This is a genomic window from Nucisporomicrobium flavum (assembly GCF_016464385.1).
Taxonomy (GTDB): Bacteria; Actinomycetota; Actinomycetes; order Mycobacteriales; family Micromonosporaceae; genus Actinoplanes; species Actinoplanes flavus_A.
On sequence record NZ_JADMLH010000002.1, the window covers coordinates 777,707 to 820,734 of the forward strand.

Here is a 43,028-nt window from a genome sequence, read left to right on the forward strand (position 1 = left end):
TCCGCCGCGCCCCCCTCGCGCCGGCGGCGCAGATCCGCGCGCGCGGCCGCACCCGGGCCCGCCGCCGCACCACCCTGGCCGCCACCGGCCTGACCCTGGTCGCCGCCGGCGCCGGAACGGCCGCGCTCCGGCTGGCCGGCGACCAACCACCCCCCGCGTCGTCCCCGCCGCCGGCCGCCGCGCCGGCCGACCCGTGCGCCGGCCTGGATCTGTCGCTGCCGGCCGACCCGGGCGACATCCGGGTCCGCGTTCTCGACGGGGCGGCCACGGCCGGCCTGGACCAAACGGTGGTCCGTGACCTGCGCGAACGCCGATTCACCCAGGCGATCGCGGCCGGCGAGGCGGCCGGCCGCACGGACGAGGTGGCGATCCTGCGGTACGGGCCCGAGGCGGTGGGCGACGCGGTGGTGCTGCGGGCGATGCTGCGCAACCAGGCCGTTCTGCAGTTCGACCCGGGGCGGGACGGTGCCGTCGAGCTGGTGGTCGGCGACGGCTTCCGACGGCTGGCCACGGCGACCGAGACGAACCAGGCGCTGGTCGAGGCCGGCAAGCCGACCCCACCCCCGGAGTGCCGCTGACCGGGCCTGCTGTTCGGTGTTCGGTCAATCCCGAACACCGAACGGTCTGGGCTGACGGCGCGTCTTCTTGACTAATTTTCGCGAATATGCGGCTTGACGTGTGGTGCCCATCACAAGCTAGCGTCCCCTTTGTCCAGAAAAATAGCTCGGGTCCTGGCTGTCCGCATTCGCGGCGGCACCGGCACCGCGCCGGCGCAGGAGCTCACACGCGTGTCCCGAGCCGATCGAGGAGACTTAGCTGTCCGCTCGTCGCATGCGCCTGGCCGCTGTTACCGGCGCTTTCACAGTTCTGTTCGCCTCCGCTCCGGTGCATGCCGCGCCCGCGCCTCCGCCGACCGTGCGGAAGGTGGTGAGCGCCGGGAAGCCCGTTGCCGTCCGTAAGGCGCCGGCGCTCACGCCGGTCGAGCTGTCCCGGCGACATGCCCGGGCGCGGGTGCGGGTCGTGTCGTATGCCCGGGCTCAGCGAGGTGACTGGTACGCGCACGGTGCCAGCGGGCCGTCGCGGTGGGACTGCTCGGGGTTGACGTCGGGGGCGTACCGGACTGTGGGGATCCGGCTGCCGCACTCGTCCGCCGCGCAGGCCCGGCGGGGCATCCGCGTCACGCCGCGGTTCGCGAAGGTCGGCGACCTCGTCGCGATGAATGGGCATGTCGGGGTGCTGGTCGGGCGGTGGCGGATGGTCGACGCGCCGGGGCCGGGGCGACGGGTGGTCGAGCGGGCGGTGTTCCGTACGAGCACGCTGCAGTTCCGCCGGCTGATCGGTTGAACGCGGATGGACGGGGAACAGTAATGGCACTCACGTTCGCGCTGATCATTAACGCACCGGTCGACCGGAGCGCAACCTCCTTCGGGTGCGAGGTTTCCGGCCGTACAGGTGAGTTTGAGCATGCCCTGTTTGCGGGCAAGACGTCCGCACACCGCAGCACCTCGCGGGCTGCCGGCGCGTCCCCCGTGCCGGCCGGTCCGTCGAGTACGGAGGGCTGCCGACGTCGGCAGCCGGATACAGGGAGCTTGTTCATGACCGTCATCGCCGTTCCCGCTCACGACGCCGAGACCCGCACGGACGCGTCGGCGAGCACGGACAGCGCCAGTGAGTTCATCACTGCGATGGCGAGCCTGCCCGCGGGGCACCCGTCGCGCCCGGCTCTGCGTGACCGCGCGATCGAGGCGTGGCTGCCGCTGGCCCGGCACCTGGCCAACCGCTACTCCGGCCGCGGCGAGCCCGCCGACGACCTGTACCAGGTGGCCGTGGTCGGGCTCATCAAGGCCGTCGACCGCTTCGAGCTGGACCGCGGCGTGGAGTTCGCCGGTTTCGCGATCCCCACGATCGTCGGCGAGCTGAAGCGGCACTTCCGCGACCGCACCTGGTCGATCCGGGTGCCGCGGCGGCTGCAGGAGCTGCGGCTGGCCATCACGGGCGCCAACAGCACGCTGAGCCACACGCTGGGCCGCTCGCCCACGGTGGCGGACATCGCCGAGCACCTGGGCATCACCGAGGAAGAGGTCGTCGAGGGCCTGGAGGGCGCGCGGGCGTACACCGCGGCCAGCCTGTCCACGCCGGTCAACGCCGACGGCAGCACCGAGCTGGGCGACACGATCGGCGGGATGGACGACGGCTTCGAGCTCACCGAGCTGCGGGTCGCGCTGGGTCCGGCGCTGGCCATGCTGAGCGAGCGCGAGCAGCGGATCGTCAGCCTGCGCTTCTACGGCAACATGACCCAGTCGCAGATCGCCGAGCAGGTCGGCATCTCCCAGATGCACGTCTCGCGCCTGCTCACCAAGGCGCTCGCGAAGCTCCGCGACCAGCTCGACGGCTTCGCCCTCTGAGCTGACGGAACGCCACGAGCCGGCGCCACCCGAAAAGGGGGCGCCGGCTTCGTGCTGTCAGGCGACGGCGACCCAGACGTCGTCGAGCGCGCCCTGGAACTGGTCGTTGTCGGTGTACGCGCCCTTGCCGCCGACGCTCAGCGGGTTGCGGTTCGACACCGACAGGCCGGCCGGGATGCGCGTGCTGCCACGCCGCTCGCCGTCCACCCGGATCACGAGCATGGTGCGCTTGCGCCGGCACTCGAGGCTGTGCCAGGCGTTGTCCGCGACCGTGACGCTGCTCTTCGCGATGTGCACACGCCGGGTACGGCCGTCCACGAGGGCGCAGCTGGGCTTGCCGGCCACCCCGTCGATCTGCAGCTTGTACTGGCTGCCCCGGGCGGAGTAGCCCTTCTGCAGCACGTTCTGGCCCTTGGTGGTCTGATCCGGGGCGAGCAGCACGGAGGCGCCGAAGCGGATCAGCCGCTTGCCCGGGTTGAGGTCCGCGGAGCTGCGGGCGCGCAGGGCGACCCGGGGGCACGGCTCCTCGTGGCAGGCCGCCGGGAACGTGAGGGCCACGCCGTCGCCTCGGGGGACGGTGGTCACGGCGCCGCCCGCGCCGCTGACCGGGGCGAGCATGTGCCGGTGGCCGGAGAGGTCGAGCAGGCTGCCGGCGGCGGGTTCGTCGAACGTGTACCGCGCGACCTGCGTACCCCAGGGGGTGGTGCTCGCGTCGGCGCGTATGAAGAACGACCCGGCGATCGTGGCCGCCACAGCGGTGGCGGCCACGGCCACGGCCGCCCGGCGGCGCCGGGAAGAGTGTGGTGTCATGTCCGAATCATCCCTATTTACCGGTACGGCGGCAGCCGTGGCGGCGCGGTCGAACGGCCAGGACGTGCTGGCCGAACGGAGGGGTCACTCCCCGGTTTCCGCCTCGTCGGCGGCCGGCTCCTCCGCGGGCGCCCCCAGTTCGTCGCCCACGACCGGTACGTCCACCCACAGCGCCCGCAGCTGGCCCTGCATGAACGTGGTCAGCCGGGCCCGGTACTCGCGGTCGAACTCCTCGAGCGACTCGATCTGCTGCTGCAGCGCCTCCCGCTTCGAGCCGAGGCTGCCGACGGCGTCCTCGTACCGCTGCTGCGCCTGCAGTTTGAGCTGCTCGGCGTGCTCCTGGGCGTCGCCGGTGATCTTCTGGGCCTGGTCGCGGGCCTCGGAGACGATCTTCTCGGCGTTGCGGCGGGTCTCCTCGGCCTGGGCCTGGGCCTCGCGGGCGGCCTTCTCGGCGGCCGCCCGGGCCTCGGCGAGCACCCGGTCGGCCTCCTTGCGGATGTTCTTGGAGTGCGCCTCCGCATCCTTGGCGATCTGATCGGCGGCGGCCTGGGCGTCCGCGCGAATCTTCTCGGCCTGCCGGTTGGCGATCGCGATGTGTTCCTCGGCCGTGCGCTGGGCCAGCGTCAGCACCTGCAGGGCCTGGTTCGGGTGCATGGCGCCGGGCACGATCAGCGGGTGTTCCGAGGTCGCGGTGTCCGGCGTGCTCCCGTTCAGCACGGCCTTGAGCCGGTCCTTGATCTGGGTCTCGGTCACAGCGAACTCCCGTGGGTCATGAGGGGGTCTAGCCAGGTGCATAACGGGCGAAGGCGGCATTCCGGCGCGGCCGTGAGACGAGGTTCGCGGCTATGAGGCGTACGGGCGGGCGCTGCGTGCCGACCGGACCACACAGGGTGACTGTTCGGCCCACTACGCGACGGCATACGTGCGGGTTTGGTGTAGTGCGTGGCCGGGTCCGGTATCTCTCGGGTGGCTACCCGGCCACGCCGCTACGCCGTACCGGGGGGAGTCGCCGATGCCGTACCGCCGGCTCCGGCAGCACCTCACGACGCGTACCGACGACTGGTGGCCGTGGCTCGTCGCCGCCCTCGCGGTGCTGCTCACCGCGGGTTGCGTCACGCTCGTCGCCGCCATCGGCGCCGCCGCGGACCAGCTCGCCGCGGACCTCGGCGGTACCACCCGGCAGGCCACCCGCGCGGACGCCGTGGCCGGCCGGATGAACCAGGAGGTCGCCGACGGCCGCTTCGAGTTCGCGGTCACCGGGATGCGCTGCGGCGTACGCCAGGTCGGCACGAGGCGGCTCGGCCAGAAGGCGCGCGGCCGGTTCTGCCTGGTCACGGTCTCCGTGAAGAACATCGGCCGGCACGCGCGGACCCTCGACGCCGGCGCTCAGACCGGGTACGCGGCCGACGGCCGGGCGTTCCCCAGCGAGGCGGGGGCCGCCATGTTCGCGGCCGGACCGGGCCGGACGGTGCTCGAGCGCATCGACCCGGGCGTACGCGTACACGGCACGCTGGTCTTCGACGTTCCCCGCGGAACGAGGCTGGCGTCCGTCGTGCTGCGCGACTCGGCGCTCACCCGCGGCGTACGCATCCCGCTCGGTTGATGGGTAGGTTCGGGGGATGCCTGAGCAGCCGATGGTCGTCGTCCGTGGTGAGGCCGTCCGGGAAGTGCCCCCGGAGATCGCCCAGTTCTCCGTCACCGTGTCCGTACGCGACAAGGACCGGCAGGTCACGCTGACCCGGTTGACCGAGCGGGCCGCCGAGGTGCGCACCGCGCTCGACGACTACCCCGACGCGGTCGAGCGGCGGGATACCAGCGGGGTCCAGGTGCACCCGCAGCTCAAGCGGGGCGGCAGCATCTCCGCGTACGTGGGGAGCGTCAGCACCACGGTGACCGTCACCGACTTCGCCTCGCTGGGGGAGATCCTGCTGCGGCTGGGCCGCGGCGAGGACGTGACCATCTCCGGGCCCTGGTGGCAGCTGCGCCCGGGCAGCCGGGCCGGCGCCGACGTGCGACGCGAGGCGATCACCGACGCGCTGGGCCGGGCCCGGGAGTACGCGGAGGCGGTCGGCGCTCGGGTGGACCGGCTGGTGGAGATCTCCGACGAGGGCACCGGCGGCGGCGGGGGCGGCCGGATGCGGGCCGCGGCGTACGGGATGGAGTCGGCCGCCGACCTGGAGCTCGAGCTGGACCCGCAGCCGCAGACCGTGCACGCCGCGGTGATCGTCCGCGTGGCCATCACGGAGCCGTCCTCGCTCACCTGAGGCGACCATCCGATCCGCCCGTTTCGCCCGCGCGGGAGCGTGCGATCAGCGAGACTCGCTGCATGCGTCGCTTGTTGCTCCGGATCGCCAACGTGAACCCGGACAGCGTGACCACGCACTCGGACCGGGTCCTCTACAGCGCCATCGGCGTGTTCATCGTGCTCTATTTCGTGTACGCGACGGTCGGCGGCGCCGCGTTCGTCGACGCCAGCGCGAACTACACGCACCCGTGGTGGCAGTGGCTGGTCGGGCCGCTCGTCGCGACCGGCGTGGTGGCGTACGACCGGGCCGTGGTGGGCCGCGTGGCGATCAACTACGAGCGGCTGGAGTCGTCGGACCCGGCGGACCTGCTGCGCCGCCCGACCGTCGGCCTGTACGCCGGCCGCCTCGCCCTGGCCCTGCTGTTCGCCGTGATCATCACCGAGCCGCTGATGCTGGCCCGCTACCAGGGCGAGATCGACGCGCGGCTCAACGAGGTGCACAACGAGCAGATCAGCCGGGTCGAGCAGAGCGGGGCGATCGCCGCGTACGACGCCCGGATGCAGCAGCTCAAGCGGGAGACGGCGGCGGACGACCGGGCCGTGCAGGCGCTCACCACACGCGCTGCGCAGAAGCGCAGGGACGCCCGTACCGTTTATGCCCAAGCCCTCGCCGACTCCGAGGGTGACGGTGTCTCCCGCAAGGCGGGCTGCCCGGAGGGCGGCTATTGCGACACGCTGGTGAAGCGGTCCCGGGGCCTGGACGATCAGGCCGCGCGCCTCGACGCGCAGGCCGCGGAGCTGCAGAAGAGCCAGGATGCGGCGCGGCAGTCGCGGGCCGCCGAGCAGGCGGACCTCACCCGCAAGATCAGCGATCAGCGTACGGCCAACGCCGAGGCGATCAAGGCCGACGCCGGGTTCGGCGCCCGCACCAAGGCCATGTGGTACCTGGTGACCAGCGACTTCTGGGGCATCGGCGTCTTCTACGTCGGCATCGCGCTGCTGCTGGTCGCCCTCGACTGCGCCGCGGTCGGCCTCAAGTTCGTCTCGCACGGCAACGGGTACGAACGCAGCGAGGCCCGCGTCGCCCGAGGCCGGGAGCACGAGGCCGCGATCGGCTACGAGCAGGGCCTGCGCGACGCTCGCCGGTACGCCGAGGCCACCTCGCGGGTGATGGCGGAGAGCATCGGCAAGGCGTCGCACGACGAGGAGCTGGCCGGCATCGCGGTGGAACGGGCCCGCGCCCACCTCTACGACAGCGTGACCGGGGCGCCGCTGCCGCCCGTACCCGTGATCGAACGCCACACGCTGCGCGATGTGGACAGCATCAGGGCGTGATGCCCGCGTGCCCTACCCTCGGCGCTGTGCAGCCGCCGCCGTTCGCCGAGATTCTGCCGTCCGGATCCGTCGTCACCGAGGTCGTGCCCCGTAGCGGCGGATCGCTGCACACGGTGCACGAGGTGCGCCGCGCCGGGGCCGACCCGCTGATCGTCAAGCAGTACGCCGACCGGTGGCGGGCGCAGCAGCGCAAGGAAGTGCACGTCTACCGGTTGGCGGCCGGGGTGGCCGGCGTTCCGCAGGTGGTGCACGCCGACGACGAGCGGGCGACGACGGTGCTCACGCTGATCCGCGGGAAGCCGATGTGGGAGCACGAGCTGGAGCCCGCCGCCGTGCGGGCCGCGTACCGCCGGATGGGCGAGTTCCTGGCTGCCCTGCACAGGATCAGCCTGCCGGCGTACGGGCACCTCACCACCGAGATCGTCGATCCCGTCGCCGACAACGTGACGTACGTGCGTCGCATCTTCGCGCGGCAACTGGACGAGTTCCTCGCGGCCGGCGGCCGGCGTGACCTCCACGATGCCGTCGCCCGGCGGGTGGCGGCCGACGAGGAGGCGTACGCGGCCTGCACCGGCGCGGTGCTGTGCCACAACGACCTCCACGAGGGCAACGTCCTGATCGACGACGAGGGGACGGTCGCCGGGTTCATCGACGTCGAGAACGCCGTGGCCGCCGACCCGATGACCGACCTGGCCAAGACGCTGCAGTTCGACCCCGAGGAGTCGCCGGAGAAGCGGGCGGCGCTGTTCGAGGGGTACGGCCCGCTGCCGCCGTACGGCCCGGAACGGATCGCGCTCTACCGGCTCTACCACGCCCTCGAGCTGTGGACCTGGTTCACCTCCATCGGCGAGACCGCGCGCCTGCCCGGACTGGTGAACAGCCTCCTCAGGGCATAGTGCAAATTGCACGGGAGGGCTACTATTTCACTCCGGCGTACCGCTTGCCCACGCTCTGTTATCGGCGGTGGCGCCGGGCTCGAAGAGCGGCGGAGACGACGAGCGATCGTCGTCCCCGCCGTTGCGCGTCTACCGTTCCCTGTGATGCACACGGTTGAGCTCCTGCTGGACGCCCCGCTGGAAGCCCATGTCCGGACGGTGTGGCGTGACCTCTTGGCGATGGGCCTGCGCAGCCTGGCCTCGCACGAGCACCCCACGAACCGCCCGCACGTCACGCTGGCGACCGCCGACGCGTTGTCGCCGGGTGTCGCGCCCGCACTGGACGGGCTGCCGCTCGACGTGGAGCTGGGCGACGTGGTGTTCCTCGGCCGTACGGTGGCCTGGCGGGTACGCCCCTCGGCCGCACTGCTGTCGGTGCAGCGCCGGGTGTGGGAAGCGCTCGACGGCCGGGAGCGGAACCCGCTGCACGAGCCGGGGCGCTGGGTGCCGCACGTGAGCCTGGCACTGCGGGTGAAGCCGGAGCTGCAGGACTTGTACCCCTGCGACGTCGGCGCGGCGTCCGGTCACGTGGTCGCAGCCCGCACGTACAACTCCGAGACGCGTACGGTCACCGCACTGCCCTGACGATATGTTGAGGGGTGTAGCACTTCACGGTCCAGGAGGTAGGTATGACCGCCGAGATGGTCCCGCCGGCTTGGATGCATGAGCAGGTCACCGCGGAGCAATACGCGACCTGGACAGAAGAGCAGTGTGCGGGCATCGAGATCGTGGATGGGATGGTTCTCGTGAGTCCGAGCGCTTCCAAGCGCCACAACCGCCTGGCCCGGCTCCTGGCCAACGCCTTGGACGACGCTGCGGGACCGGACTGGAACGCCGACACCGACTTCGACGTCCGGCTCCAGGACGTGCCGCTCAACAATCGTCGTCCCGACGTGACGGTGTATCGGGCGGACACCCTGGATGTGTCACCGACCCGGCCGGACCACGTGCTTCTCGTGGTCGAGGTCGTCTCGCCCGGCTCGGAGACCACGGACCGGATCGTCAAGGCCGACCAGTACGCCAGGGCCGGCATCCAGTTCTACTGGCGCGTCGAGCAGGCCCCGACCGGTGCGCCGCTGGTCTACACGTACGTCCTCGACCCGGCGACCGGCCGCTACCGCGACGGCGACATCTTCGCGGGCACCGTGAAGGCCGCCGCCCCCTTCCCCGTCGAAGTCGACCTCAGCCGGATATGAGGCACCCGCGTGCCTGATCCTGGCTCGTTCGCCGACGGGGAGAACTGGACCGGAGGCTTCTACGAGCTCTTCCTGGAGCTCGGCCCTCGCGACGACCAGCGCCTGCAGGCGGCCCTCACCGCCCTCTGGCAGGCGGCCGGTATCGACAGCTGCGTGGCCGACCGTGGCCTGGAGCCCGAGGAGCAGCCCGCCGTGCCGTGCACGGTCGCGTCCCTGGAGAGCCTCGGCCATCTGCTGGGCCGGGTCACGCTTCCGGCCGGCCGGCGGGTCGTCTGCGGCTGCTTTGCCGTACGCGACGATGAGGGGCCCGACTGGATCGAGCTCTACCTGCCCCTCGGTGCGCTGGCCCGCACGGACCGGCGGATCGGCGGCTACCCGTTCGACGATCGCAGCGGGCCGGAGTCCCTGGACTGGCGGCGCGGGCTCGACGACTGGCTCGTCGGCGTCGCCGGGCTGGTGCACCGGCGGGTGCCGGTGCGGCTGGGGATGGTCGGTTTCGAGGTCGACACCGTCTCGGCGGAGGCGCTCGGCGGCGTCGTCCCGGAGGAGCGGTGGGCGGGCCTTCTGTTGCCGGCGGGCGACGACCTTCGGTACGAGCCGGCCAACCGCTGAGCGGTCGTCGCGGACTTGCCGGGGATTTGACGGGCGCTTGAGTCCGCGTTGAGACGGGCCGCCGAACTACCGGGCAACTGCGACGGCGATGCCGCCGCGCCGGTCCGAGAGGAATGTCATGCAGCTTGCGGGGATGAAGATGGTGGCCGTGGGCCTGACCGTGGCCGGTGGGATCGCGGTCAGCTCCGGGGTCATGTGGCAGGCGTCCAGCGCCGCCTTCACCGCCTCCACCGGGACGGCTGCCAACTCCTGGAACGCCGGCACCGTGGTGCTGAGCGACGACGACAGCGCCGTGGCGATGTTCAACGCGACGAACCTGCGGCCCGGCTCGACGGGCGACAAGTGCATCACCGTCTCGTACACCGGCAGCCTGTCGTCGACCGTGAAGATGTACGGCACCGCCGTCTCCGGGGCGCTGACCCCGTACGTGGACCTGGTGATCGAGGAGGGCAGCGGCGGCGGGTTCGGCAGCTGCACCGGCTTCACGCCGTCCGGGACCGCGTACACCGGCACGCTGGCGAACTTCGGCAGCACGAAGACCGGGTTCGCCACCGGCGTGGGCACGTTCGCCCCGAGCGGCTCCGGGCAGCAGAAGACGTACCACGTCACGTACACGGTGAACGCCGCGACGCCCGACTCGGCGCAGGCCGCGTCCGCCGCGGCGACCTTCACCTGGGAAGCGAACAGCTGACCATGACCGCCGTCGCCTGGACCGGTGCCCGCCGGATGCCGGTGCTGCGCCTCTCCGCGGGCGCGGTACGCCTGATCGCCGTCGCCGCCCTCGCCGGGGTCGCGGCCATGCTCGCCTGGACCGCCCTGCCCGCCGTCTGGGGCTGGCAGCCGACCGTCGTGACCAGCGGCTCGATGAGCCCGTCGCTGCACCGCGGGGACGTGGCGGTCACCTCGGCGCCGTCCGCCGGCTGGGCACCGGCCGTCGGCCAGGTCGTGGTCGTGCCGGATCCGCTGCGCCCCGGCCGTACCCGCATCCACCGGATCGCCGGCATCGACGCCGACGGCATGCTGGTCACCCGCGGCGACGCGAACGGCAGCGACGATTCCTTCCGTACGGCCCCCGCCGACGTGCGGGGCATCGGCCGGCTGCTCGTCCCCCGGGTGGCGCTCGGCAGCCTCGAGCTGCGCGAGGGGCGTCCGGCGTTGTTCGTGGCGCAGGGCGCAGCCGTCCTGGCCGCGCTGGCGCTGGTGCTGCGCCCGGCCCGCAAACCCTGATCCTCGCCGGGCGCTGCCCGGATTCCTCACCTCGGGCGGTTCCCGGCCGACGATGACAGCGGACGGAGAAGGAGCGGCGTGAGGCGTCTGCTGATAGCGACTGCGGTGACCGTGGCGGCCATGGGCGGCCTCGTCGGTCTGGCCGGGTCCGATGCCGCCTTCACGGGCAAGACGACCGCCTCGGTCAAGTTCACCGCCGCCCCCGCCTTCTCGTCCGGCCGCCTCTACGGCTGGGGCGACTCGTCCTCCGGGCAGACCGGTGCGGCTGCCTCCGGCTCTCTGACCACGCCGGCCGCGGTCGGCTCGGTCACCACGTGGGTACGGCCGACGGCGGGTGCCGGGTTCGCGTGTGCCGCGCGTACGGACGGCACGTTGTGGTGCTGGGGTGCGAACGCGTCGGGGCAGCTGGGGCTGGGCGACACGACCGCCCGCACCGCGGGTCCCGTCCAGATCGTCGGCGCGACGACGTGGACCGCCGTGGCGACGGGCCGTCAGCACGCGTGCGGCGTCCGCTCGAACGGCACCCTCTGGTGCTGGGGCGCCAACGCGTCGGGGCAGCTGGGGCTGGGCGACACGACGGACCGTACGGCGCCGGTGCAGGTCGGCACGGTGACCACGTGGCGGACGGTGACGGCCGGGACCGCGTCCACGTGTGGTCTGCGTTCCGACGGCACGATCTGGTGCTGGGGCGCGGGCGCGTCCGGCCAGCTCGGCCTGGGCACCACCACGGACCGCACCGCCCCGGTGAAGATCGGCAGCACGGCCACCTGGAACGCGATCACCGCGGGTGCCGCGTACGCCTGCGCGACGCGTACCGACGGAAGCCTCTGGTGCTGGGGCGACAACGCCGCCGGCCAGCTCGGCCAGAGCAACACCACGACGAAGCTGTCCCCGGTCCGCGTGGGCGCCGGCGTCTGGCGGACGGTGTCGACGGGCGGCCAGCACACCTGCGCCATCGGTACGGACAGCAGCCTGTGGTGCTGGGGTGCCAACGCGTCCGGCCAGCTCGGCCTCGGCGACACGACCAACCGCACCGCCCCGGTACGCGTGGGCTCGGGTACGGCCTGGCGAACGGTCACCCCGGGCGCCCAGCACTCGTGTGCCACCGACACCGGCAACGCGGTGTGGTGCTGGGGCGCCAACGGGTCCGGTCAGCTGGGCCTCGGCGACACGACCGGCCGTACGGCGCCCGCCCAGATTCCCGCCTTCACCGCGCGCCCGGTCGGCTCCGGGCCCGAGGCGAACACCACTCTGGCGATCGCCTAGGGCGTCGACCCGCGTATCTGCTCGACCAGGAGCTGGAGACGCTCGGCGGCGTACCCCGGGCGAAGCCGGCCGTTGCGGTCGAGCTCGACCAGCCCGTGCAGCGCCGCCCACACGACCTCGGTGAGCGTGTCGACGTCGCGCGTGCCGGCGACCGCGGCGACCGCCTCGCGCAGCTCGGCGAAGGCCTCGATCAGCGGCGTGGGCGTCTCGTCCGTACCCCCGAAGTGCAGGCGCGTGGACCGGGTGAACATCGCGTCGTAGAGCGCGGTGTTGCCCGCGGCGAAGTCGCTGAAGGCGGCGGCGACCCGGGCGACCTGGTCGGCGGGGGTGGGGCTGTCGCGCCGGGCGGCACGCAACGCCTCGGTGAGCTCGCCGAAGCCCTCCAGGGCGACCGCCTCGACGATGTCCTCCATCGACCCGAAGTGCTTGTACAGCACCGGCTGGCTGTACTCGATCTCGGTGGACAACCGCCGCGTGGTGACCGCGTTCCAGCCCTCGCGCTCGGCCAGGGTGCGCGCCGTCTCCGTGATGAGCCGGCGACGGGCGAGGCGCTCGCGCTGCCGGCGGTCTTCGATCGCCATACCCGACTGTAGCACTGCTACGGACGCTAGCGGTGCTATTGACACGAGCCGGCCCGGTAGTTAGCGTTGCTAGCATTAGCAGCGCTAACCAGTCTCAGGAGGCCTCTCATGTCCCACGAACAGCGGCTCGTCGACCTCTTCACCGAGATGATCAACACCCACGACCCGGACCTGGTGGACCGGTTCGTCGCCGAGGACTACCTCAACCACAACGCCTTCGTCGCCGACGGGCGCGAGGCGAACCGCCAGTTCTGGGCCACGTTCTTCGCCGGCCTGCCCGATGTGACCGTCACGATGGAGGACCTCGTGATCTCCGGCGATCGCGTCGTGGGCCGCTTCGTCTACCGCGGCACGCACACCGGGGAGCTCATGGGCTTCCCCGCCACCGGTAAGCCGGTCGAGATGCGCACCATCGACATCTGGCGCGTCCAGGACGGCATGTTCGTCGAGCACTGGGACGAGCTGAACTTGATGCAGGTGTTCCAGCAGATCGGCGCCCTGCCGGCGCTCGGCGGCACCGGGGCGCAGGCATGACGCTCGTGTCGCAGCTCGCCGCCCTCCTCGCGATCCTGGCCACCGGCGTCGTCTACGGCACCGACGTCTTCTGCGCGCTGGTCCAGCGCTCCGCCCTCGAGCGGGTCGACGACACCACCCTGGTGGCGGCCATGGGCAACCTGCACCGCGTCGCCGACCGTCGGATGCCGGTCCCCGGGATCCTCGGCGTCATCGCGGCGGCGGTCGCATCGGTGCTCGCCGCGGTGGCCGGCAACACCGTCCCCGCGGTGGTCGCGGGGGCGGCGTTCCTGCTGCTGGTCGTGTGGGTGGTGCTCTACGTGCGGATCAGCGCTCCCATCAACCGCAGGCTCACTGCGGCCGCCGTCGCGCACGAGACCCCCGCCGGCGCCCGCGCCTGGCAACGGGACTGGGACCGCATCATCGTCGCCCGGGCGGTCCTGCAGGGACTCGCCGTGCTGAGCCTGGGAGCCGGTCTCATCAGCTGACGGCGACGACGTCCTGGCTGGGTGGCGCGCCGAACTGGCGGCGGTACTCGCGGCTGAACTGCGACGGGCTGTCGTACCCGACGCGCCGGCCGATGCCCGTGACGTCGCCGGGGTTCGAGGCGAGCAGGAGGCGCGCCTCCTGCAGCCGGATCTGCTTCTGGAACTGGATGGGACTCATCGCGGTGACCGCCTGGAAGTTGCGGTAGAAGGCGGACGTGCTCATCCCCGACCGCCGGGCCAGGTCCTCCACCCGGAACGCCTGCGGGTAGTGGTCGCGGATCCAGCGGACCGCCCGGGCGACGTGGGTGAGGTTGCTGTCGGCGAGGCCGAGCTGGCGCACCACGGCGCCCTGCTCGCCGGTGATGAGCCGCCAAAGGATCTCGCGTTTGATCAGCGGGGCCAGCACGGCGATGTCCCGGGGCTGCTCGAGCAGGCGCAGCAGCCGGACGGCCGCGTCGATCAGCTCGCCGGGTGCGTCGCTGACCGCCAGGCCGGACGGCGCGGCGCCGCCCAGCGGCGGCAGGTCTCCCGGGGCCGCCTGGAGCAGCAGCTCGGCGACGGCGGCGGGGCGCAGGACCAGGCCGAAGCCCACCGCCGGGTGCTCGGCGGTGGCATCGACGAAATGGCCGGTGACGGGCAGGTCGACGGAGGCGACGAGGTACTGGCCGGCGCGGTACTCGTACACGCGGTCGCCCAGCGCGATCCGCTTGGCGCCCTGGGCGATGAGGGCCAGCACCGTACCCGTCATGGACGACGACGGCGGCTCCGACCGGTCGACCTTCGAGATCAGGACGTCCTCGATGGCCGTGCCGGTGTCGGGCCGGGCATGCCGCAGCAGCAGCTCGCGCAGCACGTCGACGCTCATGAGCCGATCCTGCCGTGATTGAGAGGATCATGCAAGAGGTCGAGAGCATCGGTCTAACGTTTTAGCAGCTCACGTTGATTCCATAGTGGGCATGAACATGACGCACGGATTCCACGCCAGCATGACTGCGCAACCAGGACGCGGTGCTGAGCTCGTCCGCCTGCTCCTCGGTGCACCCGCCCTGTCGCACCCCGACTGCATCGTCTTCCTCGTCTCCCGCTCGGCCGCCGACCCCGACGTCGTCTCGGTCACCGAGGGTTGGACGACCCCCGAGGCCCACCGGGCCTTCTTCGCCTCGGAGCCGGCGCAGGCGCTGGTGGCCGCCTTGCAGCCGCTGATGGCCGGGGAGTCGCGGTACACCGACGAGGTCCCCGTCGGCGGGAAGGCGTTCTGAGGATGCGACCCGACCTGGACCCCGAGCTGGCCGCGCTGCTCGCCGGCATGCCGCTCGTACCTCGGCTCGACGCCGGCATGCTCGCCCAGATCCGGCCGTTCGCGTCGGCGCCGATCGAGCCACTGCTCGACGGCCGCGCCGTCGAGCGGCGCGAGCTGACCATTCCCGGACCGGACGGCGCGGCGCTCCCGCTGACGATTCTCCGTCCTGCGGACCGTACGGCCGCAGCGCCCTGCGTCTACTGGATCCACGGCGGCGGCATGGTCATGGGCGACCGGTACTCGCAGATCGACATCCCGCTGGAGTGGCTGGACCGGTTCGGCGCGGTGGTCGTCTCGGTGGACTACCGGCTCGCCCCCGAGTCGTCCGGTACGGCCCTTGTCGACGACTGCTACCGCGGCCTGACCTGGGTGGCCGAGCACGCCGGCGAGCTGGGCATCGACCCCGCTCGCCTGGTCGTGGCGGGCGCCAGCGCGGGCGGTGGCCTGGCCGCCGGGGTGGCGCTGATGGCCCGGGACCGCGGCGGACCGGCGATCGCCGCGCAGGTGCTGATCGGGCCGATGCTGGACCACCGCAACGACACCGTCTCCAGCCGGCAGTTCTCCGGCGGGCCGGGCGTCTGGACGCGGGACATGAACGAGTTCGGCTGGCGCTCGGTCCTCGGCGAGCGGGCCGGCGGGCCGGTGTCCCCGTACGTGTCGCCCGCGCTGGCCGACGACCTCTCCGGCCTGCCGCCCACGTACGTCGACGCCGGCTCGGCCGAGGTCTTCCGCCACGAGGACGCCGGCTACGCGACCCGGATCTGGGCGGCCGGCGGCCGGGCGGAGCTGCACGTGTGGGCCGGCGGCTTCCACGGCTTCGACGCGCTCTTCCCGCAGGCATCGCTGTCGGTCGCGGCGCGCCGGACCCGTACGGACTGGCTCGCCCGGCTGCTCGGCACCACGACAAAGGAGAACTGACCATGCAGATCGTCATCGTCACCGGCGCGAGCTCGGGCATCGGCCGGAGCGTCGCCGTGCAGGCCGCCCGGCGCGGAACGGGAGTGATCCTCACCTACAACGGCAACGAGCGGGGAGCCCGGGAGACCGTCGCGGCCATCGAGGCGGACGGTGGCACGGCCGTCGCGCTGCGCCTGGACGTCGGCCGGTCCGAGACGTTCCCGGCGTTCCGCGACGAGGTGGCCGGCGCGCTGCGCGACACGTGGCGGAGGGACTCGTTCGACCACCTGGTCAACAACGCCGGCTTCGGCCGCTCGGCGCCGTTCGAGGACACGACCGAGGAGATGTTCGACGAGCTCATGCGCGCGCTGCTGCGGGGTCCGTACTTCCTCACCCGGGCGCTGCTGCCGCTGCTGGCGGACGGCGGCGCGATCGTCAACGTCGCCAGCAACGCCGCGTCGCGCTCCGGCATGGAGGCCGGCTATTCGGCGTACGGCACGATGAAGGGCGGCCTGGTCGTGCTGTCCCGCTACCTGGCCAAGGAGCTCAGCCCTCGCGGGATCCGGGTGAACTCGGTGTCGCCGGGCTCGACGCGTACCCGGATCGGCGGCGACGCCTTCGCGCGCCACCGGCGAGGTCATCCCGGCCCTGGCCGCGCGGACGGCCCTGGGCCGGCTGGGGGAACCGGACGACATCGGCCGGGCCGTCGCGGCGCTGCTGGGCGACGACGGCGGCTGGATCACCGGGCAGGACATCGAGGTCTCCGGCGGCTACAACCTGTAGCGGTCAGGTCTCCGGCGTGAGCGGGAGCGGCGACGTGCCCTTGATCTCCTGCAGCCGCAGCAGGGTCGTCAGCCGCTGCGCCCCCTTGAAGGACAGCTGGGTGAGCACGTGCTGCAGCTCGGCGACGTCGCGCGCCACGATCAGCATCATCACGTCGATCTCGCCGGCCACCCAGTCGGCGGCGATGACCTGGGGCATCGCGAGCACCGCCTTCTGGAAGGCGAGGTCGGCGCGCGGGTCGTGCCGGCCCAGCCGTGCCGACACGTAGACCTGGAGCGGGAAGCCGGCCTCGGCCGGGTCGAGCTTGGCGATGACGTGCCGGATGACCCCGGACTTCTTCAGGCGCCGGACCCGGTTGAGCGTGGCGGCGGGGGACAGGCCGACCAGCCGGGCCAGTTCCAGGTTCGACCGGTCGGCGTCCTGCTGCAGTTCGTTGAGGAGCTGGACATCGATTTCGTCAAGTCGAGTCGCCATATGACCAAATATAGTTTCGTGATCAGGCTGAGCCGGCGAATCTGACGTCGCGGTGCGGACGATCGTCTGATGCGTACCGATCGTCGAACCGTCCTGCTCGCTCTTGCCACCGCCGGCCTGCTCTGGGGCACCACCGTCCCGCTGACGAAGGTCGCGCTCACCGGCATGGGCCCGGCGTGGCTGACGGTGGTGCGGTTCGTCATCGCCGCCCTGCCGCTCGCGATCGTGGCGCGGCGCGGGCTGCGGGCGGCCGCGTCACCGCGGGCGCTCTTCTGGGGAGCCATCGGGTACGGCGGGGTCATCGTGCTGCAGAACGCCGGCATCGCCCGGACCAGCGTGAGCCACTCGGCCCTGATCGTCGGGGCCACGCCGGTGCTGGTGGCGCTGCTCGGGGTGCTGACCCGGCGGGGCGGCGCGACCGGCTCGACGTGGGCGGGCTCCGCGTTCTCCCTCGCGGGCATCGCGGTCATCGCCGGCCACGGCGGCGGTACGGCCACCCTCGCCGGCGACACCCTCGTGGCTCTGTCCGTCCTGTTGTCCGCCGCGTTCCTGCTCGCCCAGCCGGCCGTGCTGGCCGGACGCGATCCCGTCGCGGTGACCGCGGTGCAGTTCGGCGTCGGCGCCGTCGTGACGCTGCCGGCGGCCGTGCTCGTGGACGGTACGGCGGCCCTGTCGCTCGCCCCCGCCCCAGTCGCGGCAACCCTCGTCCTCGCGGTCGCGGGCACGCTCGTACCGTTCACGCTCTTCGCATGGGGTCAGTCCCGGGTGACGCCCGCGGTGGCCGGCGCGTTCGTCAACCTCGAGCCGCTGGTCGGCTTCGCGCTGGGGGTGGCGGTGTTCGGCGATGCGCTCTCCGCCCCGCAGCTCGCCGGGGGAGTCGCGGTCGCGGGCGGGCTCGCGCTCACCTGCCTGCCGCTGTTGCGGGCTCCGCGGGTGGACCGCCCGGCCCCGGCGCCGGAGCGCGAACCGGTGCTCACCGGCGGCCGTTGAAGACCTCCAGCATCCCCGTCGTGACGAGGACCTGTTCGACGATGCCGCGGGCGTTGGCGACATGGAAGCCCTTGCCCGCGTCGGTGGCCGCGATGAACCCGTGCACGAGGACCTGCAGCGCCGCCGAGTCGATGAACGTGGCGCGGGCCAGGTCGACGGTGACCGCCTCGGCCCGGGCGTCCGCCGCCGCCTCGAGGATGAGGCCGCGCAGCGTGGGGCAGGCCTGCAGGTCGACCTCGCCGCCGGCGTGCACGACGAGGGTCGCCGTGCCGCCGAGGCTCAGGACGTCCGGCTCGCGCAGGATCGTGTAGTGCTGGTGCACGCCGGCTGCCTCCTCCATGGGCCGCGTCTGGGGCGGCCCTTGCCCGAGCCGGGACGTGATTAATCGCGGTGATGTTGTTTATTGCATAAACGATAGAGCCGGCGACCGTTCGATGTGAAATCCCCTCTGCTTCGGTGTCCGCTTGATCATGATCTATGGCAGACTTGCGCCGTACGTCACCCTCCGGGAGGTCGCACCGTGCAGGATCCGGACAGCCCCCGCGGTCGCGGTGCGGCCGGGGTGCCCTCCGCCGACGCCGTCGTCGCCGCCCGGGGCGGGCTCAGCCGTCAGCGGATCATCGACGCCGCGGTCCAGTACATCGACGAGCACGGCCTGCGCATGCTGACCATGCAGCGGCTGGGCGCGTACCTGGGTGTCGAGGGCATGGCCCTGTACAGGTACGTGCCGGGGCGGGAGGCGCTGCTCGACGGCGTGGTCGAGGCCGTGGTGGACGAGCTGTTCGGCGACCCCGACGTGCACCTGGAGGCGCATGCCGGCTGGGTCGACTATCTGCAGCGCCTGGCACACGGGCTACGCCGGATCGCGCTGGCCCACCCCGAGGTGTTTCCGCTGGTGGCGACGCGTCCCCCGGCCGCGCCCTGGGTGCGCCCTCCGCTGCGCAGCCTGCGTTGGATCGAGTCGATGCTGCGGGTGATGACCGAGGCGGGGTTCTCCGACGAGAACGCCGCGGCGGTGTACCGCGCGTTCAGCAGCTTCCTGCTGGGCTACCTGCTGCTCGAGGTCTCCGGGCGTGGCGTGGAGACCGGGCCGGTCGAGGAGCCGGAGGTCGCGCCGGTCGAGGACCTCGACGACTACCCGATCCTGGAGCGCCTCGAGCCGCACCTGTCGGTCGACGTCGCCGCCCAGGACTTCGAAGAGGCTCTGGAGGCGCTGCTGGACCGGGTGGCGCTGCTGCTGCCGCGGCGCCGCCGACCGGCACGATTGACCGAGGGAAAGTAACTCCCGCGAGTTGTTTATGACGTAAACGGCAGGGCACTTTCCGGGGTGCAACGACGTCGCCGAAACAGCTGAATGCCCCCCGTGGCGACGTCCATGCGTCCATCCCAGTGCGATCGGCGATCGCCTGTACCCCCGGAGGCCCCATGATCACCCAGAACGACCTGTCCCGGCTCGACGGCACCGACGTGTACGACACCGACGGCGACAAGATCGGCTCGGTCGGCCAGGTGTACCTGGACAACACCACCGGCGAGCCCGAGTGGGTGTCGGTGAAGACCGGCCTGTTCGGCACCAAGGAGACGTTCGTCCCGCTCGAGCGGGCGAGCTTCGGCGAGGACCGCGTCGTCGTCGCGTACGACAAGGCGCGGGTCAAGGATGCGCCGCGGGTCGACCCGGACGGCGAGCTCAGCGCGGGCGAGGAGCGCGAGCTGTACACGTTCTACGGCCTGTCCGCGGGCAACGGCGGCGAGTACGCCGAGTACCGCGAGGACACCGCCACCACCGCGACCACGGGCGGCGGCGACGACGCGATGACCCGGTCGGAGGAGCGGCTCGTCGCCGACACCCGGACCGAGCGGGCCGGCACCGCGCGGCTGCGCAAGTACGTGGTGACCGAGCGGGAGCAGGTCCGCGTACCGGTCTCGCACGAGGAGGTCCGCCTCGAGCGCGAGCCGATCACCGAGGCCAACCGGGGCGACGCGTTCAGCGGCCCCGACATCAGCGAGGCCGAGCACGAGGTCACGCTGCACGCCGAGCGCCCGGTGGTGGAGACCGAGGCGGTGCCGGTGGAGCGCGTACGCCTCGGCAAGGAGACCGTCCGCGACGAGGAGACCGTCAGCGGCGAGGTCCGCAAGGAGCAGATCGAGTTCGACGGCCCGGAGGGTCGCAACCGCTGACCAGGCGGCGCCCGGGCCCGTTCCGCGCGGGCCCGGGCCGCGCCGGCCGGCACGGAGGGCTGGAACCATGAGCATCGCCGATGGGAACGACCTCGGCTCCGACGACGCGATGACCCGCTCGGAGGAGCGGCTCGTCGCCTCCACCGAGGTGTACGAGGCGGGACGCGCCCGCCTGCGCAAGCACGTCGTCACGGAGGAAGTGCAGATCACCGTCCAGGTACGCCGCGAGGAGCTCCGCCTGGAACGCGAGCAGATCGCCGAGGGCGGCCGTGAGCTGGTGCACGATCCGGACGTGTTCGGGCCGCGCGAGGTGTTCGAGACGCCCGAGGGCGGTGTCATCTACGAGGTCACGTTGCACGAGGAGCGGCCCGTGGTCACCACGGAGATCGTTCCGGTGGAGCGGGTACGCCTCTCGAAGCTCGTGCACACCGACGCGCACGTGTTCGCGGGCGAGGTCCGCAAGGAACGCATCGAGGCGGAGCTGCCGGGGCAGGACCCGACCGCGCTGGACTGACCGTGCCGGGCTGACCGTGCCGGGCTGACCGGCTCAGGTGCCGGTGAGGGTGTCGTACAGGTCGGTGAGCTCGAGGACCAGGCGGACGTTCGGGTGCACCCCGGTGATCCGGAACGTCCGTCCGGCCCGCGCGGCCTCGGCGTAGGACCGGTCCATCGCGGCGATACCGGACGAGTCGCAGAACGTGAGGCCGCTCAGGTCGGCGACCACCGCGGTGGCGCCGTCGGCGAGGGCGGCGGACACCGCGGCGCTCAGCTCGTCGGCGGTGACCATGTCGAGCTCCCCGGCGACGCGCAGGCGTACGCCACCGTCGTCGGAGGCGTGCCGCTCAATGATCACGCAGCGATTCTAGAGCGCTCAGCTGTCGGTGCGGTCCTCCTGATACGTGGCGCCGCCGTGGGACTCGCTGGTGAGCGGGCGGGCGCCGCCTTCCGGCGGGCCGGCCACCGACTGGCCGCCCGCGGCGAGTTCGGGGAACTTCGCGTCGAAGGCCGGGCGCTCGGAGCGGATACGCGGCATGTGGTCGAAGTTGCGCAGCGGCGGCGGGCAGCTCGTCGCCCATTCCAGCGAGTTGCCGTGGCCCCAGGGATCGTCCACCGTGACCAGCGGGCCCGCCCGGTACGAGTGCCAGACGTTGTACAGGAACGGCAGCGTCGAGGCGCCCAGCACGAACGAGCCGAGCGTGGAGATCATGTTGAGCGTGGTGAACCCGTCGGTGGGCAGGTAGTCGGCGTAGCGGCGGGGCATGCCCTCGGCGCCGAGCCAGTGCTGCACCAGGAAGGTGGTGTGGAAACCGACGAACGTCAGCCAGAAATGGACCTTCCCGAGCCGGTCGTCGAGCATCCGGCCGAACATCTTCGGGAACCAGAAATAGGTCCCGGCGAAGACGGCGAACACGATGGTGCCGAACAGCACGTAATGGAAGTGCGCCACCACGAAGTACGTGTCGTGGACATGGAAGTCGACCGGGGGAGCGGCCAGCAGCACGCCGGTGAGCCCGCCGAACAGGAACGTCACCATGAACCCGAGCGCGAACAGCATGGGCGTCTCGAGGCTGATCTGGCCGCGCCACATCGTGCCGATCCAGGTGAAGAACTTCAGCCCGGTCGGCACGGCGATGAGGAAGCTCAGCAGGCTGAAGAACGGCAGCAGCACCTGGCCGGTGGCGAACATGTGGTGCGCCCACACGCTCATGGACAGCCCGGCGATCGCGAGCGTGGCGCCGACCAGGCCCTTGTAGCCGAAGACCGGCTTGCGGCTGAACACCGGGATGACCTCGGTGACCATGCCGAAGAACGGCAGCGCCACCACGTACACCTCGGGGTGGCCGAAGAACCAGAACAGGTGTTGCCACAGCATCGGGCCGGACGTGCCGACGTCGTACACGTGCGCGCCGAGGATGCGGTCGGCGGCCAGGGCGAACAGCGCGGCGGCCAGGAACGGGAAGATCAGGATGACCAGCAGGCTCGTGACCAGGATGTTCCAGGTGAAGATCGGCATCCGGAACATCGTCATGCCGGGCGCCCGCAGCGTCAGGATCGTGGTGATGATGTTGACGCCGCCGAGGATCGTGCCCAGCCCGGACACGGCCAGGCCGACCACCCAGGCGTTCCCGCCGATGCCGGGTGAGTGCGTGGAGTCGCTGAGCGGCGTGTACGCGGTCCAGCCGAAGTCCGCGGCGCCGCCCGGGGTCAGGAAGCCGCCCAGCGCGATCAGGCCGCCGAAGAAGTAGAGCCAGTACGCGAACGAGTTGAGCCGCGGGAACGCCACGTCCGGCGCGCCGATCTGCAGCGGCACGATGTAGTTGGCGAAGGCGAACACGATCGGCGTCGCGAAGAACAGCAGCATGATCGTGCCGTGCATGGTGAACAGCTGGTTGTACTGCTCCGGCGACAGGTACTGCATGCCGGGCTGTGCGAGCTCGCCGCGCATCAGCAGCGCGAGGAAGCCGCCGATCATGAACCAGGCGAACGACGTGAACAGATACATGATCCCGATCTGTTTCGCGTCGGTGGTGCGCAGCATGCGCGCGAGCGCGTTACCTCTGACCTGTCGCCGGACGGGCCAGGGGCGGGTCACGATCGGTCTCGGCTGGACGGTGGTCATGGGCGACCTCCGGTAGCGGCGAATGTCGATCCGGCGTCTCGAACTTACGCCGCTCGGGCGGCGAGCGCAGCAGTCCCGGTCAATGTCGGTCGGCGTGACCGGTGACCTCGACCGGGACGGTGAAGACGCCACCGGGGCAGGCCGCGTTCCCGTCCGCCGCCATCCGCAGGCCGTCCGGCACGGTGAACACCGCCACGTTGTTGGCGGCCACGCGCCAGCGTACGGATGAGGAGCGCTCGGTGAAGGTGACCGCGGGTCGCCGGCAGCCCGCCTCGCGGTGTTCGGCGTCGGCGACCACGTTGCCGGGCCCGGGCTCCACGGAGGTGACGACGATCGGGTAAGGGTTCTGGTTGGCGACCGTCACCGTGAGCGCGCCGACTCCTCCCGGCTGCAGCGGCGTGTCCAGGCTGGACTTGCCGAGCAGGGCCATCGAGACGAACGAACCGGGCCGCGCACCGCCGGCGTCGGTGATCGTCCAGTACGCCCAGACCGCGCCGGCGTTGACCAGGGCGGCCGTGGCAGCGGCTCCCGCGAGGACGACTCTGGCGCGCCCGTCGAGCCGGGGCCGCCGGATTCGTGGAGCGGGTGGCGCGGGGTCGCCCTCCGCGATGCCCGGGAGGCCCGAGACAGCGGGGACGCGCATACGGAGCTCCTCCTGCGGTTCGGATGCTCGACGGAGTCCCCACAGTGCCCGATTCGTCGCCTTGTGCGGGATCGGCGTTCGGTCCGTCCCGGGCGGCCGGTCGACCGGAAGGGTCGAGCCCTCCGAGCTAACCCGGCCGGGCGAGGAGCGGCGCGCCCGGTCAGCTCCACGGGCGCCGCGGTTCGCCGGGCGCCACGGTCATGACCAGGAAGAATGGGGGTCTAGCAGCATCCGCGGGCGGAGGGCAAACCTCAGCGTGTCCCGGAGCGGCGGCGCCGGCGCCCGGACTTGGGCTGCGGCTGGGACTGGATGCGCCGGCGCGACTGGCCGACGAGATGCTGACGGTCCGGGCTCTCCGCCGCCGCGGGGGAGAAGTCACCCTCGGCGTCCGCCGCTGCCGGGTCCTGCTGGCGCTTGCGGATGGCCATGTCGAACATGGAGTTGGAGGCCTGGTCGTAGCCGTTGCGATAGGCCTCGTCGCGGTCGAGGCCCTGCTTGTACCACTGGTGGATGCGGCCGGCCGCGTACCCGCTGGCGATGACGAACGCGAGCGCGAACAGGGCCTGGATGATGCTGTTGCCGGGAACGGTCATGGCGGTCCGGTACTTCCCTACGGGTCAGGCCTGGTGCGGTAACAGGCGGGTGTGCTCGATGCGGCCGCCGGCGGAGTCGACCGGGGTGCGCTCGGGAAGGTGGTGGAGCGGGACGACGGCGCGGACCCCGGGGGCGACGGTCGCGGCCGGGCGCGGCGCGGCGACCGGCGCCGGCTTGACCGGGTGGTTGCGCACCGCGAGCTGGAACAGGGTGTGCGACGCCTGGTTGTAGCCCTCCCGGAACGCGACATCACGATCGAAGCCGTGCCGGTACCACTGGTGCACCCGCCCCGCGACGTACGCGGTGAAGATGACCATGGCGACGGACAGGGCGAGCTGGATGGCGATCGAACCGGATGGCGTCATACGACGATCCTATTTGTTGCCCCATGGAAACCGTGACACCTGTAAAGGCAGTTGGCGTAAACGGCCGTCGTCCGGAATTTAGCTGTTTGTTCAGGGTGTTTCGCCGTGACAGGAACGCGCTTTTATGAACTTCGACGGGTGTCTAGTCAGCCCGGAATGACGGCGTCGATCGCCGAGCCGATCGGCGTATCCTTTTCCATGTCCCCATCGTTTTTATCGGTTCCCTCGGGCGCACCGGACGACGGTTTCCCGGCGTCCGGAGCCGACGCGGACTCCTCCGGCGGCGCGGGCGGCTTGTGCACCGGCGGCGGCTGCACCTGATCCGGTGCCGGGGTTGTCGACGTGGACACGACCGGCTCCGGCTCACCCCGGCCGTCCGCGGCGCCCGCCTGCGGGACGACGACGACCTCGCCCGGCGCCGAGGTGCTCACCCCGGGCGCCGGGACGAGCGGGGAACCGTCGGCGCCCGGCACCACGACCACGCCGTCGACCACGATCGGGGCCGCCTCACCGGGCAGCAGCGTCGGCTCGCTCGCCGGGCTCGGCTCGCCGGTCCAGAACGTGCCGTACGTAGCCGCCACCGTGTACGTCACCAGGTAGCCGGCCGGAGCGCTCTCGTCGACGCACCGCGCACCGGTGGCCGGCACGTCACAGGCGACCTGCGCGATCGGCCCGAGGTGCCGGGTAACCACGTACCGCTGCACCGGCGTACCCGGGGCGATCGTGACCCGGTCCCAGGCGATCCGCGGGCCCGCGGCGACGATGCCCTCCGCGGTGATCTGCGGCTCCCCGCCGGGCAGCTCCACCGTGGGTGCCTTCATGCGGGGAATGCCGGCGGCGTGCACGGTGAACTGCGCTTCCTCCGCGCCGACATCCCAGTCGCCGTACGCGGCCACACCGGTGCCGATCGCCAGCGCGGTCGCCACGCCGACGAACGGCAGGGGCGACCGCAGAAAACGAATCGACTGTCCGGTACGGGTACGCCGATGCCTCACCGGGCTGCCACGGTGGCGTCGGCCGTCAGGAGCACGGTGAACGTGGCCTCCTGGCAGGCGTCCACGACCGAGTTCGGCATGTGCAGCGGTACGGCCCCGGCCTCACGGCTGTCGCGCGCACCGACCCGGGCCGGCAGGGATCCGGTGTACGGCCCCACCTCCAGGTTGGACACGACCGGCTCGCAGCCCGGCTTCGACGTGGCGGTCAGCCGCGCGTGCATCCCCGTCACCACGAGGTCGTGGCTCGAGGAGTTGGCGAGGGTCAGCACCAGCCGGCGTCGCGCGCCCGGGTAGAGGTCCTCGACCGCTGCTCCCCGTACGGTGAAAACGGGGTTGCTGCCGTCGGCACCCGGCGCGGCGGTGAGCGTCATCTGCTGGTCCGACGTCGAGGGATCGCGCAGGGCGACAGCCAGCCCGGCCGCGCCGACGACGGCCGCCGCGGCGACCACGGATTTGTGCCACCGGTGCACAGCGGAACTCCTGACATGCTCGCGCCGACGGGAAAGGGGGAGCGTGGGCGGCGCGTCGGCCCGGATGCCCACGCCGATGGTTCAGGAAGCGCTGCTCAGCCCGGAGGCCTTCACCGGGATCGTGAAGGTCGCCCCCTGGCAGGCGCTGTCGGAGCTGTTCGTCATCCGCAGCCCGCCCGGGACGGTGAACACGCCGATGGTGTTCTTCGGGACCTGCCAGGACACCGGCAGCACGTCGGCGGAGAGGATCACACCGGTCTCCACGCACCCGGAATCGCGGTGGTCGGGGTCCGCGGTCACCTTGCCCTTGCCCGGGCTGATCGAGGTGATCTTCACCGGGAAGTCGTTCTGGTTGGTCACGGTCACCGCGAGGTCCGCGGTCGCGCCCGGGTACAGCGGCTTGCTCTCGTCGGACCGGCCCTGCAGCTTCAGCTCCACGGCCGTGCCCGCCACCGCGACGCCGGTGCCGGCGCCGCCCAGCGTCCAGTACGCCCAGGCGGCACCCGCGTTCACGATCACGGCGGCAGCGGCGGCGACGCTCAGGATCACCTTGCCGCGACGGTCGAGCTTGCGCATGCGCATCCTTTTCGGTGTCTGCTCATCGGTGGGCGACGGGGCGACGGCGAGGCCGCCACCGTGCCCCATCGCCGCCCTCACGCCGCGCTGACGGCGTCGAGGTGGACGTTGAACGTGAACGGCGCACCCTGGCAGGCATCCGCCGGGTCGGCGACCATCCGCAGCGGCCCTGCCCACGCGATCCGTGCGGTCGCCGGCTTGTCCTTGCTGCCGGCCGGGACGGTCGCCTCGTCCGGCAACGGCGCGTCGTTGACGACCTCGACGTTGTCCGTCGCGGCGCAACCCTCCTGCGGGGAGTCCAGCTGCTTCAGGTCGATGTCGGTGATGCGTACGGGGAAGGCGTTCTGGTTCTCCACGGTCAGCAGCACCGTGGTCGCGTTGCCCGGGGTGAGCCCGCCCGCCAGCCCGGCGCTGGTGACCTTCAGCGTCACCACGGAGCCGGCCTTCGCCTCGGCGGTGCCGGTACCGGTGAGGGTCCATGCCGCGTACGCCGCTCCCGCCGCGCCGACAGCGACGACCGAGGCGACGACGACGGCGGTGGTCCGTCTACTGAGCTTGCGCATCCGCGGTTTCCTCCTGCGAGACCTTGAACGTGGCCCCGGTCGCCGGGACGCGACCGGGGCCACGGGGAATGACCTGCCGAATGCGCCGATTCCGGTGGAGGCGGAAAGGGCGCGGCACAACATTCCCGGACCAAGGGCAGAAACGTGATCGGATGTCCGTGCGGCATTCTCATCCGTTCGAAATCCCGTTTCTGCGCTCACCGGATTACCCCGTCCGGGGGACGGCGCGCCGCAAGCCACACCCGTCATCGATGCCCGACCGGCGCGCGGCGCCCGCCACAGCGGCGATGACCAGGGACGACATGCGATTAGCACCTTCCTCGGGGGTGGGGCAAATAAGCGGTGTTCGAGGTCTGACGTTTCGCGGCCGGTGTCCGGCCTGGATCAGGGGTCCCCGCCGCCGGGCGGGACGGCGAGGACCCCTGCAGAACCCGCCTGTCAGCACCACGGGCGGCGGGCCCACACCATTGCGGCCGCTGACCGGGGGCATGCGACACGGCCGCGACGGTGAGGTCTGTGAATGATTTACGCTCGTCGAGTGCGGGCCCTCGGCGTTTTCTGGCCGCCGAGGACCCGCCTGATCCGCACACGCGCCACGACACGGTCTGCGAATCTTTTTTCGTCACCTGCCGGGTTCGTAAGACAGCAGGCGCTCCGGAGCCGGCTATCCGGCGCGGTCGTGGTTCATGGCGCATTCTCCTGACGCTTCGCTTGGTGAGACGCCGTCGCTTCGCAGGCAGGACGGCGTCTCGTAGGAGAAAACGCCGTAGACACCGGTACGGAGATCGGGCGTCCGTTTCGCGGTTTTCGCGTTTTGATCATCGCCGTGCGCCCAACCGGTTTAGCCCAAGAGAGTGACGCGCGGGGTCAAGCCGTCGGGAAGCCGTTCTCCAGGTAGGACGTCGTGTGTTCGGCACGTGCCCGGACGGCGGCCCGCATCCGTCGCGCCAGCAAGCCGGAGAGGCGGTCGTCCGCTTCCGCCTCCGTGCACCAGGCCCAGCTGCGCAGTTCCTCGGCCGGCAGCCTGATCCGCCCCGCCTGGTCCGGGGTGAGCGTTCCGCCGTCGAAGAGCAGCATCAGGCCCTCGGTACGGTCCGGGCGCGGCGGCACCCAGTCGGTCACCAGCAGGCGTCCCGGCCGCAGCGTCAGGCCGAGCTCCTCCTCCACCTCGCGCGCCGCCGCCGCGTACGGCGACTCGTCGGCTTCGACGGCACCGCCCGGGATCTCCCAGTACGGCTTGTACGTCGGCTCGACCAGCAGCACGCGGCCCGAGGCGTCGGACAGCACGACCCCGGCACCCATCCGCTTGCGGGGCAACGTGGCGGTGTGGTCGGAAGTCATCGTTCCCCTGCCGAAGGCTTGTCCCTGACGTTGCGTGATGCCACATAGTCGACCACGTGGAGGAGCACCTGACCGTGGGACGGGTGGCCGAGCTGGCCGGAGTGACCGTCCGCACCCTGCATCACTACGACGAGATCGGCCTGCTGCGGCCGTCCACGCGGACCGCCGGCGGCTACCGCGCCTATTCCGCGGCGGATGTGGAGCGGCTGCGGGAGGTGCTCGCGTACCGGCGCCTGGGCTTCGGGCTGGGCGAGATCGCTGCCCTGGTCGACGACCCGGCGACGGACGCGGTCGCGCACCTGTACCGGCTGCGCGGGTTGCTCGTGGACCAGCGCGACCGGGCCGCGGCCATGGTGACGGCCATCGACAGGGAACTGGAGGCACGCGCGATGGGAATCAGGACGACGCCGGAGGAGCAGCTGAAGATGGTCGGTCCGCAGTTGTACGACGTCATCGGGTCGGCGTACCCGGCCACGCGGCGCACCGAGCCGCGGATCGCCGCCCGCATCTGGGAGGCGCTCGGGGACGCCCGGACGGTGCTGAACGTGGGGGCCGGGACGGGCTCGTACGAACCGCACGACCGCGACGTCACGGCGGTGGAACCGTCGGCCGTCATGCGCGCCCAGCGTCCGCCGGGCGCCGCGCCGTGCGTCGCCGCCGCGGCGGAGCGCCTGCCGTTCGCCGACGGGTCCTTCGACGCCGCGATGGCGGTCAGCACCGTCCACCACTGGCCGGACCCGGTCGCCGGGCTTCGGGAGATGCGGAGGGTGGCGCGCCGGGTGGTCGTGGTGACGTACGACGCCTACGGCACCGGCCCGCGGCAGCGGTTCTGGCTCACCCGCGACTACCTGCCCGAGTTCTCCGAGCTCCTGGTCGGCTGGCCGTCCCTGGCGGAGCTGACGAGCGCGGTCGGCGGACGCGCGGAGCCGGTGATGATCCCGTGGGACTGTGCCGACGGGTTCTTCGAGGCGTACTGGCGCCGGCCCGAGGCGTACCTGGAGGAGCGGGTGCGCCGGGCGGTGTCGGTGTGGGCGCGGGTCGGGCCGGAGGCCGAGCAGCGCGCGGTGAGCCGGCTCAGGGACGACCTGTCCTCCGGGCGGTGGGCCGAGCGCAACCGCGACATCGTCGGGCTGGAGGAGGTGGAGCTCGGCCTGCGCCTGATCGTGGCGTGATCAGAGCGTCCGGAGCTGCTTGTCGTGGAGGCGGGTGAGCAGCAGCAGGCTCGTGGCCGCGCCGAGGCCCGCGCAGAACATGTCCCACTGGGTGTCCCAGACGTCGCCCTGGGTTCCGAGGAAGTCGTCCGCCGCCGAGCCGCCGATCACCGCCGACAGCCATTCGAACAGCTCCCACGTCGCGCTGAACGCCATCACCACGCACATCACCAGCGCGGCGAGCCAGGCGCCCGGCCGCAGGGGCGTACGGCGCAGCAGTACCTCGCGCGCCACGATGGCCGGTACGAAGCCCTGCGCGAAGTGGCCGAGCCGGTCGTACGGGTTCCGGGCCAGCCCGAGCGTGTCGCGGACCCAGTCGCCGGCCGGGACCTCGGCGTACGTCCAGTGGCCACCGACCATCAGGATCAGCGCGTGGGCCAGGATGAGCCGGTACGCGAGCGGGCTCAGCGGGAACCGGCGGTACGTGGCCACCAGGATCACCGCCGCGACGATCGCCGCCGCCACCTCGAGGAACCAGGTGCCGATCGACGTCGCCCCGACCGCGGAGATCGCCAGGGCGACCAGGCCGACGGCGAGCAGGACGGCGGGTTCGCGGCGGGGCGGCGCGGTGGCCGGGCGTACGGTCATGCCGGTCAGTCTTTCCAACCCTGTCCGGCCCGCGCATGGGTTCGCCTACTCAGCCGTGACTCCCGCCGGGAACTCCTCGGTGCCGAGTACGAGCAGGAGCTCCAGCCGCTCCCGGGTCTGGGCGTCCGCCGGGGTGAGCACCACCAGCACCTGCCCCTGGTCCGGGGTCACCAGCGTCTCGCAGTCCATGACGAGCGGCCCGACCCGCGGGTTGACCATGGTCTTCTGATCGGCGCGGCGCACCGCCACCTCGTGCGCTGCCCAGAGCTGGGCGAATTCGGGACTCTCCGCCTGCAGCCGCGCGACGAGCCGGGCGACCTCCGGGTCACCGGAGCGCCGGCCGGCGGCCGCACGCAGATCCGCGACGAGCTTGCGGCCCTGGTCCGCGCGGTCCTCCGGCGGGCACAGGCCGCGGGAATCGGGTTCGGTGAACCACCGGTACGGAATGTAACGCCGGTCGCCGGTGAGGCCGCTGTGGTCGCCGGACACGAGGATCGACGCCCGGTTCTGGGCCAGCACCTCGCCGAGGTCGGAGAGCACCAGCGCCGGGGTGTCGCCGAGCAGGTCGAGCATGCGCAGCAGGCCGGCGCGGGCCAGGCGGGCCACCCCGTCAGCCGGTGGTGGCTGGTGACCGGCCAGGTGGAACAGGTGGGCCCGTTCGTCGTCGGACAGGCGCAACGCCCGGGCGAGCGCGCCCAGCAGCTGCGTCGACGGCTGGCTGCTGCGGCCCTGCTCGAGGCGGACGACATAGTCCACGGACATGCCGGCCAGCCGGGCCACCTCCTCGCGCCGCAGGCCGGCGGTGCGCCGTCGCGGTCCGTCGGGGATCCCGACCTCGGCCGGGCGGATCGCCTCGCGGCGCCGGCGCAGGAAGTCGGCGAGCTGGTCACGCTGCATGCGTTCATGCTGCCTCGGGTACGCCCGCCCGATCCAGGGAGTGGCGCTCCCACGATCAGCGCTCCGCTCCCGCCGCGCCCGGCCGAGGCGCACGGTGGGGACATGATGCAGACACGAACCTTGGGCAAGACCGGTCCGGCCGTCTCCGCGCTGGGCCTCGGCGCGATGGGCATGTCCGGCGCGTACGGCGAGACCGACCGCGCGGAGAGCATCGCCACCGTGCACGCCGCGCTGGACGCCGGCGTCACGCTGATCGACACCGGTGACTTCTACGGCATGGGCCACAACGAGATGCTGCTCGCCGAGGCGCTGCACGGCCGGGACCGCGACAGTTACCAGGTGAGCGTGAAGTTCGGGATGCTGCGCGGGCCGGGCTCCCTCTCCGGTGGCATGGACGGCCGTCCCGAGGCGGTGCGGAACTTCCTCGCGTACTCGCTGACCCGGCTCGGCCTCGACCACGTCGACATCTACCGGCCCGCGCGGCTCGACCCGGCCGTGCCGATCGAGGAGACGGTCGGCGCGATCAAGGAGATGGTCGACGCCGGGTACGTCCGGCACATCGGCCTGTCGGAGGTCGACGCGGCGACGATCCGCCGGGCCCACGCCGTGCACCCGATCGCCGACCTGCAGATCGAGTACTCGCTGCTGTCCCGCGCGGTGGAGGCCGAGGTGCTGCCGACGCTGCGGGAACTGGGCATCGGGATGACCGCGTACGGGGTGCTCGGCCGTGGCCTCATCTCCGGGCACTGGTCCGCCGACCGGCAGGCCGCCCCGGGTGACTTCCGTGCCTTCAGCCCCCGCTTCGCCGACGGCAACGTCGAGCACAATCTCGCGCTGGTGGAGGGGCTGCGGCGGGTCGCCGAGGCGAAGGGCTGCACAGTGGCTCAGCTGGCGATCGCGTGGGTCGCCGCGCAGGAGCCGTTCATCGTCCCGCTGGTCGGTGCCCGTACCCGGAATCGCCTGGCGGAAGCCCTCCCGGCGCTGGACGTGACGCTCACGGCCGACGATCTCGCGGAGATCGGCGAGGCCGTGCCGGCCGGCGCGGCCCGCGGCGACCGCTACCCGGCCGCCTTCATGTCGTCGCTCGGGGTCGGCAACTGAGGCGTGTCGAACAGCGCGCGCAACGCGCTCACATGCCGGGCGTACGCCTGCTTGCCTTCGGCGGTGAGGCTGACCCAGGTCTTCACCCGGCCCCGGCCGGTGGGTTTCGTCATGCTGACGTAGCCGGCGTCCTGCAGCACTTTCAGGTGTTTGCTGACCACCGAGTCGGCGACGCCGAGCAGCTCACGCAGCACGGCGAACTCGGTGCTGGTCGACGCGTCCAGGAAGGCGCAGATCCGCAGCCGGTTGGGGGCGTGGATGACCTCGTCGAACGGTTCGCTCATGCGGCGACCCGCAGTTGCGCGCGCAGCGCCCTGTCGAACTGGCGCCCCAGCAGGACGGTGCCGGCGAAACCGGCGATCGCGAGCGCCCACACCGGCCACCGCAGGTCGCTGTAGCGGCCGATCGCCACGGCGGCGAGGGCGATGACCCCGAGCATGGCGCCCATCGCGATCGCCCACCGGCTGGCGCGGCCGGCGTCGAGACCGGACACCCACACGCCGGTCTGCCGCTTGTACGCCTTCACCAGCAGGACGCATCCGCCGGCGAAGCACACCCCGGCGGCGAGCCGGGCGGCGCTGTCGCCGATGCCGAAGGCGACGACGTACGCGCCGACCAGCAGCCCGAGAACGGGGTGGTACCACCACGGGGTGACGAGCCGGTCGGCAACCGCGGCACGGGCGTCGGCGATGGCGGCGAGCTGCTCGGCAGCACTACTTTCCATGACGGAAAGGCAATCACATTCCAAGACGGAAAGTCAACGGTACGGCCGGAGGCCCGCCCCCTCCGGCCGTACCGTCCCCCCTCAGCGGTTGCCGCGCGGCGCGGGACCGTTGTCCACGAGCCGGAACGTGCTGAGCAGCGGCGCGTCGCCCAGCTCCTCCAGGATCAGCCCCCGGGTCGGCGAGTACTGCAGGTACGCCGAACCGCTGTCGATCGCGTACGTCTTGTCGGCCTGCGCGGTGATGTGGAACCGCTGCCGCGCATTGCTCTTGTCACACGCGGCCGCCTCGACCCGCAGCGGGTCGGAGCCGCCCGGCCGGCTGACCTGCCAGCACGACGGCTCCAGGCTGGCCGGGTCGTTCGTGGCCTTGCCGTACGCCTTGATGATGTACTCGGTCCGGCTCACCGGGGTGGGCACGAACAGCTGACGGCCACTGTCGTCGTCGACCTCGGTCAACTCGCCGCTCACCATCGAGACAGCGGACTCGAAGGCCTGCGCCCGCACGATCGTGACCTGCCGCTTGCCGGACAGCACCGGCGGGCGCTTGGCCGCCTTGGCCGCCTTGGCCTTGACTGCGGCCTTGTTCTGGGTCGCCACCTTGCTGTGCGCGGCGGGGGCGGCGGCGGTGCCGGTCCCACTGCCGGTCGTCGCGGCGCCGGCCGTTCCGGTGGCGGCGTACGCCATGGCGGCACTGGTGCAGGCGAGCACGGCCGCGCCAGCGGCCCACTTCAGCTTCGACATGTGCGTGCTTCCTCTCGAGGGGTCAGATGCGCCGGTCCAGAGCGCCGACACGATTGGTACACGCCTGCCGCAAGCATCCAATTTCAGAGATCGCCGGATTTTTTCGGCCCTTCGCCGCGAGGGGCGGGTTCTCGCACGGGGACCACCGACCGCGACTTCGTTCCAGGGCGCCGGCGTGGTGCTGGACCCAGCCGCGCCTTCGGTTCGCCGCCGGCCGGGGTGGTAGGTGCTCGACTTTCCGCTCACCCTGATCGGCGGTGCATGCGGCCCACGGTGCCATCGAGGCGCAACCGGTGCGCCGCGGCCGCGACGCGCAGCGCTGACGCCGAGCGTCAGTGGCATCGCCCGGAATGGCGGCGGTCGTTGACCCGCGTTATCTGCCACCTTCGCCGGTGTCGTGACGGAACTAGGTCTCGCGGTCGAAACAGCGGCATGCGAAAACGTTCTCATTCTTGAGGGCGGACGTGCCGGAATGTGTGCTCGCGATTGCGCTCTCACCTGCCGCGTGGCGCCTTTCTCAACGCAGCCGAAACCGACTTCCACCACTTGGGCTGTGGTGACCTCCGGCGCCGCAACCTCCTGAGCTGTGGGGACCTTTGGTGCCGCCACCTCCTGCGCAATGTCCGACTCCGCTCCCCGCCGAGCGCATGCCGTCGCCCACCCTGCCTTTAACGCCTCTGACCTGAGCTGCGTCATCGGGTGCGGTCGGCACTGCGCGCCGGCGGGTCGGTCTGTGCCTCGGCCGCCGTGCAAGCGACGCAGCTTCGTGGCGTGCCTTTGTGCCAAGCCCAACGCCCGACGACGGGCGTGCTCCCGACGAAATTCCTCCCGCGCAGGAGAATAGTTCCGCGACGCGGTCCGGTCGCGCATCAGGGCCAATTCTGCCGCCGAGAACAACTGAAGCTGAGGCACCTGATAATTGTCTCGCTGACGCCTCTGTGACGACAGTGAATGATCACAACGGAAAAGGGGCCATCGCCACAACAAAACCGTGAACCGTCCCCGCGGAAGCCGGATCGGGGCGACCTGACCGGTGGAGGAGGGGCGCCGCCGGCACCCCCTCCTCCACTGTGGCCGCCGCGGAGATCAGCGCACAGACCACCTCTGCGCGCCCGTGTTGTTGCAGGTGTACAGCTGCACCAGCGTGCCGTTCGCGCTGGCGCCTCCGGTCACGTCCACGCACTTGCCCGACGCCGCCCCCACGATCGTGCCGTCGCCGTTGAACGTGAAGCGCTGCGCCGCCGTGCCGTTGCACGTCCAGATCTGCACCTTCGTGCCGTCGGCGGTTCCACTGTGGTCGACGTCCAGGCACCGGTCGCCGTAGACGCGCAGCTCGCCGGCCGCCGTACGGGTCCACTTCTGGATCGTGCTGCCGAGGCAGTCGTAGATGTGCAGCTGCGTACCGTCGGCGGTGGCCGTACCGGGCACGTCGAGGCACTTGCCGGACTGCGGGTTCGCCACCATCACCGCTGCGCCGACCGGGGGCAGTACGGTCGCGTTCAGGCTCGACGGGGTCGCGCGCAGGGCGTCGTACCAGCGGGCGCCCATCTTGTCGTACCCGGCGGCCGTGGGATGCGTACCGTCGGCAAGGTCGGCGGTGCCGACCACCGCGTGCATGTCGATCAGGTGGGTGAGCGGGCCCTTCTGGGCGACGATTCCGGGCAGCTGCGCGTTGAACTCGTCGATCCGCGCGTTCAGCGTCGGGTCCGACTCCGGGATCAGCGTCGAGATGAACAGCTCCACTGTGGGCGCGTTCGCCCGGATCTTGTCGATCAGCGCGCCCATCCGGGCGCCGGCATTCGGAAGATCATAATTCTGGTTCACGTCGTTGGTGCCCAGGTGCACCAGGATCGACCGCGGAGCGTACGACCGCAGCCAGCCCTCGATGTTCGCGTCGATCTGGTCGATCCGCCAGCCGCTGTGCCCCTCATGATCGTGGTCGCCGAGGCTGGCCGGCCCGTTCGAGCCCGACCCGACGAAGTCGATCCGGTAGCCGGCGTTCGTCAGCAACTCCCACAACTTGATCCGATAACCGCCGGGAACATTGAAGCCGTCGGTGATGGACGCGCCGAGCGGCATGATCCGTACGCCGCCGTTCGACTCGGCGGCCTGCGCGGGCCCGCCCGGGCTGACGACGGAGGCGGCGGCAATCAGGAGTGCCAGGGCGGTGGTCAGGGCTCGACGCATGGGCGCATCCTCTCGGCTGGCGGGTGACAACGTTGTCGGGGTCACCCGCCAGTCAAGACTGTCGATATTCCGCCGGTCAATGTCCGCGCCGCACATGTGCCCTTTCTCCGCCGCGGGCGCTTCTACGGCGCGGGCCCTTCTATGGCACGAACACGACGCGGTCGTCGCTCTGCGCGCCCCACGCCTCCGCCACCCGCGACAGCGGCACGGCCCGGGCCCGCACCTCCAGCGTCCCCTCCGCCACCGCCTCGGCCAGCATCGGAAGCTCCTCCACGAACTCCCGCGCCGGCACCGACCCGATCCCACTCCCGACGATCTGCAACCGCGACGACCGCAACGCCACGGACGGCACCGGAGCGGTCGGACCGGCGACGGACCCGATCTGAACCCAGGTCAGCGGCGCGCCCCGATCGGCACGCGCGGTGAGCAGCGGCACCATCATCCGCGCCGAGGGCTCACCCCACACGTAGTCGAGCACGACATCGACATCCGCCGCCCGCTCGGCCTGATCGAACGTGATGGTCTCGTCCGCCCCCAGCGCGGGCAGCGCGGCCAGCCGCCCGGCGTCCCGCCCGGCCGCGATCACCTGCGCCGCCCCGAACTGCTTGGCGATCTGCACCGCCATCCGCCCGGCATTCCCGGTCGCCCCGAGAACCAGGACGCGCTGCCCCGCCGAGAACTCGATGCGCCGGCGCAGCGCCACCCAGGACGACATCGCGGGATTCATCGCGGCGGCGATCTGCACCGGATCGACGCCGTCCGGCAAGACCACGCTGCGGCGCGGGTCGATGACCGTACGGTCGGCGAACGTACCCAGCGCCGTGTCGTCCAGTACGGCGTACCGAAGCTTCCCCGCCTCATCCCGCACGACCCCGTCCACGCCCGGCACCAGCGGCAACGCGGACGTACTCGAATAGTGCGCGCCGGTCGCCTTCGCCCGCGTGAGCAGGTGCAGCGCGGCGGCCAGAACCTCGACAACCATCTCCCCGCGACCCTCCGCGACGGGCTCGGGCTGCTCCCCGTAGACCGGCGGGGCATCGAACGAGGTGAGAACAGCGGCGTGCATGGCGACCTCCACAGGTAGTTTGGATTACCAACTACCTGAAGGATGATTGGGATTACCAACTATGTCAAGTACGATCTCCCCATGACGTCCGACGCCCTCATCGACGGCCTGGTCCGCAGCGCCTTCGAGGTGATGGGCGTGCTCACCCGCCTCAGCGCGAAGCACGACCTGTCCCTCACCCAACTCCGGGTCCTCGGCATCCTCCGCGACCGCCGCGTCCGCGTGACGGACCTGGCCGCCTACCTCGGCCTGGACAAATCCACGCTCTCCGGCCTGATCGACCGCGCCGAACGCCGCGGCCTGCTGGCCCGAGGCAAGAACCCCGACGACCGCCGCGTGGTCGAGGTCTCCATGACCCCGGCCGGCATGGAACTCTTCGAACGCCTGGAAGCCGAGGGGCGGGTCGCCCTTGAGCCCGCCACCGGGCGGCTGGATCCGAAGCAGCAGGCTGAGCTCGCGCGGTTGCTCGAGCTCGTCCTCACCCCGCAATAGCCGCCCTGCCCGGTACCCTGGGCCCGGGCCTGACCCGTCGGCGGGGGACTCTCACGTCCCGGCGTCCGGCTATGCGACGAAGTCGTCCGCGCGGGGGTCGGCGTCCCACCCGAGCTGTGCCAGTTCCCGAAGGACTGTTCGCGCGCGAGGAGTCCAGAAAAGCAGAACCTGCTCCCGTTCTTCGGTGCTGAAGGACACCGCGAGGGCGAGGGCCCAGTGCCTGCCCACGACCGGCCCATGTGGCAACGCGGTCACCTCTGCGTGGTGCAGCACGTCCGAGCCGGCCGGCGACGAAAACGTCAACGTGCTGCCCTCGGCCCAGAGGCGCACCGACGGCCAGCGCAGCCTCTTGACGGCCCGCCGGGACTCGCCGCGACTGAAGGCGCGGCGATCGACGTACGTGAGTCCGCCGCGGGCCAGCAGGGTCTTGGAAGCCATCACGGGAGGGTACGCGCACTGCCCGGGAGCTCACTGCGTCGTCCGCGCACGCATGGTTCATTGCGACGATGATGATCATCTATGCTGCGCGCCGTGATAACCGTCAAGTACGTACCCCGCTCCGGCAAGCCTCAGCCCACCCGGGCCGGGCGCGCGGCCACCATCCTGTTCCTTGTCCTGGTCGTACCCACCACGCTGCTGCTCGCCGTGGTCACCATGCTCCTGGTCGTCGGGCTGATGACGGATCCCACCGGGTTCAAGGGCCAGATCCCGGCGATGGTGATCGGGCTGGTGATGTCGGTCGGTGGAGGAATACTCAGCTATCGCAGTGTGCGTCGCCTCGCGCGCGGCAGCGACTGATCAAGCGCGAACCCCGCGCCCTCGCCGACCTCCTCGGTCACCCGACACTGTCCGGGCAGGACTGGAGCGCGAGGAGCGCGACGGCACCCATCGCCAAGACGGCGGTGCTGCTCAGGGCGGCCAGAGTGCCGGCGAGCACCGCAGACCGGACGCGGCGCAGGAACCCCGCAGCGATCACCAGCGACAACATCATCGAGAAGAACAGGAAAGCCGCGCTCACCGCGAGGAGAAGGTCCGCGCCGTCCTTGGCGGTGAAACAGAAGCCGCCGGCGTCGTCGCAAGAGGTGTCCTCCCGGTCGACGAGCGTGTTCATCCAGGCGGCGGCGAACGCTGTCACGTGCCAGAGGAAGGACGTGAAGAAGGCGGTGCCGTACCGCGGAGATCGTTTGGTCGTCGACTCCTGGTCGAGCATGCGTCCTTCCTATCGCACGCACGCCACGGCTCGGCGCGGCTTCGCCGCCGAGGTCAAGGGCCAGGCCAACGGCAGCTTCGCGTACGCGTACTACGTCGAGAAGAAGCAGCTGAGCTGAGCATTCTCGCGGGGTGCTCGAACCTGGCGAGCGCTGCGCCTCCCGCTCGCCGGCCTCAGCGGCTCGAGTCCCGACGGACACCGTCGGCGCCGACCGGTGGGCGGGGGAGCCAGCCCATGAAACGGTCCCAGAGATCAGCCGGGGCGCCGTCCAGCTGGGCCGCGCCGTCCGCGAACGCCAGGGCGTAGAACTGCGCCATGTAGGCGGCGAACGACGTAGGAAACCGATCAAAATCCCGCGAAAGCTCAGCCCGGGCGGTCGGGCACGGCCACGGAAACCCGCAGACATCGCAGAACCACTTCGGACGTACGGGCTCGTGAACGCTCACGCGGACGTCACCGATCGGGCCGGGCCGGGGAAACGGCCGCGTCGGCCTCGATCCGGCATCGCTGGTGGACCGGTGGGTGGGCAGGCATCAAAGGTGGGGCCTTTGAGCGGCCCGCGAAGCCTGGGCTGGGGTGAGAGTGCCGGCTCGGCCTGGTTGGTACAGCTGGGTGGTGGGGCCGTTCCAGGTGGGGCTCGGGGTGGGGGAGCCGTCCGGGATCGGGGTTTCGGGTGGCCAGAGGTATCGGTCGGGGCAGGGCCAGCGCAGCCCACAGACGCAGCGGCTTGCTCTCAAGACGACCCATCGCCGCCTGCGTTGATGCTCCATCGCTACTCCCTCGCATGGGCAGTCCTCGGCCCTGGGGGCGGCTGGCGCCCCTGCCAAACGGTCCAAGATCACGTGCTGTAGCGCGCCCAGCACTGGAGCGAACGATATAAGTACCATTGATACTTTGGCTAGTAGCTCTAGTGTCACCCCGGCGGATACGCGCCTCCCCAGACCGGCAGACTCGACGGACGGAGCGAGAGGGATGGACGAAATGCCAGCACGCCGGCAACCACCAACTGTTCGACGGCGCAGGCTTGCCGCTGAACTGCTGGGGCTGCGCACGGCGGCCGGACTCACTCGCGACCAGGTGGCTGAGACCACGGGCCTGTCCACCGGTGCGCTGTTCCGCATCGAGAAGGCGCTGACTCGTCCGCAGAAGCGGACGTTGATCCTGCTGCTCGACCTCTACAAGGTCACGGACGCGGCGAAGCGTACCGAGCTGTTCGACCTTCTCCGGCAGTCGCAGCAGTTGAGCTGGCTCCAGCTCTTCGAGGACAACCTTCCGCAGAGCTATCAGACCTTCATCAGCTTCGAGGCGGAGGCGTCGCGGCTCTCGGACTACGAGGGCGACATGATGCCGGGCCTGCTCCAGACCGAGGCCTATGCGCGTGCAGTCATCCAAGGCTTGATGCCGGAGGAAGCTGAAGAAGACATCGAGCGGCGCGTCGAAGTCCGGAAGCGGCGACAACAGGTCCTCACCCAGGCCAAGACTCTGTCGCTGTGGACCATCCTCGATGAGTCCGTCATCCGCAGGCAGGTCGGCGGTCCCACCGTCATGCGGGAGCAGTTGGAGCACCTGATCGCCGCCGCCCACTGGCCGGCCGTCACGGTGCAGGTGATCCCATTCAGCGCCGGCGCCCACGTCGGAATGCCAGGCTCGTTCATCGTGATGGAGTTCCCCGACCCTGATCCGCCGCTGATCTACACGGAGAATGCAGGCGGTGGCCTGTTCCTTGAGGCAGACGCGGACGTCCAGCGGTACCGGGCAGGCTTCCAGCGTCTTGCTGCGCAGGCGCTCAGTCCGAAGGACACACTGGCGCTGATCAACCAGGCGGCCGAGGTCGCATGAAGGAAGGGCGTGGAGCGATGGATCTCGCTGACGCTAAGTGGTTCAAGAGCAGCCGCAGCGGCGCGAACGGCAGCTGTGTCGAGGTTGCGTTCCTGTCGGACGTGGTGGCAGTTCGGGACACCAAGAATCGGGCTGGCGCAACGCTGCTGATCGCTCGCCATGAGTGGATGGCTTTCATCGAGGGCGCAAGAAGCGGGCAGTTCGACCTCGAGGCGTGAGGCTTTCACCGAGTTTCATCGAAGCTGCCAAGAGCGGCGAGCTCGATGCCCAGCGGCTCCCGTCCTGGGCGGGGTGCGCGGCCCCCTTCGATTCGACCTTCGCGGCGTCGCGAAGACGCGGCACGAGCCCTGGGCAGACCTCGACTGAGACGGCGCGAGCCACGGTGTGGCAGCGCCGCTAGGCCGTCGTGTCGCTGACCTTGAACCCGGTGTCCAGCCGCCCGGCGCGGGCGTGAGCTGGTCACATGAGCTTGACCGGGCCGCGCGAGGTGGTTGATGATCTTGCGGCCCGGATGGGCGCAACGGGGAGGAACAATTGATGCGAGCGACTACCCACCGGCCCGGTTTGATGCTGCGTCGGGTATCAGCGGTCGCGGCGGCCGCGATTTTTCTCGGGGCCCTGTCACTGAGTGCAACTGCCTCGGCGGCCGAGGACACCGCGGACTCGGGTGCTGCCGTTGGCCAGGAACCTCCGGTGATGACGTTCATGACCGAGGAGGAATACCGGAGCACCTATCTCAAGGTGCACGGGACGGAAGCTCCCTCGGACTTGTCTGAGGTGCCCACTTCGCCGGTTCCGCAAGTCGTTCAGAACACCGCGGGCGAGCTGATCGACACAACACAGAAGTCCGTTGCGGACCAGGCCGGCGCCGTCGCCTCCGAGGACGGATCGGGCCCTCAGCGTGCCGTGATTCCCGGTGGTGGCGGCGGCGGTTCCGGTCTCCCGTGGTGGAGCGTCTTGTACTCGTACTCGGACCTGAAGCGCAACAAGGTGTTCATTCGGTACGGGAACTCGGCGCTCGGGTATCACCACTTCGCTTCCAAGCACAACCTGCGCAACCGCGTCGTATTCGAGCACCTCATGGCCACGAAGCCGACGGATGCTGCCGGTGCCAGGCTCGAGTACACCATCTACGTCGCTGACCCCTCCAACGGAAACATCGCTGAGAAAATCTTCATCGTCTCTCAGCAGGCGACGCGGACCGACGACAACAAATGGAAAACCCCGGACGGCGGGTACATCGGGGTGATCACCGCGTACTGCAAGGGCAAGACCAAGTGCCCGGAGTTCGTCAACAAGCTGAGAAGGTAAGCCCACCACACGAGACCGAGGATGTGGCGACTGTGGAGCGCGAAAACCATCTGCATGAACAGCTGGTGGGGGTTCTGGCCCCGCTAGTGGTGGCGCCCTGCGGCCCGCAACCCGCTGACGCCGTGCGCTTCGCGGGAGTGGTCCGCGCCGGCGCCAACCGGACTCGGGTTGTGTTGTTGGCCGGTGCGTCGGCGCCGGTCAGGGTGGCCGTCGAGTTCCAGCTCATCGGGGATGACGGCAGCGAGCTTGACGTCCACGCGGCAGTCGACTGGATTCGTACGCTCGCCCCTGCCGATCTCGCTGCGGTGACGGGGGGGCGCGACAGTCATGGCAACGTCGTCGTCGCCGCCGGAAGGTTGGGGCTCTCGTCGGATCGTCGAGCGACCGAGTACGACGTCAACTACTTCTCGATGCTTCGGCAGATGCTCTACGGCGGCGGGGCCTTGTGGTTCGAACACATCTTCACGCTCAGCGGCTACCTGCTGACCGGGCCTGGCCGTCACCGGCTTTACATCAGCGACACTCGGACCGGTGCGGTCACTGGCATCGATCTTCCCTTGACCCAGGCCGACGGAACCATCTGGCCAGGGCAGGGCGGATCCTTTCCGGTGGAGTTGCCTTCCCTGGTCCGCGACGATGAACTGCAGCACCAGAAGCGGATCACCGCCGCCGACGACTACGGCTCGGTTGTCTACGACATGACCGACTGGGTCATGCCTGCACCGGCTCCTGAACCCGAGTACTGACCAAGCGGGTCGACTGATCCGCCACAGGAGTCACAACACTTCTCAAGTGAGCCCTCTCGTGGCCGATTCCAGGCGCACCGGTCTAGGGCGGATTTGAGGGCAACCCTGTAGCACCCGAGCGGGCACCGGACGTGCACTGCGCCTCCGCGAATCTTCTTCGTATGCCCGGCCGACAACGGCTGGACAGACTCGGGGGAGATCAGATCTTGCGTCGCTCGGCCATCACGAAGACCGTCCTGTCGCTGACCGCTCTGCTCGCCGGTGCGGGCGCCGCCCTCACCGGCGCGACCGCCGCGCAGGCTGCGCCGGCTGCCGCTCCCACCGGGTGCGTCACCGACGCCCGCCTGGTGCCCTCGTGTGGCGTGCTGTGGGGTGCCGCCGCCGGCGGTTTCACGAGCGCGCCGCGTGACGCTGCGCTGAAGGATTGGGAGAAGCTCAGCGGTCGTACGGCGAGCATTTTCCACACGTATCACAAGGGTGATGAGCCGTTCCCGACCAAGTCTGAGATGGCGA

At 71.0% G+C, this 43,028-nt stretch carries 56 protein-coding genes and 1 pseudogene (1 of these 57 cut by a window edge); 31 read left to right on the forward strand and 26 right to left on the reverse strand.

The genetic code is table 11. The features are described 5' to 3' along the window. The 3 genes from IT780_RS07820 to IT780_RS07830 form a co-directional block, all read left to right on the forward strand. Nucleotides 1-578 carry the 3' portion of a LytR C-terminal domain-containing protein gene (locus IT780_RS07820; protein ID WP_199510703.1) on the forward strand. The gene continues 25 nt to the left of window position 1, outside the view, so the window shows 578 of its 603 coding nt (coding positions 26-603); the start codon falls outside the window, past its left edge; it ends in the stop codon at nucleotides 576-578. Between the two features lie 349 nt (nucleotides 579-927). Next, nucleotides 928-1,344, forward strand: a complete 417-nt coding sequence (locus IT780_RS07825) for a C40 family peptidase (protein ID WP_307831083.1) — start codon at nucleotides 928-930, stop codon at nucleotides 1,342-1,344. A gap of 251 nt (nucleotides 1,345-1,595) precedes the next feature. Beyond that, nucleotides 1,596-2,405 carry an RNA polymerase sigma factor SigF gene (locus tag IT780_RS07830; protein WP_199510705.1) on the forward strand — a complete coding sequence of 270 codons (810 nt, stop codon included), beginning with the start codon at nucleotides 1,596-1,598 and terminating at the stop codon, nucleotides 2,403-2,405. Between the two features lie 57 nt (nucleotides 2,406-2,462). Here IT780_RS07830 and IT780_RS07835 read toward each other — a convergent pair whose 3' ends face one another. Together IT780_RS07835 and IT780_RS07840 are read right to left on the reverse strand one after the other, a co-directional pair. Beyond that, complete coding sequence (locus tag IT780_RS07835; protein WP_199510706.1) at nucleotides 2,463-3,215, reverse strand: LamG domain-containing protein; 753 nt, start codon at nucleotides 3,213-3,215, stop codon at nucleotides 2,463-2,465. Between the two features lie 84 nt (nucleotides 3,216-3,299). Further along, on the reverse strand, nucleotides 3,300-3,968 hold the full coding sequence (locus IT780_RS07840) for a hypothetical protein (protein ID WP_199510707.1): 669 nt from the start codon (nucleotides 3,966-3,968) through the stop codon (nucleotides 3,300-3,302). 259 nt (nucleotides 3,969-4,227) lie between these two features. On the opposite strand from IT780_RS07840, the gene IT780_RS07845 reads away from it, so the two are divergent. The 10 genes from IT780_RS07845 (at nucleotide 4,228) to IT780_RS07890 (ending at nucleotide 12,031) form a co-directional block, all read left to right on the forward strand. Then, nucleotides 4,228-4,818, forward strand: a complete 591-nt coding sequence (locus IT780_RS07845; protein ID WP_199510708.1) for a DUF4352 domain-containing protein — start codon at nucleotides 4,228-4,230, stop codon at nucleotides 4,816-4,818. A 16-nt stretch (nucleotides 4,819-4,834) separates the two neighbouring features. Continuing rightward, nucleotides 4,835-5,479, forward strand: coding sequence for an SIMPL domain-containing protein (locus IT780_RS07850; RefSeq protein WP_199510709.1), 645 nt, complete (start codon nucleotides 4,835-4,837; stop codon nucleotides 5,477-5,479). A 62-nt stretch (nucleotides 5,480-5,541) separates the two neighbouring features. Further along, nucleotides 5,542-6,795: a DUF4407 domain-containing protein gene (locus tag IT780_RS07855; RefSeq protein ID WP_199510710.1), complete on the forward strand. Its 1,254-nt coding sequence runs from the start codon at nucleotides 5,542-5,544 to the stop codon at nucleotides 6,793-6,795. Nucleotides 6,796-6,821: 26 nt separating this feature from the next. Continuing rightward, nucleotides 6,822-7,691, forward strand: a complete 870-nt coding sequence (locus tag IT780_RS07860; RefSeq protein WP_199510711.1) for a phosphotransferase family protein — start codon at nucleotides 6,822-6,824, stop codon at nucleotides 7,689-7,691. A gap of 144 nt (nucleotides 7,692-7,835) precedes the next feature. Then, on the forward strand, nucleotides 7,836-8,315 hold the full coding sequence (locus IT780_RS07865; RefSeq protein ID WP_199510712.1) for a 2'-5' RNA ligase family protein: 480 nt from the start codon (nucleotides 7,836-7,838) through the stop codon (nucleotides 8,313-8,315). Nucleotides 8,316-8,359: 44 nt separating this feature from the next. After that, nucleotides 8,360-8,926 (forward strand): Uma2 family endonuclease, encoded by a 567-nt coding sequence (locus tag IT780_RS07870; RefSeq protein ID WP_199510713.1) that lies wholly within the window; start codon nucleotides 8,360-8,362, stop codon nucleotides 8,924-8,926. Nucleotides 8,927-8,935: 9 nt separating this feature from the next. Beyond that, nucleotides 8,936-9,538 carry a hypothetical protein gene (locus IT780_RS07875; RefSeq protein ID WP_199510714.1) on the forward strand — a complete coding sequence of 201 codons (603 nt, stop codon included), beginning with the start codon at nucleotides 8,936-8,938 and terminating at the stop codon, nucleotides 9,536-9,538. Between the two features lie 133 nt (nucleotides 9,539-9,671). Then, a complete protein-coding gene (locus tag IT780_RS07880) occupies nucleotides 9,672-10,229 on the forward strand; it encodes a hypothetical protein (RefSeq protein WP_199510715.1) in 558 nt (185 codons plus the stop codon). A 2-nt stretch (nucleotides 10,230-10,231) separates the two neighbouring features. Continuing rightward, the gene (locus tag IT780_RS07885; protein WP_199510716.1) at nucleotides 10,232-10,765 is read left to right on the forward strand and encodes a S26 family signal peptidase; all 534 of its coding nucleotides are present in this window, start codon (nucleotides 10,232-10,234) and stop codon (nucleotides 10,763-10,765) included. Nucleotides 10,766-10,843: 78 nt separating this feature from the next. Next, a complete protein-coding gene (locus tag IT780_RS07890) occupies nucleotides 10,844-12,031 on the forward strand; it encodes an RCC1 domain-containing protein (protein WP_199510717.1) in 1,188 nt (395 codons plus the stop codon). Here the strand turns inward: IT780_RS07890 and IT780_RS07895 are convergent. Beyond that, nucleotides 12,028-12,612, reverse strand: coding sequence for a TetR/AcrR family transcriptional regulator (locus IT780_RS07895; protein WP_199510718.1), 585 nt, complete (start codon nucleotides 12,610-12,612; stop codon nucleotides 12,028-12,030). The genes IT780_RS07890 and IT780_RS07895 overlap by 4 nt on opposite strands. A 108-nt stretch (nucleotides 12,613-12,720) precedes the next feature. Between IT780_RS07895 and IT780_RS07900 the strand changes: the two genes are divergently transcribed. Together IT780_RS07900 and IT780_RS07905 are read left to right on the forward strand one after the other, a co-directional pair. After that, entirely contained in the window at nucleotides 12,721-13,146 is a 426-nt protein-coding gene (locus IT780_RS07900) for an ester cyclase (protein WP_199510719.1), read from the forward strand. Continuing rightward, the gene (locus IT780_RS07905) at nucleotides 13,143-13,613 is read left to right on the forward strand and encodes a DUF1772 domain-containing protein (RefSeq protein ID WP_199510720.1); all 471 of its coding nucleotides are present in this window, start codon (nucleotides 13,143-13,145) and stop codon (nucleotides 13,611-13,613) included. Before IT780_RS07900 ends, IT780_RS07905 begins: the two co-directional genes overlap by 4 nt. Here IT780_RS07905 and IT780_RS07910 read toward each other — a convergent pair. Continuing rightward, entirely contained in the window at nucleotides 13,606-14,478 is an 873-nt protein-coding gene (locus IT780_RS07910; protein ID WP_199510721.1) for an AraC family transcriptional regulator, read from the reverse strand. The two genes, IT780_RS07905 and IT780_RS07910, sit on opposite strands and share 8 nt — an antisense overlap. Before the next feature lie 121 nt (nucleotides 14,479-14,599). On the opposite strand from IT780_RS07910, the gene IT780_RS07915 reads away from it, so the two are divergent. From IT780_RS07915 to IT780_RS07925, 3 genes are read left to right on the forward strand one after another with little or no spacing between them, the layout of a single operon-like run. Next, on the forward strand, nucleotides 14,600-14,872 hold the full coding sequence (locus tag IT780_RS07915) for a putative quinol monooxygenase (protein WP_233412293.1): 273 nt from the start codon (nucleotides 14,600-14,602) through the stop codon (nucleotides 14,870-14,872). 2 nt (nucleotides 14,873-14,874) lie between these two features. Further along, entirely contained in the window at nucleotides 14,875-15,831 is a 957-nt protein-coding gene (locus IT780_RS07920) for an alpha/beta hydrolase (protein WP_199510723.1), read from the forward strand. 2 nt (nucleotides 15,832-15,833) lie between these two features. Next, on the forward strand, nucleotides 15,834-16,613 hold the full coding sequence (locus tag IT780_RS07925; protein WP_199510724.1) for an SDR family NAD(P)-dependent oxidoreductase: 780 nt from the start codon (nucleotides 15,834-15,836) through the stop codon (nucleotides 16,611-16,613). On the opposite strand, the gene IT780_RS07930 is transcribed toward IT780_RS07925, so the two are convergent. After that, entirely contained in the window at nucleotides 16,597-17,067 is a 471-nt protein-coding gene (locus IT780_RS07930; protein ID WP_199510725.1) for an Lrp/AsnC family transcriptional regulator, read from the reverse strand. The genes IT780_RS07925 and IT780_RS07930 overlap by 17 nt on opposite strands. 69 nt (nucleotides 17,068-17,136) lie before the next feature. Between IT780_RS07930 and IT780_RS07935 the strand changes: the two genes are divergently transcribed. Further along, nucleotides 17,137-18,057 carry a DMT family transporter gene (locus IT780_RS07935; RefSeq protein ID WP_199510726.1) on the forward strand — a complete coding sequence of 307 codons (921 nt, stop codon included), beginning with the start codon at nucleotides 17,137-17,139 and terminating at the stop codon, nucleotides 18,055-18,057. Here IT780_RS07935 and IT780_RS07940 read toward each other — a convergent pair. After that, on the reverse strand, nucleotides 18,041-18,397 hold the full coding sequence (locus IT780_RS07940) for an STAS domain-containing protein (RefSeq protein ID WP_199510727.1): 357 nt from the start codon (nucleotides 18,395-18,397) through the stop codon (nucleotides 18,041-18,043). The two genes, IT780_RS07935 and IT780_RS07940, sit on opposite strands and share 17 nt — an antisense overlap. Before the next feature lie 180 nt (nucleotides 18,398-18,577). Between IT780_RS07940 and IT780_RS07945 the strand changes: the two genes are divergently transcribed. The 3 genes from IT780_RS07945 to IT780_RS07955 all read left to right on the forward strand — a co-directional run bounded on the left by IT780_RS07945 (nucleotide 18,578) and on the right by IT780_RS07955 (nucleotide 20,749). Beyond that, on the forward strand, nucleotides 18,578-19,339 hold the full coding sequence (locus tag IT780_RS07945; protein WP_199510728.1) for a TetR/AcrR family transcriptional regulator: 762 nt from the start codon (nucleotides 18,578-18,580) through the stop codon (nucleotides 19,337-19,339). Between the two features lie 143 nt (nucleotides 19,340-19,482). Beyond that, nucleotides 19,483-20,235: a PRC and DUF2382 domain-containing protein gene (locus IT780_RS07950; RefSeq protein ID WP_199510729.1), complete on the forward strand. Its 753-nt coding sequence runs from the start codon at nucleotides 19,483-19,485 to the stop codon at nucleotides 20,233-20,235. A gap of 67 nt (nucleotides 20,236-20,302) precedes the next feature. Further along, nucleotides 20,303-20,749, forward strand: a complete 447-nt coding sequence (locus IT780_RS07955; RefSeq protein WP_199510730.1) for a YsnF/AvaK domain-containing protein — start codon at nucleotides 20,303-20,305, stop codon at nucleotides 20,747-20,749. A 33-nt stretch (nucleotides 20,750-20,782) separates the two neighbouring features. Here the strand turns inward: IT780_RS07955 and IT780_RS07960 are convergent, their stop codons facing one another. The 10 genes from IT780_RS07960 to IT780_RS08005 all read right to left on the reverse strand — a co-directional run bounded on the left by IT780_RS07960 (nucleotide 20,783) and on the right by IT780_RS08005 (nucleotide 28,402). Then, nucleotides 20,783-21,088, reverse strand: a complete 306-nt coding sequence (locus tag IT780_RS07960) for an STAS domain-containing protein (protein ID WP_199510731.1) — start codon at nucleotides 21,086-21,088, stop codon at nucleotides 20,783-20,785. A gap of 18 nt (nucleotides 21,089-21,106) precedes the next feature. Next, nucleotides 21,107-22,855 carry an aa3-type cytochrome oxidase subunit I gene (gene ctaD / locus IT780_RS07965; protein ID WP_199510732.1) on the reverse strand — a complete coding sequence of 583 codons (1,749 nt, stop codon included), beginning with the start codon at nucleotides 22,853-22,855 and terminating at the stop codon, nucleotides 21,107-21,109. A gap of 79 nt (nucleotides 22,856-22,934) precedes the next feature. Then, nucleotides 22,935-23,498: a hypothetical protein gene (locus IT780_RS07970; RefSeq protein WP_199510733.1), complete on the reverse strand. Its 564-nt coding sequence runs from the start codon at nucleotides 23,496-23,498 to the stop codon at nucleotides 22,935-22,937. 251 nt (nucleotides 23,499-23,749) lie between these two features. Further along, nucleotides 23,750-24,091, reverse strand: a complete 342-nt coding sequence (locus tag IT780_RS07975; RefSeq protein ID WP_199510734.1) for a hypothetical protein — start codon at nucleotides 24,089-24,091, stop codon at nucleotides 23,750-23,752. 24 nt (nucleotides 24,092-24,115) lie between these two features. Continuing rightward, nucleotides 24,116-24,457, reverse strand: coding sequence for a hypothetical protein (locus IT780_RS07980; protein ID WP_199510735.1), 342 nt, complete (start codon nucleotides 24,455-24,457; stop codon nucleotides 24,116-24,118). Nucleotides 24,458-24,603: 146 nt separating this feature from the next. Next, nucleotides 24,604-25,383, reverse strand: coding sequence for a hypothetical protein (locus tag IT780_RS07985; RefSeq protein WP_199510736.1), 780 nt, complete (start codon nucleotides 25,381-25,383; stop codon nucleotides 24,604-24,606). 65 nt (nucleotides 25,384-25,448) lie between these two features. Further along, nucleotides 25,449-25,922 carry a hypothetical protein gene (locus IT780_RS07990; RefSeq protein ID WP_199510737.1) on the reverse strand — a complete coding sequence of 158 codons (474 nt, stop codon included), beginning with the start codon at nucleotides 25,920-25,922 and terminating at the stop codon, nucleotides 25,449-25,451. Between the two features lie 81 nt (nucleotides 25,923-26,003). Then, the gene (locus IT780_RS07995) at nucleotides 26,004-26,498 is read right to left on the reverse strand and encodes a hypothetical protein (protein ID WP_199510738.1); all 495 of its coding nucleotides are present in this window, start codon (nucleotides 26,496-26,498) and stop codon (nucleotides 26,004-26,006) included. Nucleotides 26,499-26,575: 77 nt separating this feature from the next. Then, nucleotides 26,576-27,061 carry a hypothetical protein gene (locus tag IT780_RS08000; protein WP_199510739.1) on the reverse strand — a complete coding sequence of 162 codons (486 nt, stop codon included), beginning with the start codon at nucleotides 27,059-27,061 and terminating at the stop codon, nucleotides 26,576-26,578. Nucleotides 27,062-27,928: 867 nt separating this feature from the next. Next, nucleotides 27,929-28,402 (reverse strand): NUDIX domain-containing protein, encoded by a 474-nt coding sequence (locus IT780_RS08005; protein ID WP_233412294.1) that lies wholly within the window; start codon nucleotides 28,400-28,402, stop codon nucleotides 27,929-27,931. 56 nt (nucleotides 28,403-28,458) lie between these two features. Between IT780_RS08005 and IT780_RS08010 the strand changes: the two genes are divergently transcribed. After that, nucleotides 28,459-29,574: a MerR family transcriptional regulator gene (locus IT780_RS08010; protein WP_199510740.1), complete on the forward strand. Its 1,116-nt coding sequence runs from the start codon at nucleotides 28,459-28,461 to the stop codon at nucleotides 29,572-29,574. On the opposite strand, the gene IT780_RS08015 is transcribed toward IT780_RS08010, so the two are convergent. Together IT780_RS08015 and IT780_RS08020 are read right to left on the reverse strand one after the other, a co-directional pair. Next, nucleotides 29,575-30,201, reverse strand: coding sequence for a DUF2238 domain-containing protein (locus IT780_RS08015; RefSeq protein WP_199510741.1), 627 nt, complete (start codon nucleotides 30,199-30,201; stop codon nucleotides 29,575-29,577). 45 nt (nucleotides 30,202-30,246) lie between these two features. Beyond that, nucleotides 30,247-31,098: a helix-turn-helix transcriptional regulator gene (locus IT780_RS08020; RefSeq protein WP_199510742.1), complete on the reverse strand. Its 852-nt coding sequence runs from the start codon at nucleotides 31,096-31,098 to the stop codon at nucleotides 30,247-30,249. 102 nt (nucleotides 31,099-31,200) lie between these two features. On the opposite strand from IT780_RS08020, the gene IT780_RS08025 reads away from it, so the two are divergent. Then, the gene (locus IT780_RS08025) at nucleotides 31,201-32,199 is read left to right on the forward strand and encodes an aldo/keto reductase (protein ID WP_233412295.1); all 999 of its coding nucleotides are present in this window, start codon (nucleotides 31,201-31,203) and stop codon (nucleotides 32,197-32,199) included. Here the strand turns inward: IT780_RS08025 and IT780_RS08030 are convergent. From IT780_RS08030 to IT780_RS08050, 5 genes are all read right to left on the reverse strand, one after another. Further along, nucleotides 32,157-32,483 (reverse strand): transcriptional regulator, encoded by a 327-nt coding sequence (locus IT780_RS08030; RefSeq protein WP_199510743.1) that lies wholly within the window; start codon nucleotides 32,481-32,483, stop codon nucleotides 32,157-32,159. The two genes, IT780_RS08025 and IT780_RS08030, sit on opposite strands and share 43 nt — an antisense overlap. Then, nucleotides 32,480-32,923 carry a hypothetical protein gene (locus IT780_RS08035; RefSeq protein WP_199510744.1) on the reverse strand — a complete coding sequence of 148 codons (444 nt, stop codon included), beginning with the start codon at nucleotides 32,921-32,923 and terminating at the stop codon, nucleotides 32,480-32,482. The genes IT780_RS08030 and IT780_RS08035 overlap by 4 nt, the downstream gene beginning before the upstream one ends. A gap of 81 nt (nucleotides 32,924-33,004) precedes the next feature. Next, nucleotides 33,005-33,664, reverse strand: coding sequence for a hypothetical protein (locus IT780_RS08040; protein ID WP_199510745.1), 660 nt, complete (start codon nucleotides 33,662-33,664; stop codon nucleotides 33,005-33,007). 1,086 nt (nucleotides 33,665-34,750) lie between these two features. Next, a complete protein-coding gene (locus IT780_RS08045) occupies nucleotides 34,751-35,851 on the reverse strand; it encodes an RICIN domain-containing protein (protein WP_199510746.1) in 1,101 nt (366 codons plus the stop codon). A gap of 139 nt (nucleotides 35,852-35,990) precedes the next feature. Further along, nucleotides 35,991-36,917, reverse strand: coding sequence for a quinone oxidoreductase family protein (locus tag IT780_RS08050; protein WP_199510747.1), 927 nt, complete (start codon nucleotides 36,915-36,917; stop codon nucleotides 35,991-35,993). An 81-nt stretch (nucleotides 36,918-36,998) separates the two neighbouring features. Here IT780_RS08050 and IT780_RS08055 point away from each other — a divergent pair, with 81 nt between their 5' ends. Next, complete coding sequence (locus IT780_RS08055; protein ID WP_199510748.1) at nucleotides 36,999-37,409, forward strand: MarR family winged helix-turn-helix transcriptional regulator; 411 nt, start codon at nucleotides 36,999-37,001, stop codon at nucleotides 37,407-37,409. A 69-nt stretch (nucleotides 37,410-37,478) separates the two neighbouring features. Here the strand turns inward: IT780_RS08055 and IT780_RS08060 are convergent, their stop codons facing one another. After that, nucleotides 37,479-37,847 carry a hypothetical protein gene (locus IT780_RS08060; RefSeq protein WP_199510749.1) on the reverse strand — a complete coding sequence of 123 codons (369 nt, stop codon included), beginning with the start codon at nucleotides 37,845-37,847 and terminating at the stop codon, nucleotides 37,479-37,481. Nucleotides 37,848-37,940: 93 nt separating this feature from the next. Here IT780_RS08060 and IT780_RS08065 point away from each other — a divergent pair, with 93 nt between their 5' ends. Beyond that, entirely contained in the window at nucleotides 37,941-38,207 is a 267-nt protein-coding gene (locus IT780_RS08065) for a hypothetical protein (protein ID WP_199510750.1), read from the forward strand. A gap of 37 nt (nucleotides 38,208-38,244) precedes the next feature. Here IT780_RS08065 and IT780_RS08070 read toward each other — a convergent pair whose 3' ends face one another. Continuing rightward, on the reverse strand, nucleotides 38,245-38,619 hold the full coding sequence (locus IT780_RS08070) for a hypothetical protein (RefSeq protein WP_199510751.1): 375 nt from the start codon (nucleotides 38,617-38,619) through the stop codon (nucleotides 38,245-38,247). 173 nt (nucleotides 38,620-38,792) lie between these two features. Then, nucleotides 38,793-38,936, reverse strand: a complete 144-nt coding sequence (locus IT780_RS41685) for a hypothetical protein (RefSeq protein WP_233412296.1) — start codon at nucleotides 38,934-38,936, stop codon at nucleotides 38,793-38,795. Between the two features lie 664 nt (nucleotides 38,937-39,600). On the opposite strand from IT780_RS41685, the gene IT780_RS08080 reads away from it, so the two are divergent. The 5 genes and pseudogenes from IT780_RS08080 to IT780_RS08100 form a co-directional block, all read left to right on the forward strand. Next, the gene (locus IT780_RS08080) at nucleotides 39,601-40,458 is read left to right on the forward strand and encodes a helix-turn-helix domain-containing protein (protein ID WP_199510831.1); all 858 of its coding nucleotides are present in this window, start codon (nucleotides 39,601-39,603) and stop codon (nucleotides 40,456-40,458) included. A gap of 17 nt (nucleotides 40,459-40,475) precedes the next feature. Beyond that, nucleotides 40,476-40,676 carry a DUF397 domain-containing protein gene (locus tag IT780_RS08085; protein WP_199510753.1) on the forward strand — a complete coding sequence of 67 codons (201 nt, stop codon included), beginning with the start codon at nucleotides 40,476-40,478 and terminating at the stop codon, nucleotides 40,674-40,676. A gap of 319 nt (nucleotides 40,677-40,995) precedes the next feature. Continuing rightward, a complete protein-coding gene (locus tag IT780_RS08090) occupies nucleotides 40,996-41,769 on the forward strand; it encodes a hypothetical protein (protein WP_199510754.1) in 774 nt (257 codons plus the stop codon). A 23-nt stretch (nucleotides 41,770-41,792) separates the two neighbouring features. Next, on the forward strand, nucleotides 41,793-42,515 hold the full coding sequence (locus tag IT780_RS08095; protein ID WP_233412297.1) for a hypothetical protein: 723 nt from the start codon (nucleotides 41,793-41,795) through the stop codon (nucleotides 42,513-42,515). Nucleotides 42,516-42,721: 206 nt separating this feature from the next. Further along, a pseudogene (locus IT780_RS08100) lies at nucleotides 42,722-43,028 on the forward strand (glycoside hydrolase family 26 protein); the annotation flags it as partial.

What these genes read in the sequence shown, in the direction of transcription:
- IT780_RS08070 (WP_199510751.1), bottom strand. Translation starts at nt 38,619, where the DNA reads ATGCTCGACCAGGAGTCGACGACCAAACGATCTCCGCGGTACGGCACC.
- IT780_RS07920 (WP_199510723.1), top strand. Translation starts at nt 14,875, where the DNA reads ATGCGACCCGACCTGGACCCCGAGCTGGCCGCGCTGCTCGCCGGCATG.
- IT780_RS07855 (WP_199510710.1), top strand. Translation starts at nt 5,542, where the DNA reads ATGCGTCGCTTGTTGCTCCGGATCGCCAACGTGAACCCGGACAGCGTG.
- IT780_RS41685 (WP_233412296.1), bottom strand. Translation starts at nt 38,936, where the DNA reads ATGGCGCAGTTCTACGCCCTGGCGTTCGCGGACGGCGCGGCCCAGCTG.
- IT780_RS08080 (WP_199510831.1), top strand. Translation starts at nt 39,601, where the DNA reads ATGCCAGCACGCCGGCAACCACCAACTGTTCGACGGCGCAGGCTTGCC.
- IT780_RS07850 (WP_199510709.1), top strand. Translation starts at nt 4,835, where the DNA reads ATGCCTGAGCAGCCGATGGTCGTCGTCCGTGGTGAGGCCGTCCGGGAA.
- IT780_RS08015 (WP_199510741.1), bottom strand. Translation starts at nt 30,201, where the DNA reads ATGACCGTACGCCCGGCCACCGCGCCGCCCCGCCGCGAACCCGCCGTC.
- IT780_RS08040 (WP_199510745.1), bottom strand. Translation starts at nt 33,664, where the DNA reads ATGTCGAAGCTGAAGTGGGCCGCTGGCGCGGCCGTGCTCGCCTGCACC.
- ctaD (WP_199510732.1), bottom strand. Translation starts at nt 22,855, where the DNA reads ATGACCACCGTCCAGCCGAGACCGATCGTGACCCGCCCCTGGCCCGTC.
- IT780_RS07970 (WP_199510733.1), bottom strand. Translation starts at nt 23,498, where the DNA reads ATGCGCGTCCCCGCTGTCTCGGGCCTCCCGGGCATCGCGGAGGGCGAC.
- IT780_RS08085 (WP_199510753.1), top strand. Translation starts at nt 40,476, where the DNA reads ATGGATCTCGCTGACGCTAAGTGGTTCAAGAGCAGCCGCAGCGGCGCG.
- IT780_RS07950 (WP_199510729.1), top strand. Translation starts at nt 19,483, where the DNA reads ATGATCACCCAGAACGACCTGTCCCGGCTCGACGGCACCGACGTGTAC.
- IT780_RS07885 (WP_199510716.1), top strand. Translation starts at nt 10,232, where the DNA reads ATGACCGCCGTCGCCTGGACCGGTGCCCGCCGGATGCCGGTGCTGCGC.
- IT780_RS07935 (WP_199510726.1), top strand. Translation starts at nt 17,137, where the DNA reads ATGCGTACCGATCGTCGAACCGTCCTGCTCGCTCTTGCCACCGCCGGC.
- IT780_RS07940 (WP_199510727.1), bottom strand. Translation starts at nt 18,397, where the DNA reads ATGGAGGAGGCAGCCGGCGTGCACCAGCACTACACGATCCTGCGCGAG.
- IT780_RS07835 (WP_199510706.1), bottom strand. Translation starts at nt 3,215, where the DNA reads ATGACACCACACTCTTCCCGGCGCCGCCGGGCGGCCGTGGCCGTGGCC.
- IT780_RS07895 (WP_199510718.1), bottom strand. Translation starts at nt 12,612, where the DNA reads ATGGCGATCGAAGACCGCCGGCAGCGCGAGCGCCTCGCCCGTCGCCGG.
- IT780_RS08045 (WP_199510746.1), bottom strand. Translation starts at nt 35,851, where the DNA reads ATGCGTCGAGCCCTGACCACCGCCCTGGCACTCCTGATTGCCGCCGCC.
- IT780_RS08050 (WP_199510747.1), bottom strand. Translation starts at nt 36,917, where the DNA reads ATGCACGCCGCTGTTCTCACCTCGTTCGATGCCCCGCCGGTCTACGGG.
- IT780_RS08000 (WP_199510739.1), bottom strand. Translation starts at nt 27,061, where the DNA reads ATGCGCAAGCTCAGTAGACGGACCACCGCCGTCGTCGTCGCCTCGGTC.
- IT780_RS07925 (WP_199510724.1), top strand. Translation starts at nt 15,834, where the DNA reads ATGCAGATCGTCATCGTCACCGGCGCGAGCTCGGGCATCGGCCGGAGC.
- IT780_RS08060 (WP_199510749.1), bottom strand. Translation starts at nt 37,847, where the DNA reads ATGGCTTCCAAGACCCTGCTGGCCCGCGGCGGACTCACGTACGTCGAT.
- IT780_RS08030 (WP_199510743.1), bottom strand. Translation starts at nt 32,483, where the DNA reads ATGAGCGAACCGTTCGACGAGGTCATCCACGCCCCCAACCGGCTGCGG.
- IT780_RS07845 (WP_199510708.1), top strand. Translation starts at nt 4,228, where the DNA reads ATGCCGTACCGCCGGCTCCGGCAGCACCTCACGACGCGTACCGACGAC.
- IT780_RS07900 (WP_199510719.1), top strand. Translation starts at nt 12,721, where the DNA reads ATGTCCCACGAACAGCGGCTCGTCGACCTCTTCACCGAGATGATCAAC.
- IT780_RS07995 (WP_199510738.1), bottom strand. Translation starts at nt 26,498, where the DNA reads ATGCGCAAGCTCGACCGTCGCGGCAAGGTGATCCTGAGCGTCGCCGCC.
- IT780_RS08035 (WP_199510744.1), bottom strand. Translation starts at nt 32,923, where the DNA reads ATGGAAAGTAGTGCTGCCGAGCAGCTCGCCGCCATCGCCGACGCCCGT.
- IT780_RS07910 (WP_199510721.1), bottom strand. Translation starts at nt 14,478, where the DNA reads ATGAGCGTCGACGTGCTGCGCGAGCTGCTGCTGCGGCATGCCCGGCCC.
- IT780_RS07905 (WP_199510720.1), top strand. Translation starts at nt 13,143, where the DNA reads ATGACGCTCGTGTCGCAGCTCGCCGCCCTCCTCGCGATCCTGGCCACC.
- IT780_RS07930 (WP_199510725.1), bottom strand. Translation starts at nt 17,067, where the DNA reads ATGGCGACTCGACTTGACGAAATCGATGTCCAGCTCCTCAACGAACTG.
- IT780_RS08020 (WP_199510742.1), bottom strand. Translation starts at nt 31,098, where the DNA reads ATGCAGCGTGACCAGCTCGCCGACTTCCTGCGCCGGCGCCGCGAGGCG.
- IT780_RS08025 (WP_233412295.1), top strand. Translation starts at nt 31,201, where the DNA reads ATGATGCAGACACGAACCTTGGGCAAGACCGGTCCGGCCGTCTCCGCG.
- IT780_RS07870 (WP_199510713.1), top strand. Translation starts at nt 8,360, where the DNA reads ATGACCGCCGAGATGGTCCCGCCGGCTTGGATGCATGAGCAGGTCACC.
- IT780_RS08090 (WP_199510754.1), top strand. Translation starts at nt 40,996, where the DNA reads ATGCGAGCGACTACCCACCGGCCCGGTTTGATGCTGCGTCGGGTATCA.
- IT780_RS07975 (WP_199510734.1), bottom strand. Translation starts at nt 24,091, where the DNA reads ATGACCGTTCCCGGCAACAGCATCATCCAGGCCCTGTTCGCGCTCGCG.
- IT780_RS07880 (WP_199510715.1), top strand. Translation starts at nt 9,672, where the DNA reads ATGAAGATGGTGGCCGTGGGCCTGACCGTGGCCGGTGGGATCGCGGTC.
- IT780_RS07980 (WP_199510735.1), bottom strand. Translation starts at nt 24,457, where the DNA reads ATGACGCCATCCGGTTCGATCGCCATCCAGCTCGCCCTGTCCGTCGCC.
- IT780_RS07865 (WP_199510712.1), top strand. Translation starts at nt 7,836, where the DNA reads ATGCACACGGTTGAGCTCCTGCTGGACGCCCCGCTGGAAGCCCATGTC.
- IT780_RS07830 (WP_199510705.1), top strand. Translation starts at nt 1,596, where the DNA reads ATGACCGTCATCGCCGTTCCCGCTCACGACGCCGAGACCCGCACGGAC.
- IT780_RS08055 (WP_199510748.1), top strand. Translation starts at nt 36,999, where the DNA reads ATGACGTCCGACGCCCTCATCGACGGCCTGGTCCGCAGCGCCTTCGAG.
- IT780_RS07915 (WP_233412293.1), top strand. Translation starts at nt 14,600, where the DNA reads ATGACTGCGCAACCAGGACGCGGTGCTGAGCTCGTCCGCCTGCTCCTC.
- IT780_RS07955 (WP_199510730.1), top strand. Translation starts at nt 20,303, where the DNA reads ATGAGCATCGCCGATGGGAACGACCTCGGCTCCGACGACGCGATGACC.
- IT780_RS08005 (WP_233412294.1), bottom strand. Translation starts at nt 28,402, where the DNA reads ATGACTTCCGACCACACCGCCACGTTGCCCCGCAAGCGGATGGGTGCC.